Source organism: Flectobacillus roseus (genome assembly GCF_030056595.1).
GTDB classification, from domain to species: Bacteria; Bacteroidota; Bacteroidia; order Cytophagales; family Spirosomataceae; genus Flectobacillus; species Flectobacillus roseus.
The window spans coordinates 1-57,671 of sequence record NZ_JASHIF010000026.1 but is presented as its reverse complement, the minus strand read 5'-3'; the positions used below and the strand labels follow the sequence as shown (position 1 = coordinate 57,671).

Here is a 57,671-nt window from a genome sequence, read left to right as displayed (position 1 = left end):
CAAGCACAATTAACCGCTTTGGCAGCCGAAGTAATGGGCTATTTACAAGAAGAAAAATCGCTCAATGGTTTGCAAAAACAAAAGGTACTTACCTTAAGTATGGCATTGAGCCAGAAGGTATTGAATACAGGTATGGACCAATGGAGTATTTTGTCGGATTTACAAAAACTGGCAAGCGGAAAAGTCTTGGACTCAATACAAGCCAAACGCCTGAACACTCGCATTTTTGCCTTACTCAATACAGATTTACCCAAACCGTCATCAGCAACGCCACAAGGCAACGTATCTGAAAAAAGATTGGAAAAATCCTTTTTTAAAAATTGGGCAATCAATTAGGTAGAGACCTTTCGTGCAAGGTCTTCAAGTAGATAAATCAAAAATCTATAGGAAATAGCACGCAATGTCTCTACAGAAAAATATTGAAAACCAGATGATTATACAGATAAACTTTCAATTCCAACTCAACACGGTATCCAATATAATCTTATTGGTAGCTGTGTTGATTATGGGAATAGTACAAATAGTATCCCTTGGGCGAAATCGCTCAAAAGGAAGATGGCGTGTAAAAGTATTGCTCAATTTTTTACTTTGGATAAGCATATTGGGCTGGATTTTACAACCCACTTTTACACGCTCTTCTGATTCAAATCAGATTTTAATTTATCAACAAAATATACCACATACAAACCTTCAACATTGGCAAGATAGCCTTCATATAGCTGAAAGTTTTACAGAAAAAGAATTATTACAATCCATTAACGAGCATCCAGCATGGATTTCGAAAATAGGTACAGTTTATTTGGCTGGAACACATTTTGAGTCAACTTTGCTCAATCAATTGCTCGATAAAGAATGGAAATGGCTACCAGCTTGGAATAGTAATCAGCTTCAGTCTATCCGTTGGGAAGGGGTTTTGTACAGAGGAGATTTACAACGTGTGAGTGGTAAAATATTGAGTGAGCAAACACAAGTGTTAAGCCTGAAAATTGGAGAACAAGTGTTGGATAGTCTTATGCTCAAAAAAGGCTTGGTTGATTTTAACCTTATCTTTCCAGCTTTTGTTAAGGGAAAAGCCAAATGTGAGCTATGGCTTGGCGAAAAGCTTTTACAGCCTATCCATTTTGCAGTAATGGAAAAGCCCGCTAAAAGCGTTTTGGTATTGCAAAGTAACCCCGATTTTGAAAGTAAAACTTTGGCCGACTGGATGGGCAAACGAGGATATAAGGTAGAAATTTGGACGAAAGTAGCGAAGAATACCCAAAATCAGTTTCAAATCAATACCAAGCAAAGTCTTAAATCCTACGATTTGATTGTGACAGATTCTAACTTAGCCGCCGATGCCAGAGTTAAGAAGGTATTAGGAGAAAATAAAGGCGTTTTGATTATCAATTTAAGCAATCCCGAAACAGAAACACGTATCATAAATCAGGCGTTGGGAACACAATGGCGACTGACAAAAAGCTCAACTCAAGAAGCTATCCAATTATCCAATGATTTGACTGCTTTGCCCTATCAAATTCAACCAAATACTTGGCAGAAAAGCTTGAAGGAATACCCTATTGCCGTACAACGCCAAAAGGGGAGAGTGGGACTTAGTTTGCTAAACGAAACCTATCCTTTGATGCTTAGCGGCGATAGTGTTACCTATAACAAAATTTGGGCATCCACCTTAGAGGCTGTTCTTCCTTTCGAACCAATATCGGTACAAGTGAATGCTCCTGTTTTTGTTAATATTCCCACACAAATCAGGTTGAATACTCTTAAGAAAAATGTAGATTGGCAAGTCGGAGAAGATACGCTGAAACCATCGGTGTCGTCATTGAACTCGCAAAACGAGTACCAAAATTACCGATTTACGAAAACGGGTTGGCAACCACTTTTTGATAGTTTATCAGTATATGTCGAAGACTCAACACAGGATTTAGCGTATTTGCAACGACTAAAAATGTATGTTGGAAATAATTTTTCAGAAAAAAATCAAAAAAATATAGAACTATCAATTGCCCGACAATCTAGCCTTTCTCCTTGGCTTTGGTGGGGGCTTATTCTATTCATTCTTACGGCTTTATGGGTAGAACCAAAATGGTGAAAAAGCCCTTGGAATAGATAAAAATGCTATTTTTTTACCATAAGAAAGAAAATAATTATTGATTTTTCTTGTGGAGAGATTTGGAGGATAAAGAAAAACTCTCTACCTTTGCATCACGAAACGACAGAACAACGATTCGCATTCAAGTTTACTTGAATACCAAATGCCCAGATGGCGGAATTGGTAGACGCGTTGGTCTCAAACACCAATGCCTTCATTGGCATGCCGGTTCGACTCCGGCTCTGGGTACGAAGAGGAACAAAGAAATTTGTTCCTCTTTTTTTTGCTCTTTTTCTACCTGAACTTCTATTGGTGATATCTTCATCTGGTCTGCGTAGTATTGTAATTCAATCGGGTATTATTTCATAGTGTATTATTTCTTCCCTGCAAACCGCCAGTATGCACAGCCACGACTTCGCTCCCTTTCTTAAAATACCCCTTTTCTGCTAAATCGATGATGCCATACAGCATTTTGCCTGTATAGACTTGTTCGAGTTGGACTGCTGGATTATAGCTTTCAAAGTTTTTGATAAAATCTAGTAGTGTTGAATTATATTTGGCGTATCCTCCAAAATGATAGGCGTCGAGGAGAGTGAAGCGTGTAAAATCAATTGCAGGATGTTCTGAAAGTAATTCTTGAATATCTCGAAAGAGTCCCTCTTTTGCTCCTTTTAGTGCTACAATTCCTATGATATGCGTAGGGGCATTGCTCGAAGCAAGTATGCCTGCAATGGTACCGCCCTTACCAACTGCCGAAACGATATAGTCAGGTTGGGTTTGTTGGTAAATCTCTTGACTCAATTCTGCTAAACCTTTTAAAGCTAAATGATTGCTACCACCTTCGGGTAGGTAATAGGCTTTTTCTAAAGCTACATTTTCCTGCTTCAATTGTTCTAAAATCTCCTCTTTATCTCGATAAGCTGTTCGACTGACAAACCTGAACTGCATTCCATTTTCGGCTGCATATTGCAATGTGGGACTCGACTGTGGATTTAGTTCATCGCCACGAATGATTCCTAGTGTATCAAACCCAAAAACTTTCCCTGCGGAGGCAGTGGCATAGATATGATTTGAATAAGCCCCTCCAAAAGTAATGAGCTGCTTGGCGCCTTGCTGTTGGGCTTCTACCAAATTATACTTCATTTTTCGCCATTTGTTTCCTGAAATACTTGGATGAATTAAGTCATCGCGTTTCAAAATCAATTTGACACCTACTTTTTCTAAAACAGGATGAAAAATTGTTTGTACAGGAGAAACAGGAAGCTCAAATGATGGGGAAATTAGCATATTCAAAATCTAAAATGTTGGGTTTGGGAGTGAAATTTCGATAAAAATATCTTGATTTTCATCCTGATGAAAGTCGTTTCCTATAGCTCAATTGCCTTTTTAGAATAACTAAAACAAATGGTATGTTTTTGAAAATCAGGCATTTGGCTTGTTGTTTTTTTGATATAAGATTTGCTTCGCAACTTATTCGGGTTTTCTTTCTTAAAAATTAATAATTTTGTACTTGAAAACACGAAATTATGCAAGAACTGGAAGAAGACGAAGAAGAATTATACGAACATCATCGAATGATAGTAGAAAAAGGTCAAGAACTGGTGCGTCTTGACAAATACTTGATGATGCGCATGCAAAATGCAACTCGAAACAAGATTCAAAATGGAATAGATTTAGGACTTGTTAAAGTCAACGAAAGCGTAACCAAAGCAAGTTATAAAGTAAAACCTTATGATGTTGTCACGGTATCTTTACCACACCCTCCACGTGAAGGTGGTATCGAGCCTGAGAATATTCCTTTGGACATTGTTTATGAAGACGACGATTTGTTGGTAGTCAATAAGCCTGCTGGAATGGTGGTTCACCCTGCTTTTGGACATTGGGAGGGGACACTAGTGAATGCTTTGGTATATCATTTTCAAAATTTGCCCACCCATCGTAATGGAGAGGCACGCCCAGGCTTGGTACACCGTATCGACAAAGAAACTTCTGGCTTGTTGGTAATCGCCAAAAACGATTATGCCATGACACATTTGGCTAAACAGTTTTTTGACCATAGCATCGAGCGTACTTACTATGCGCTGGTTTGGGGCGAACTGAAAAATGAAGAGGGCACTATTACAGGACATATCGGTCGTAGCATAAAAGACCGAAAAATTCGAGCAGTATTTCCTGATGGTTCGGTTGGTAAACATGCAGTGACACACTACAAAGTTTTGAAAAACTTACGTTATGTGTCCTTGGTAAAATGTAATCTTGAAACAGGGCGTACGCACCAAATTCGTGTGCATTTCAAGCATATTGGTCACCCACTTTTCAATGATAGCACTTATGGTGGCGATAGAATTTTGAGAGGAACTTTGTTTTCAAAATATGAGCAATATGTAGGCAACTGTTTTAAGATTTGCCCTCGTCATGCTTTGCATGCAAAATCGCTCGGTTTTATTCATCCCACTTCTGGAAAGTTTATGCAGTTTGATTCAGAATTACCTGAAGATATGCAAAATCTGCTTGAAAAATGGGAGAAATACGTGAACAACGAATAGATTTTTTTTATTATTTTGTAATTCAAAGCTGATACTTTTCATCGTGATAAGTGTTCATTTTTGTTACAAATATGATTTGAGTAACTCATGATTTAAGCAAACATCGTGTTGACATTTATTCATGAATTATCGCTAAAATAGTATTGATTATTTTCTAAAAGATTTCCCATTTTTTAGTTGATGTGTAAATGGATTTTCACATTTGTTTACACGATTTTTTGAGTTCTTAACAATTTGTTCTTGTAAAGCCATGAATACCTTTGTTACCGAAACAGAAGATTTAGTCGATTATTTAGCAGGCATCGAACGAGCTAAAAGACCTAAAAAGGCCAAGTCCTTAAAAAACTACATTTCCACGTTTTTTGTGGGCTCGCATCCTCCTCAAAATCCACATAACCTCTTGCGGGAATTAGAGCAAAAAGGTTGGATTTTTATCGGATTGAATGGAGATATTATTTACAATTTTTAGAAACAAATTAATTTCTCTGAAAATGTAAGCTTAGTCAGTTGTTAGGTGAAAGCCTCGCAACTGACTTTTTTATTATATTTGAAAAATCATCACTGAAATAAATAGACTATCAACAAAGCATATTCAGTCTTTCTTTATTTCCTAAAACCATTTCCCAATGTCTGTTATTATTAGAAAATTTACTCCTGAAGACCTCCCAGTGATGTTTGACTTGATTATGGAGTTGGCAGTATACGAAAAAGCTCCTGAGCAGGTGACTAATACCGTAGAACAAATGTATATCGACGGATTTGGTGAAAACCCTGTTTATGGGGCAATCCTTGCTGAAGTAGATGGCGAAGTGGTAGGTATGTCGCTGTATTACTACCGTTATTCTACTTGGAAAGGCAAACGTTTGTATTTGGAGGACTTGGTAGTTCGTGAAAAAATGCGTGGTAAGGGCGTAGGTGAAAAACTCTTGGAAGGAACTTTTGATATCGCCAAAGAAAATAACTGTACGGGTTTGATGTGGCAAGTGTTAGATTGGAATGAACCTGCGATTAATTTCTACAAGAAATTTGGCGCTCGCTTCGATGCTGGTTGGATTAATGTGCATATTGATTATTAGGGACTAGGGGAGAGGGTTTAGGCAAGAGTTTCATGACAATTTGGGATGTGGGATTTCGGAGTTATTACCAGTCTGTAAAATTCCGAAATCCCACATCTCAAATCCGCAATCCAAAGCAATCTCCACTAGTTCAAGACTTAGTCTTGGACTCATTTTTTCAACAGTTTTCAACTGTTTTTTAAAAAATCCAATGAAAAAGTCTAAATACCAAAAAGTTTTTCCCAGAGCCGATAGCCAAAAGCCGATAGCCAAAGCATAGAACCCGTCCAATCCAAACCCATGACTTTTAGGAATAGACTTCAATATTTTTTAGTAAAACGCTTACAGATTTCCAATAAAAAAGCGCTTGAGCTTATTTCAGTTGGTGCGTGTAGGGTGGCTAGTAAACAGGTATTTGAAAATGTAGAAATACAGCCCTTTGAGGAGATTATTTGCGATGGTGAAATATTACGAGAAGAAAAAAAACTGTATTATATCGCTTTTTATAAACCTGTTGGAATAGAAACAACACTCAATCAAGCTATTCCCGATAATCTACAAGCTATTTTACCTTTCGAAGAAAAACTCTTTCCTGTCGGTCGTCTCGATAAAGCATCAGAAGGACTTTTACTGCTCACCAACGATGGAAGAGTTTTTGATAAAACACTCCGTAAAGAGCATCAAACCGAAAAGGAATATATCGTAAAGGTTGACAAGCCGATTACAGCCTCTTTTATTCAGCAAATGTCTAGCGGCATTACGATTATGGGACAAACAACGCTCCCATGTTTGGTAGAGGCCATTGATGAGTACAAATTCAGAATTATCCTAGTTCAAGGACTCAATAGGCAAATACGTCGAATGTGTTACAAACTAGCATACGAAGTTTTGTCCCTGAAAAGAATCAGAATAGATCAAGTCCATCTCGAAGATTTACAACCGAATGAATACCGAGAAGTTGGAGAGTTGATAGGCGCATGATAGGTGACTTTTTCATCAGACTAATAAATCATCGGATATGAATGAGCTAGACTCCAAATCCGAAATCAAAAATCCCAAATCCCAATCGAAAGATGTCTTTGCATTACAATGTGTCAATAGATACTGGAGGAACATTCACTGATTGCATAGCAACGGATTCCGAAGGAAAAATATACCGAAAAAAGATTTTATCCAATGGTACTTTGCGTGGGCAAGCCGTAGCCTCAGTTTCTGAAAAGTGCCTTAAAATAAAAGAATCATGGTATTTGTCAAAAGATATTTTGGCAGGATATCAATTGTATAGCCTCGACCAATCATTTGAGTCGAAGGTAATATCTTATGATTTTGAGGAAAAGATATTGACCCTTGACTTACCCGTTCCAAGTGATTTGATTGGAAAAAACTTTGCACTCACTGCTTTTGAAGAAGCACCAGTATTGGGCGCAAGGCTCATTACTGAAACTGCTTTACATGAGGCTTTTCCTTCTATCGAATTGCGAGTAGGTTCGACCAAAGGAACTAATGCTTTGTTGGAATTGAAGGGTGCCAAAACTGCTTTTTTAGTCAGTAAAGGATTCAAGGATTTATTGGTAATAGGCAACCAAGCCCGTCCTGATATTTTTGCGATGAAAATCGAGCGTCCTGAACCCTTGTATGCATTAGTCGAGGAGATTTCGGAAGTAATAGACGCCAACGGTGAAGTTTTGCAAGCTATAGATATTACGCAAATAGACGAGCTAATTCAAAAACTTAAGGTTGCTGAAATAGAATCTGTAGCAATTTGTTTGAAAAACTCTTATCGAAATCCTGTTCATGAAATTGCGCTCAAAGAGGCTTTAAGTCCACATTTTGAGTTTATCCATATCTCCACAGAATTAAGCTCACAGATCAAGTTTCAACAACGAGCTGAAACTACGGTGGTCAATGCTTATTTATCACCTGTGATACATCGTTACTTGAGCAATATTGCCTCCAAAGTAGGCGAAGGCAATATGAAGGTAATGACTAGTGCAGGGAGTTTAGTTAGATATGACGCTTTTCATCCGAAAGATAGCCTGTTTTCAGGTCCAGCAGGTGGTGTGGTTGGTGCATCTAAAGTGGCTCAGAAAGCTGGTATCCAACAATTTATCGCCTTTGATATGGGCGGTACAAGTACCGATGTGGCTCGTTATGACCATGAACTAGAATATCAGTTTATCCAAAAAATTGGGAATGCCCAAATTTTTAGCCCAGCCTTGGCCATCGAGACGGTAGCCGCAGGTGGGGGGTCTATCTGTGCTTATGATGGATATAAATTGAGTGTTGGTCCCGAAAGTGCTGGCTCATGGCCAGGTCCCGCTTGTTATGGCGCTGGTGGCCCCTTAGCGATTACAGATGTCAATTTGTTGTTGGGACGTTTGGATAGTACGCAGTTTGGTATACCTGTTTTTGTGGATGGTGCTAAAAAGCGTTTGGAAGAAATTCTATCAAGCATCGAAAATAATACAGGAACTCGTCCCCAAGCAGAAGAAATATTAGAGGGTTTTAGAGCTATTGCCAATGAAAAAATGGCAGAAACTGTTCGTAAGATATCCATAGCCAAAGGATATGCTACTACTGATTATGCGCTTGTGGCTTTTGGTGGGGCAGGAGGCTTGCATGTGTGTGGAATAGCTGAATTATTGGGTATTTCAAAAATATTATTACCGCTAGATGCTGGTTTATTGTCGGCTTACGGCATATCGCAGGCGCAAGTAGAGCGTTTTGCCGAGGCATCAGTGTTGGAGATTTATGATAAAAATCTTGATAAAGAGTTAGAAAGAAATTATCAGGACTTGGCAACAAAAGCCATGCTAGAATTAGAGAAGGATGGCATAGAATTTCATCAAAGTTATATCAAACATCGCTATGTTTATTTACGCCTTAAAGGACAAGATGCAAGCTTAGAAATAGAGTGGGACGGCTTCGAAAAAAGTATTCAAATATTTGAGGAAAAGTATCGTCAAATTTATGGTCACTGGACTGAAAATCGTGCCATTGAGGTAGAGAATATCCGTTTGATTGCAGCTCAAAAGCAAGATACTTTTGAAGAAAAAAGTCAAGTAGTTTTGACGAAAAAGCAAGCTATCCCCTCACATACGATACAAGCTTGGGTGGAGGGACAGTGGCAAGAAGTTCCAGTTTTTCTACGTGAACAATTAAAGGCGGGTTCAGTAATTACAGGTTTTGCTTTACTACTCGACCGATTTAGTACAACCGTTGTTGAGAAAGGTTGGGAGTTACAATTGTCCAATAACGGCTCTGCTATTCTGACTAAGATTGATACTGTTTTACAGGAAAAAGTCATTTCTGCTGAACAAGATATAACCCAATTAGAGCTTTTTACGAATCGCTTTATGTCGATTGCTGACAATATGGGTGTTTTGTTACAAAGAACCTCACTTTCTGTCAACGTAAAAGAGCGTCTTGATTTTTCGTGTGCCTTACTCGACCACCAAGCCGAACTCATCGCCAATGCGCCACATATCCCTGTGCATTTGGGGAGTTTGGGTGTATGTGTAAGAAAACTTTTAGCTCAAGTTACCCTTAAAAAGGGGGATATCGTTATTACAAACCATCCCAAATTCGGAGGCTCTCATTTGCCTGATGTAACGCTGATAGCGCCAGTTTATACCAAACAAGGCGATAAACTTATAGGCTATGTAGTAAACAGATGTCACCATTCAGAAATAGGAGGGATTCGTCCAGCCTCGATGCCACCTGATGCCAAAAATTTAGCAGAAGAAGGCGTTGTGATTTCACCAGTTTTTTTATCAAAAAATGGAAAAATTGATTGGACAGAAATAACAGAATTACTGCAAAATGCGCCGTATCCTTCCAGAGCAGTTGATGAAAATTTAGCAGATTTGAATGCGGCTTTAGCCTCAATCAAAAACGGAGAGCTGACTCTTCAGCAATTAGTGGAGGAACATGGTCTCGAGCGTGTGCATTATTACATGAACTTACTCAAGACTTATTCTGCTGAGAAAATGCTTGAGCGTTTGCGAAAATTCCCTGATGGAGCATATCATGCTGTCGAGCTACTCGATGATGATACCCGACTTGAAGTAAATTTGACCTTGAAAGAGGGGCGTTGTTTGATAGATTTTACGGGCACTTCTGGTGTTCACCAAGGGAACTTGAATGCTAATGAGGCCATTGTCAACTCGGTGGTAATATATGTGCTTAGAGTTTTGTTAGAGAGTAATATTCCTCTCAATGATGGATTGTTGAGAGTTGCCGAATTGGTTATTCCGAATAATACGTTATTGAGTCCTATTTTTTCAGAAAATCCAGAGGAATGCCCTGCGGTAGTTGGAGGTAATGTAGAACTTAGTCAACGTTTAACTGATACCTTGTTCAAAGCCTTTGGGATTATGGCTTGCTCGCAAGGTACGATGAATAATACCCTGTTTGGCAACGACTCGTTTGGATATTACGAAACCATTTGCGGAGGAAGTGGAGCTGGCAATGGCTTTGACGGAACATCTGGTGTCCATACGCACATGACCAATACCCGAATCACTGACCCTGAAATATTAGAAAAGCGCTATCCAGTTCGTCTCGAATCTTTTGGGATTCGCGAAGGCTCAGGTGGAAATGGGCAATATCGAGGCGGAAATGGTATCACTCGTGCCTTTCTCTTTTTAGCACCTGTGAAGCTATCTATTTTGACGCAACATCGAAAATATGCACCTTATGGAATAAATGGTGGAGAGAATGGACAGTGTGGTGAACAGTTTATTTTGAAAGCATCTGGCGAAAAAATACTATTGGCTGGAGTTGATGGTGCCGAATTGGAAATAGGAGATAGGCTGATCATGAAGACGCCAGGGGGAGGAGGCTACGGGAATTCAATAGCTTCATTGACCCACAACTAGTACGAGACTTTGTCTCGAACTAGTTGTGTATTCAGCTTTAAACTGTTCAAAAAAAAGGTCCAAGACAAAGTCTTGAACCAGTAGTATTAGACGGTATTAAAAGATTATTTCTTACCTAGCCATAACAGTGTATTAGTAATTAACTGACGATAGTTTTGATTGGCAAATTGATATGATAATGTAGCATTTGTTCCGCCTTCATAATCCATATCGTTGTGTCCCATATTGATGTATGCCATTTTGTATTTTTTGTTAGTCCACATCACAGGATAATAACCACAATACCAAATTTCATGATTTTTGGGCCCTGTTCCCAATGGGTAACTTTTCTCAGAAATAGCTAATAGAATCTCAATATCAGGATTTTGACGTAAATCATGTTCCCAGCTATACCATTCGTTGGGCGCAGTGGTAAACTCTTTTTCTAATTTCTTCAAACTAGGATGCCCCTTTTTCTCCATTTTCAAAATGGCCGAAGTGGGTCTCCAAGTGTTTCCTTCATATTGTCCTGCTCCCAAAAATTGATTATGATACCAATCCCAGTTTTGAGGATAGGCAGACTTATCCAGAGCAAATGCCGCAAAGTGAAATCCTAACCAAGCACCACCATTTTTCATGTAGTTTTCAAATGCTTCCCTTTGCGCAGGTTGCTCAGGTCGAGTATCCAGAAATAATACAACATCTACTGATTTTAACACTTCAGTATTTAAAGAGTCCCAATTGCTAGTAGCATGGTAACTAAACTTTTTTTCCTTGGCTAGTTGTCCAAACCAAGTGTTGGCCTCTTTCACAAAACTGATATGCGCCAAATCATTCTTTCCTGTGTAAAATGCCAAGACCTTAAACTTTTGAGCAATAGTGATTTGCACACTAAAGAAAGTGAAGAGTAGGGTGATTAAAAATTTCATAGTTTTAGATTAATCAATTGGGTTTGTTGAAATTATACTGATGTATAAAAGTACTTATCCTATATTGGATTAAGTGTTTGATATAGAGTTGTTTGCGTGTAAGTTTATAAAGATTTACGTTTAATAAAACTACATTGATTGATAAATCGACCTTTTTGTTTAGTCAAAATCATTTCGGCAGCACGTTTGCCCATCGCCTGAAAGTCGTTAGAAATAACAGATATACCTTCTGCCAAAATCTCTTTAATAGGTGTATCATCATAAGAAATTAGACCTATGTCTTTGCCTAACTTCCAGCCTTTTTTGTTTGACCAGTTGATAAAACGAACTAAATCATTTTCTCGGAAAACTAAATAGGCATGATCTTTTTGTAAATGTTCCTCTTCTTCTAAATCTGGAATGATTTCAAAAGGTATTTGATTTTCGAGACAATATTTCTTGAACCCATTAATAATCCCAACAGGTGTGTATTGAAAACTTTTGCTGCTCAGGACTAATGAAAGAGTTTGATATTTGGCAATCAAATTCTGAGCCTCTGATAAACCTTGATAAACATTATGCTCAAAATCTTGGTACAGCAAGGCGAAGTCTTCTCCAAAAGAAGGAACATCAATATCCAATAATAACAGCTTTTCTTTGGGAATCTGTTTCAAAATATCAGAAACATCCTGATTGAAGTGTGGCATTACTACATAGAAATTGTAGTGGCCTAAGTTGTTGAGAATCAAGTTTTCAAAAACTTTGATATTATGGTGATGGAAAAAAATGTTGACATTGACATCTTCTCCGAGTCCTTCCACAATCGCATCGTATAAAATTTCTTTGTAGGGAGTAAGAGCATCAAACAACACAAAAATGTTCATCTGACTCCGAGTATCGGTACTATTCACGTAAAAGCCTTTCCCATGATGTGATGTCACCAAGCCTCTCTCGCGCAGTTCGTCGTAAGCCTTAGTTACAGTCATACGAGCCATGCCAAAATTTTGGGCGACTTCATTGATTGAAGGAAGTTGTTGACCTCTGGCGAGTCTTCCGTTCTCAATCGAATCGATGATATATTCTATAAGTTGCTGATATTTAGGTTTACTCGATTGCGAATCGATTAGAGCAAAATCTTTCATTAATGAGAATAGAATCTTTATAGTATTTATTCATCGTAGTTGAAAAATTTCTTAAAATCAACTACAAAACGTTGTCATACAGTTTGACTAATAAATAAGGAAAATGTTTATTAAACTATACGAAATGACCTGAAAGAAGATTGTTGAAAATAGCTAATGATATTTTCTATAGAAAAAAATCATTGTCTCAAAACTTCAATCTTTCTTCACTCAAATTTGCTTCTTCGGTAATATAGTAGTTTAAAATAACTAAAAAATAATGCGAACATCAAAAAAATAGAGGAATTCTAACCAATTTGTACAAATTATTATTGAAATTATTTTGAATAGCAAAAAATGTCTTTATATTTGCCTTGAAATTTTAACATAGCATAGTGTAGCATAGTTTACTCATTTAAAGTATCTTCTTTTAGATAAAGTACAACTAGCTTTCAAAATATACGTTCGATATATCAGATGCTTAAGCAGTCGATATTTTGTTAGTTTTTGTTTATAAAAATGGTTAATGGTGTACAATGTCTGACGGAGTCACACAGCGGTGTCTCCGCAGGCAATTGTCTTAAACATTTCAGAAAAGATTTCTCCTACTTTTAATATATAAACAGAATCCATTTGGTTTACAAATGGATTTTTTTGTTGTTAGATTTTTTAAAATTGTTTTAAATGGATTTTTAATTGCATTATTTAAAGTAAAATACAAGAGGGGCAAAAAAAAATATTAAAATTATTGTCAAATGATTAAACCATTTTTTTAATTTGCCATCAGAAGTCACAAAACAGTTATTCCACAGTATTTCAAAATTGATACATGAGGTTATATCTTAAAATATTCTTAATTTTTGTCCTTGCAAGTTTCAAGGTGGCTATCTCTATGGCCGCTGATTTGGGACAGACAAATGAGAATATTAAAAGATGCGCTGTATCAGCATCGAAAAATACAAATGCTCTTCAGTTTAGTGAAGAAAATCTTTCAGAAAGTGAAGAAAATGAAGAAGACGCTACTCATCCTTTTGCTTCTGCTGCAATATTGTCTTTTTCTCCATTTTACGATTTATTTACCAGTTACCTGATTGCCGAACAAAATCGCAAGATCAATTATACATTCTTCCAAAAATACTCCTCAGATCAACAGCTCTTTATGCTGTTCAAAAACTTTAGAATTTAGGACTTTATGATTGGCAACATTTCTTTTTAAAGAGATGTGATAAACCACTTGGTGTAGGTCAAGATTGATCAGCTCCTGAGGCAGACACATTCTTTTTCAAAGAAATGGATTGCTTAGTTTTTTCATAAATTTCTTATGAGCATTTTGTTTCGCCTACCGAAAAATATACTTTAGTGTAAAGTTGATATAGCCAATAATTATTTAATTTTAAAGCATAGCAAATACTTACTTTTGTAAGTAAACTAGTTACGTATAACCAATAGTTTGAACTAGATATTGGTAACAACATAACTAAATAAAACTACTTGTAGGAGGCAACGTTTTGAGAAAGGGAGTAGTCAAAAATTATACCTGTTAAGGTAAACAAAATGATAAATTGGTGTGTAGAAAGTAACTGAGGTGTTGTTCCATTTACATTTTGGACTCGAAAGGGTCGAACACTTTCACCGAAAGTGTCTGGATTTAGAAAACTGATTATAGCAATAATTTAGTTTGTATGTGGTTTATTATATCTATTGGGTTGACGAGATTCGTCAACCCAATGTTGTTTTTAGACGATTACATTCTTACAAGCCACGAACTAAATGATAGAAAGTCTATGTTTTTTCTGTAGTTTTGAATAAATATTATTAACCTGATTAGAACACTGTCGGGTTGGCGCATACAGAGTTAAAACAGTAACCTTATGAAGTTATTATTGATAGAAGATGAAGCAAAAACTGTTCAGTCCCTTAGCAAAGGATTGAAAGAATCAGGTTTTGAGGTGGATTATTGTTATGATGGTTTGATTGGCAAACACTTAGCTAAAAAAAATACCTATGATGTTATTGTCACCGACATTATTATGCCAGGGCTCAATGGGATCGAATTATGCAAAGAATTGAGAAAAGAAGGTTTAACCACGCCCATTTTGATGCTGACGGCCTTAGGTGATCTTCAAGATAAAGTTGTAGGGTTTGATGCTGGAGCTGATGATTATTTGGTAAAGCCATTTGAATTTGTAGAGCTCTTAGCCCGTATCCGTGCGTTGTCTCGCCGTAGTACAGGTGTGAGTATACACAAAAATACCCTGACATTTATGGATTTAGAAATGAATCTAGATTCGAAAGTGGTATTGCGTTCGGGTGTAAAAATTCCCCTAACAGCCAAAGAATTTGAATTATTAGAAATGTTGCTTCGTAATCAAGGAAAAGTGCTCTCAAAAGTAGAAATTGCCGAAAAGGTTTGGGATGTTAGTTTTGATACTGGAACGAATGTTATTGAGGTGTATATCAATTTGTTACGAAAAAAAGTAGATAAGGATTTTCCTCAAAAGCTTATCCATAATGTGTATGGAATGGGTTATGTGTTGAAATCAGAATAAATGCTCAAACGCTATGCGCATTCGCTTTAAACTTACTTTACAATTTACCCTTTTGGTATCCCTAATTGTGCTTTTGTCATTTTTAGGGATTTATTATTTTACCCATACTTATATTGAGAATAGATTTTATTCTCGTTTGAGGTCGAAAGCTATTACCACTGCAGAACTCCTCGTAAAAGTTGACCAAATTGACTCAAAGCTATTGAAGGTCATCGAAAAAACGAATAAGGACGTTTTGTACAAAGAGAAAATTTCGATTTACAATTATAAAAACGAGGAAATTTATACCAACAACGATACCGTAAAAGTTGTGGTAACACGGAAGTTTCTTAACGACGTGCGCCTCGAAGGAACTGCCACTACGACTTATCAGGACATTCAGATTTTGGGAATTCCGTATTACGATAAATATAACCGTTTGTTGGTATTAGCGGGTGGTGTCGATCAGCAAGGTCTTGAAACCCTGCGAGATTTGCAACGTATCCTGATTTCCTTATATATCATTATCGTTTTTACCTCTGCCATATTTGGTTGGATTTTCGCGGGGAGGGCTTTATTGCCAATTGCCGAGGTAATAAATGAGATGAATGATATCTATCCTAACAACCTCAAAAAGCGCTTGAAAGTCCGAAATGTGAAAGATGAAATAGGGCAGTTGACATTTACCTTTAATAATCTTTTGACTAGGGTAGAGGAGGCTTTTCAACATCAGCAGGTATTCATTTCAAATGTGAGTCATGAGCTTAAAAACCCCTTGACTAAGATTATCTCTCAGCTGACTGTATCGTTGCTCAACCGACGAACGGAGGAGGAATATCAAGAAACGATGGAGTCGGTTTTACAAGATGTAAAAGACTTAAACCTTCTAACAAATACCTTACTCGAACTTACTAAACTAAGCGACGATAGTCTGCCCAATAGATTTACGAGCATCAGGATTGACGATATTATTTGGGAAGCAAGAAGCTCTCTACTGAAAGTGCACAAAAACTACGGCATTTCGATTGAGTTTTCTGAGAATATCGATTCCGATGAGCAATTGAGTATTTTGGGCAATGGTCAGCTATTGAAAGTAGCATTTATGAATCTTATTGAAAATGGCTGTAAATTTTCTAATAACCAGACGATTAATGTGAATATAGGTTTTGATAAAGGACTATTTTTGGAGTTTATCAACAAAGGTGCGGTGATTGACACCAAAGACCAAAAACTAATTTTCCTTCCCTTTTTCCGTTCTAAAAAAACAGCAGATACGCGAGGTTATGGGATTGGATTGCCTCTCGCTGAGAGAATTATCAAACTTCATAAAGGGAATTTATATATTAAAGAGTCTACCTTAGATAGAACTGTCTTTAAAGTACAATTCTTTGAAGAAAAAGTTATAGTTGTTAACTAGATTTTAATTTTATCTTCATTTAATCTTAAAGATTTATTCCTTATTTTATGGTAAGAAAAGGCTAGAGCAGGGTAAAAATGAAATAGTCAAGAAACGCTTTTTCACATAAAGAAGATTTTAGTACTATTAACATAGGTGTTTAAGGTGCTTAGTTTCTGCAGTTGTATGGAGCTGCAGAAACTTTTTTTTGCTATGTTAACACAACAATCCGTCATTACATCATTTGCTTGTTATTAATAAAATTTTTAATTTAAGGTAAGTGAAAACGAATGTTGGTACTAATGCAAAATACGATTTAATTTTAGGGCTTTCGACACTAAGCTATTGGTATTGGGCAAAATATAATCAATTTGAGTGTAAAATTTTGATGTTAAAATTTACATTCTAAATTCAGTACTAATACTTAAGTGATAGTAAGCGACCAGCAAAATGGAAATTATTTTGTGAATCTCACAGTGAAGTAGAATGGCGGAGTAGGAGAAATCGTTTTAGTCAGAGAAATTATGATTGTAATCAACCAAAAAAATACAAACGTGACCACCAAAAATGCGACCTTGTCTAAGCTCTATTGGGTGACTGGTCTCGTTACAATTTGTTTTATGGGGTCAATCGCTGCAAATTGGTACCAATGGCGCGAACGAATTGTTGTCGTTGAAAACCTCAGAGAAGCGCTCATTAAGCAAGACTCAACATTGGCTAGTAAATTAGAGTCAGACAAAGAAATTGAAAGATTAAAGAAAAAGTTAATACGCCGTTCCAAAGCCTCTCGCAGAGTTGTTGCTCCACAAAATGGGAATGTTATCCTCACCCAATCTGACATTAGATAGAGATTAGAATTTCTTTAATTATTGCTACATTTGGTTATTCTTTATGAATTATTTCTATTTTATATTAGAATAGTTATGAAAATGTATTTTCATTTAGCAAAAAAACTCTAATCGTATTCTAATCTGAAATAAAAAATCTATATGTTTGGTGTAGAATTATAGCGAGCCTTTTCTGCTCTGATTCCATAATAAACCAACATCAAACAAAATGCATAATTCAGTTCAATATTATAAAGACGCTTTATTCAAAAGCGACTGGAAATCTGGTTTGTCAGTATTTCTGGTAGCCTTACCTTTATGTTTAGGTATCGCACTCGCCTCTGGCGCTCCTCTCTTTTCAGGTATTTTGGCAGGTATCGTAGCAGGTACTTTTGTCGCTTTACTTTCGGGTTCCGAAATTTCGGTAAGTGGACCCGCAGCTGGTCTAACGGTAATCGTGGCAACAGCCATTCACGACATAGGCTCTTTTCAAGGGTTCTTGGTCGCCGTTGTGCTGGCTGGTGTCATTCAACTGGCACTTGGACTTATCAAAGCAGGTAAGTTTAGCGCTTATTTTCCCGAAAGTGTAATACGAGGTATGTTAGTTGCCATAGGTATTGTGATTATTTTAAAGCAAATCCCGCACGCACTTGGCGACGACCAGGACTATGAAGGCGAGTTTGAATTTGAGCAAGTAGCTGATCACCAAAATACTATCACTGAGTTGATTCGCTCGGTAGTAGATTTTAATTACGGTGCTGTCACGATTGCTATTGTTTGTTTGGCTGTAATATTGCTTTGGGAGCGTGCTGCCAAAAAGTACAAGGGTATTTTTGCCATGATTCCTGCGGCCTTAGTGACTGTATTAGTAGGTACGCTCATGAACGAAGCTTATCGTATATATCAGCCGTTTTATTATTTGGGAAATTCTCCTATTCACATGGTAAATATTCCTAAAATGAACGGAGTTGGAGATTTTGTAGCAGCATTTTCTTTTCCTGATTTTTCTGCACTGATGACTACCAAGGTTTATATTGTTGCATTTACGTTAGCAATTGTAGCAAGCCTTGAAACATTACTTAATTTGGAAGCTTCCGACGCTATAGATCCTCAGAAAAGACAGGCGTCGCCTGATAAAGAATTGGTTGCGCAAGGAATAGGCAATATGATTTCAGGTTTGATTGGTGGATTACCAATTACTTCGGTTGTGGTGAGAACTTCAGCCAATGTATACTCTGGTGCTCGTACTCGTATGTCTTCATTCGTACATGGGATGCTGTTGCTGGGATCGGTACTTTTGATTCCTAATTTACTAAACAAAATCCCCTTATCATCTCTTGCTGCCGTACTTTTGACAGTCGGGTACAAACTTGCACATCCAAAAGTATTTGTAAAGGTATTTAAAGAAGGTTATGACCAGTGGATTCCGTTTGTGATAACGATTTTGGTAATTGTGTTCAAAGATTTGTTATTCGGTATTTTTATAGGAACTGGAGTAGGATTAATATTTGTATTGTTTACAAACTTTCACTCTGCGGTTTCGTTTGTGAGAGAAGGGAAACATGTACTTATTCAATTTAATAAAGATGTATCTTTTTTAAACAAGCCCAAAATCAAACAAATATTGCTTAGCCTAGAAGATGGTGACGCCGTTTATGTTGATGCTACCAAAGCACAGTTTATAGACCATGATATTTATAATCTATTATATGAATTCAAAGCGGCCGCATATCGTCGAAATATAGAGGTAGATTTCAAAAAAGTATCAAGAAAAATACAAGGAGACATAAATCAGTACTTACCAGAGTCGGTTTCCGCGCATTAATTCGTAACTTTGAGCATTCAATAAAATAACTCAAAGTTCATCAGCAATAAAAATGAAATTTTAATGGGTGTTATTCCATTCTTATCATTTCATTTTCTAGTTATAATCAATGTTCGAATATACTCTGACAGTAAACCTATAGCTTTGACAAAGTATCAGAGTATTTACAAGTTACAAACAAGTTTCGATGAAAGATTACAAAAAACTATTGCTCAACAACAAGGCTTGGGCAGCTGACCGCTTGTCGATGGACGAGACCTATTTTGAAAGATTGGCAAAAGACCAAAAGCCTGAATTTCTTTGGATTGGTTGTGCTGATAGCCGTGTACCTGCGGAAGAAATCACCAATACTCAGCCAGGTGATGTGTTTGTTCATAGAAATGTGGCTAACATGGTGGTACATACCGATATGAACCTTCTGTCGGTATTACAATATGGCGTTGAAGTTTTGAAAGTAAAGCATATCATTGTATGTGGTCATTACAACTGTGGTGGTGTAAAAGCTGCAATGGGAAATGATGATTTTGGTTTGATTAACAAGTGGTTACGCAATATCAAGGAAGTGTACGCTAAGCACGAAGTAGAGTTAGGTGGTATTGAAAGCGAAGCTCAAAGATTCAACCGTTTGGTTGAACTTAATGTACATGAGCAAGTTAAAAACTTGGCTAAAACAACCATTATTCAGCATGCTTGGCAAAATGGTGAGTATCCTCACTTGCACGGATGGGTATTTGACTTACATACTGGATTAATCAAAGAAGTATTAAATATTGATTCTCCTGATCAGATTGATCCAATCTTCCGTTATAAAATTTAGTTTTAACTAAGCAAAAAGCCGATAAGAAGTAGTTTATTCTTCGTATCGGCTTTTTTGTTACGTTTTTATCCCTATTTAAACAATTTTCACATTTTCAATTTCTTCTATCATCGAAATCAATTCCACCTTTTCTGTATATACTGCATTAAAGGCAAATGGTTTCTTTTTTAGTACATATTGGTAAATAAAAAAGTCTGTTTCGGGTGTCGGAAATGAGTCTATGTTTGTAAAATCATGCCATTCTAAAATTCCTTCATTACAGATAGGTGGTTCGAAATAGTCTACCTCAGCCTCATAAATAAAGCTCATCCAGTTGTATTTAGAAGGAGATGTTTCGACCAAAGTACCACAAAAACGCATAGAGTCTAATGACAAACCAGCTTCTTCGCTAACCTCTCTTATAGCTGCATCCTTTGGATTTTCGTAAGGGTCAACTTTTCCGCCTACAGGTACATATAGTCCCTTTAGAGGTTCGTTGAATCTTTTTAGTAGTAAAAAGTTGGTCTGGTTTCGGAGAATACAAATCACCGCTACTCTTTTTAGTCCTTCCATTTGTGTAATTTTCCTCCTAATTTTTGATTCTGGTACTCAAGATTGCTCCTAAGCCTCCTAAAATTACTAATGAAGATAGCGCAATTTTCAAAGACGTGAATTCGGCAATATAGCCAATCATGACTGGCCCAATCATAAAACCTGATATACCAACAGTTGAAATCGCCGCTAATGCTACTCCTGCTGACATAGTTTTAGAATGTCCCGCTTCGCTGTAAATAAGTGGTACGACAGTTGATAATCCAAGTCCTGTAATTGAGAAACCGAGAATAACAGTCCAAGATATAGGCAATGCAAGCGCTAAAATCATTCCGACAGTTAGGAGTGAACAATTGAGAATCAGAGTTTTTTTAAGACCTAATTTTGCTACTGTTTTGTCACCGATTATTCTGCCTATGACCATTGTAATAGAGAATGCTGTAAATGCTGCTGTGGCATATTGTGAAGCATTGCCCAATATTTGTTTATAATATAATACACTCCAGTCGGCCATTGCGCCTTCGCAAAGCATTCCACAAAAACAAATAACCCCTAAAAGCATTAGTGCTTTGTCGGGTAAGGCAAATAATGGTTGTGCCTCCGACGATTTGAAGTCTTTTGCTATTAAATATTGGTAAACAAACAAGGCTACAATGATGTCCAAAATACCAACTGTACTCAAATGCCATACCGTAGAAATGCCTTGTGAGGCCAGAATACCACCCAATGCGGCTCCAATCATAAAGCCTATACTGAAAATGGCATGAAACGACGACATGATGGATTTGCTCATGGTTTTTTCAACATTGACCGCCTGCACATTCATCGAAATATTGAGAAGGTCACCTCCGAAGCCAAATATGAAAAGCGCCATGGCTAGTTGCCAACCTTGGTTAGCGATTCCCAAAAAAGGCATGGATAGCAAATAAATAATAGCAGCAATCACCGTAACTTTTCGGCTACCGATGTAGTTGATAATCACACCAGCCAATGGCAAAGCTGATAAGCTCCCAATGGGCATAGCAAACAAAACGGTGCCTAATGCGGCATCGCCTAGGCCTAATTTCTCCTTTACATCTGGTATGCGTGAAGCCCAACTTGAAAAACTGAGTCCAGAAATAAAGAATAGTGCGTTGGTTGCCAAACGAGCGGCTTTAGCATGATTAGACGTTAATGATAGTTCCATAAATTTTAGTATGAGTGGAAAGAATGTACAAATCTACTAAACTTCGGCGGGAAGTAGGAGAGAGCCAATTTCTTTCCAAGAATAAACACGCTGATAACCTTCGATATGGTAATTGTGCGGGGCATCGTACAATAAGCCTGTTCCTTCAAATTTTACTAAGTTTTTTTCATGGTCATCTATCAAATAATCAGCCTTAATCATGTATTTGTGTCCACAAAAAACCGTATGTTTCCAACCAATGTACGGGAAAAACTCCTCAAGCCATTCTAGTTTTTCGCTCAACGAATTGGGAAACTCCGTAGCCGCCGAAACAATGAATATTTCGTAATGGTCTTGCAATTTTTTTACAGTTTCAATCGCATCATCAAAAACTGGAAGATTACGGAAAAATCCTTTTTCATGCAAAAAGTCACGAATAGGGAAATATTGCTCATAAAATTCTTTTGCCTTTTCAGGATTACTAATGTCTTCTCTGGTAAAATTTGTTCCAAGACGGAGGTTGGTTTCGGTGAGAATACCTGATGTCGTGTCAGCCAAAACATCATCCATGTCGATTGCAATACGTTTCATAAAATAAAGGGAGATAAAGTAAACAATTATTATTTATTGGGATTGGTAATTCTGAGTGCTGAATTCTGAGTCATGAATTGTGAATATAAATCTGTCCTTGCTTAAAGCTTATTACCTACAGTATTAAAATTATTCAAAAGTACATTTTAATATTTATTTAAGTCGTTGTGCAAAATAAGATTTGGTCAACTTTGAGTGTAAAGTATTGATATTTAATTATTCACCATTCACAACTCACAATTCATAACTAATGCTTGTATGTTTTTTTGAATCAGGCTACTAGCTCGATTCTATTGTTTTCGGGGTCTAAAACTACACTTTCGTAATAGCCATCTCCTGTATGTCGGGGTTCGCCGATAATCTGAACACCCTCTTTTCGCATCAATTCAGTAAGCTCATCAACTTTCTGTTCACTGCCCAACGTAAACGCAAAATGGGTAATACCCAAGGTTTCGGTTTTTGGATTTTCTCTTTCGGGAATTTGCGGTTTTTGCATTAACTCTATTCTTGCACCCGAATCAAAACTTAAAAAATATGACTGAAATTCCTTTACTGGATTATGGTATTTGGTATTACTTTTTGCCCTAAAATAGCGCATATAAAAGGTTTTTATCTTTTCTAAGTCATTTGTCCAGATTGCAATATGTTCAATAAACATAGTCTTAAGATTTAGTTGATGATGCAATTTTCCGAATAAAAACGTAAATATCAAAATGTTTTTCATTAAATTTGGGAATAAAACCGAAATAAAACGAATTTATGCTAAGAGAAGAACGCCTTCAAATTATCCTCAAAATGTTGGAAACCAATCAAAGGGTTTCGTCGGTAGAGCTATCCGAAATTCTAAATGTTTCGGACGATACCATCCGACGTGATTTGAATGAGCTAGCCGAAAATGGATTACTGAAAAAAGTGCATGGTGGCGCTGTACCTAGGTCGGCACATCCCTATAAATTGAAGGAAAGAATCAAAGTGGCTCATGAAGAGAAGATGGTTTTGGCACAAAAAGCCCAAGCTTATTTTCATGACGGACAAGTAATTTTATTGGATAATGGTTCTACCAATATGGAGGTGGCTCGTATGATGTTGCCCGATTTGAAAGCAACTGTTTTTACGAATAGTCTCCAGATTGCTCAAATTTTGTGTGAGCATCCGTCGATTCAATTGTTCTTTTTAGGAGGAAAAGTTTTCAAAGATGCACAAAATACTTACGGTGCAGAGGTGATTGAAATGCTTCAAAAAATTAGAGCAGATATATGTATTTTGGGCGTTTGCGGAATTCACCACGACATAGGTGTGACGATTCAGGATTGGGGTGAAAATCAAGTAAAACGAAAAATGGTAGATATTTCTCAAAAAGTGGTGGCTCTTGTAACGGCTTCAAAGGTAAATACCGCAGAAAGTTACGTCGTATGTACTTTGGATGAACTAGATGTGATGCTAACGGATGATTGTATAGATGAAGCACTGTTGAAAGACTATCAGAAACATGATATTGTGATTCAATAGTTGGGGAAAGTGTAGAAATTTTTCTACATAAAATTGTGGAATATAATCTACTTAGCTAGCCAAAATACACAGAATGGCAATTGGCATGAATATTTCAATAATAGAATTAAATATAATAGTGGTTAGGTATAGTTCAGAAAGGTGAGAATGATAATTCTCACCTTTTTTCTTTTTCTGCCGATGTCATCAGGCTACTTGTTGAGGAATGGGAAGACTGATAATAAATTGACTACCTTCCCCAAGAGTAGATTCTACCTCGATACTTCCTTTATGTGCTTGAATAATATTAAGCGTTGCAGAAAGACCCAAGCCCAAACCAGTTGATTTGGAGGTAAAATAGGGCTCAAACAAACGATCTATTTGTTCGGAGGACATTCCCATCCCGTTGTCTTTGATACTAATTAGATACGACGAACCCCTTACTGTAGACTTTACCTCTAGAATACCGTTGCCTGTCTCCATAGCCTCAACGGCGTTAATAACGATATTAAGTATAGCTATTTTGATTTGTTCTGCATCAATTTGCAAAAGTGTATCAATGGATAAATCTTTCTTGAGCTGAATGTTTTTGAGGTTTAAACGGTCTATTGCTTGCTGAATACTTTCTTCAATAACCAAAGAGCCAGAATACATATTAAGTGAAACCGCCGCTGGACGATATGAATTAAGTAATTCCGAAATTAGGTCACCGATTCTTTTGCTATTGCGCTGTATAATTTCTAGAAAAAAATGTAGTTCTTCATCCTGTAGTTCTGAAGCCAGTTGGTCTAAGGAGAGATTTATATTGGTCAGAGGATTACGGACTTCATGCGCAAGGGTGCGAATAAGACGCCCTGTGGCAGCTACTTTTTCAGAAATTACATGTTCTTTTTCTGCTTTTCTTACATGCGTAATGTCTCGAACTACTCCTAAAAAATGCTCCAAACCATTGCTGTCGGTTCGTTTGAAGGCATTAATCTGACAAAGTTTTTTTTCGCCTGATTTTGTCGTTAGCCATGTTTCGTAATTATCCAACTGCCCAGATTGAGCCAATTGAGTCGCAAAGTTTTGTCGACTAGCGTTGCTACCAAACATACTAATTGTTGTCATATTTCGAAGCTCCTCTGGACTATATCCTGTAAGTACCGAAACCTCTGGATTGAAATATAAAAAGCTACCATCTACGGGGCTTGTAAGTACAATTGCTTGCTGGATATTGTCAAAAATACTTTTGTACTGAGCCTCGCTCTCTCGAAGGGTTTGTAATGTTTGAGCGCGTTCTAAGGAGTAACGAATACATCTTTCAATTTTTTCGGTATCCAACTCACCTTTGATCAGATAATCCATTGCTCCAAGTTTCATAGCTTCTTCATCAATTTCTTTATGACCTTTACCCGTAAGCATAACCATAGGCGTCGATATACGATGTTCTTTTACGATTCTGAGCAAATCAAGACCTGTTTTTGCTCCTAATCTAAAATCAAAAAAACATATATCGAACTTGATTTGGGTAAGTTTGCTAATGGCCATTGAAAATGATTTGGCCCATGTGACCTCAATGTTTTGACCGGGTATTTGTTTTAAATAATCACAAGTAAGAAAATAGTCGTCTTCATCATCATCTACCAATAGTAGTTTTATATCTGAGCGGGATAACATAATAGTGTTTAAGGTTTAAAAGGTAAATATAGGGTAAATACGGAACCTTGCTGTAGAGTACTTTGGGCGCTTAGGTACCCTCGATGATTTTCAACAATTTTGGCACAAATCGCCAAACCTAAGCCAGTTCCTTCAAATTCGGCATTGCCATGCACACGATGAAACATGGTAAATATTTTTTCTTTATACTCTTCTTCAAAGCCGATACCATTATCGCTTATGGTAATTTTCCAGTATTGAGTGTCTGTGAGTTTTAGTTTAAGAATTTCTTCTAGAGAGGCTTCTTTTACCTTTATGCTTACTATTGGTTGCGTAGATTCGTCTACAAATTTTATGGCGTTTGAAATTAAGTTTAAAAATAACTGGTGCATTTGGGATGGGAAAGCCTGAATAATAGGCAATTCTTCCACTGTAATTTGTGCATTTTTGTTAGCGACTGAAATCTCTAAATCTCCTATGGCATTTTGAACAATTTGGTTCAAATTTACCTCTGCCAATGGGAGAGGAATATTATTACGGGATATTCTTGAATAAGCCAGTAGATTATCAATCAAGCTTTTCATTCTATCACTCGAATACAAAATTCTATCAATAAAGAAACGACCCTCCTCGTTCAGATTATCTGAACTACGTTCAATCAGCTTGTTGGCAAAAGCAGCGATTTTGCGCAAAGGCTCTTGTAAGTCATGCGAGGCAATATAGGCAAATTGCTCCAAATCTTGGTTAGAGCGAAACAGCTCCTCAATCTTTTTCTCAAGGGCTTGTTCATAATTTTTAATCTGGGTAATATCAGCAGACGTACCTAGTACTTTTGTGACATTTCCTTCCGCATCTAAATAGCACTTCCCCTTTACTGCCAAATACTTGAATACCCCTTTGGCATCAATAATCGAGTGTTCAAACTCATAATAGGTCTTTTTATCTTGTACAGACTGCATGGAAATGCTTCTGGTATATTCTAGTTCATGCACTGGAATATGCTTCTGATAGAAACCAAAGGTCATCTCCTTTTCTTCAAAATCTTTGGCATCGTAACCAAAAACTTCATAAAGCCCGTCAGACCAGCTAACAGTGTCAGCGCCAACATACCATTCCCAACTACCGTATTTAAAAATTTTCTCAGCTTCATTGAGTTGATTTCTTTGTTGAAGTATCAGCTCATTATGCTTTTGAAGTTGCGTAATATCTTCTGCAATATGAAGTATTTCAAATTGGGCTTCGGGGCTTTGGCTTCTCAAAACCATACTTCTATGGCGCAAAATAACCTTCGACCCATTTTTATGTTTTAGTTCAATATTGTGTTCAATGCGTTCGCCCGTGTTGATGATTTTATTATATTCTTCGAGCCTGAGTTCCCATTTTTTTAATTCACTTTCACTTAGTGCAAAATCTAATGAAAAGTCATTTTGAATCAAGTCTTCTTTCTGATATCCGAGAATATCTGTAAATTTCCGATTGATGAAAGTGATTCTTTTCGATGGAAATTCCTGTATATAAACCAAGTCTGGAATGAGCTGGATAAACTTCTCTAAAGGTATATTATCTCTTTGATATAAAGGCATTTGTATTCTATGTTAAGTTTTGGAAAGGAGATACTTATCAAACTAAGAACAAACAACATAGTGTATTGTTTGTGATAATGTTTTTTCTGGAAACCTCCCATGGTATTTTTAGAAAAAACTGTTCCTAGTCTTGGTTTGGTAAGTAATGTTGTAAGTTTCTGACTTACGTTTTATTGGAAATATATGTCGTATTGGAAGAGTATAAGTATCAATGTAGAATTGTGAGGCATTGAGCTATTGTCAAATGTCAATAACCGATTGCCTAAAACATAATATTACAAAATGATATTGTGTTAGTTTTTAAATGTAAAGATTTGGTAAATAGTGATTTATGTAAATAAATTGCCATTCGAAATTCATCACTACTATTTACATATTATAGTTGTTCATTTTGTTGTAAAGTGTTTTACGATCTATCCCTAAAAGTTTGGCTGCTTTGCTTTTATTGTAGTTAACTTGTTTCAAAACCTGCAAGATTGTTTCGTACTCAGCATCGGAGGCTACAGACTTAAGATTAAGATGCTGGGCTGGTTCTGGGTAATTGTTTTCTGGAATACGTTGCTCATAGGGGTTTTCAAAAACTAAGAGACGCTCATGATTCATAAGTTCAAAAGGTAGACTTTTAGCTTCTATATAATCCTTTTCTGAAAGTAGCGTAGCCCTTTTAATCACATTACGCATCTCGCGAAGATTGCCAGGCCAACCATATGTTTTGAAGACTTCTTCTACTTCGGGCGCAAAGGTGGTGATATTTTTATCCAGTTCTTCGTTGGTCTGAGCCAAAAAGAAACGAGCAAATTCCATAATATCTGATTTTCTCTGACGAAGCGGAGGGACTTCGATACTAAATTCGTTGAAGCGATGGTACAAATCTTCTCTAAATTTACCTTTTCTGCTAGCCTCTAAAAGCCTTTCGTTGGAGGCAACGATAATTCTTACATCTACCGAAATTTCTTTTGTTCCACCGATTCTTCTCAGGGTTCTTTCCTGCACCACGCGTAAGAGCGATACCTGAACGTCATAAGGCAAATTTGCTACTTCATCAAGAAAAAGCGTACCGCCGTTTGCCATTTCAAAATGCCCAATTTTTTGATTGATAGCACCTGTAAATGAGCCTTTTTCATGACCAAAGAGTTCACTAGCGGCTAATTCTTTGGAAATAGCCCCACAGTCCATTGCTACAAAAGGTCCATTCGCTCTTTTGCTTCTTGCATGAATTTCCTGTGCTATGGATTCTTTACCCGAACCACTTTCGCCATAGATAATCACGCTATAATTGGTAGGAGCGACGAGGTCTAACTGTCTGAACAAGTTTTTTGACTCTTGTCCCGAACCAGCAATATGGTCTTTTTGTATTAAGCCTTTTTTAGGACTAGTAGTCTTTGATTTGCTTGGTAAAGTAATTGATATTTGAGTTGCTTTTTGTAAAGCATTTTGAATAGTGACCAAGATTTCATCAGGAAATAAGGGCTTGGTGATGTAGTCCACAGCACCCATTTTCATGACATTTACCGCCGTTTTTATATCCGAATATCCAGTAATGATTAATACAGGAAGTTGAGGTTTTTTCTCATGAATTTTCTGTAAAATAGTAGCTCCTGTCATATCCCCTAATCGGAAGTCGGTCATGACTAAATCAGGGTGAAACTCATCAAGTAAAACAAGTCCACCGTTACCACTTTTTGAAATTGCTACCTCATAGCCATTTTTTGTAAGAAATCGTCGCAACAGCATACAGATGTCTGTGTCGTCGTCTATTACAAGAATTTTTTGCATTCTTTAGTTTGTTTAAATTATTAGTAAAGGATAATAGTTGGTTGAGTATAGTAATAATAAAAGCCAAATGGATAGGTATTAGCAATTCATAATATTTATGAAGTACTGTAAGTAAAAGTAATTCCCAGTGACGGTAAGGGTAGAATTACTTAGAAATCGAAGTTAGTTGATTTTTGATTTTTTCCCTAAAAGAGGTAACAAAATAAATTCCCAGCAAATGAGAAAATATCACTTACTGGGAATAATTCGTATTCTTACAATGGGATTTCAGAATTTCTTGTGTCATGAAAACAAATTATGAAACCTGAAATTTCCCTGTGAATTGACTATTTGATGTAACGCCAATCTTCGTTTCCTTTCAGTGCCAACAAAGATTCATAAATCAAGCTGATAACAGCCTGAACATCGTCTTTGTGAACCGTTTCAACGGTTGTGTGCATGTATTTTAATGGCAATGAAATCAACGCTGAAGCAACGCCTTCGGTAGCATAAGCAAACGAATCTGTATCTGTACCCGTAGAACGAGACACAGCCTGACGTTGGATAGCTATTTCTTTTTCTGTAGCAACATCAATAATGAAGTCACGAAGGTTGTTTTGTACTGCTGGTCCGTAGCAAATCACAGGGCCTTTACCACATTTCAAGTCACCTTGTTCTTTTTTGTTGTACATAGGTGATTGAGTATCGTGAGTTACGTCAGTTACGATAGCCACGTCTGGTTTCAAACGGCGAACAATCATTTCGGCACCACGAAGACCAATTTCTTCTTGCACAGCATTTACCACATACAAAGTGTATGGTAATTGGATGTTGTTTTCTTTCAAAAGACGAGCCACTTCTGCAATCATAAAACCACCCACACGGTTATCGAGAGCACGACCTACATAAAAACGGTCATTGAGCTCAGTAAGTCCGTCCTCAAAAGTAACTACGGTACCTACGTGAACGCCCATTTCTTCCACTTCTTTTTTGTTTGCTGCACCGAGGTCGATAAAAATGTCGTTAACAGTTGGAGCTTTATCTTTACCTAAGTCACGCACGTGGATGGCAGGATACCCAAATACACCTTTCACAACACCTTTTTTGGTATGTAAGTTACAACGCATTGACGGAGCAATAACAGCGTCGGAACCACCATTGCGACGAACGAAAATGTAGCCATTGTCGTCGATATAGTTTACAAACCAAGAAATCTCATCGGCGTGTGCTTCAATTACCACTTTGTAAGGCTGTCCAGGATTAATCACCCCAACAGCAGTGCCATAGACGTCAATGATGGTTTCGTCGATATAAGGTTTTAGGTAATCCAACCAAATTTGTTGACCTGAAGCTTCAAAGCCAGTAGGCGAAGCGTTATTCAAATATTCGTAGAGGAAGGTTTTTGATTGTTCTGTCATTGTAATAATGTGTTCTATTGTTGTAATAATATCCTTTTAGTAAATAACATCGAGAATAGGATATTAATTTTTGAAATAATAAAAAATCTGCTTTTTACAAAAATACAAAACCCCAAAGGTTTTAAAAGCCCTTGGGGTTCTAAATGTAAAATAATACCATCAATGCTGATTATAATGGAATATTCCCGTGCTTTTTGCGTGGAAGATTCGCTACTTTATTCTCCAACATTTTGAATGAGCGAATCAATTTTTGACGAGTATCTGATGGTAAAATCACTTCGTCGATATAGCCACGGTGCGCAGCACGGTATGGGTTAGCGAATTTCTCAGTGTATTCGTCTACTTTTTCTTGTAGTTTTTCTTCTGGGTTTTCGGCAACTGCAATTTCCTTTTTGAAGATAATTTCGGCAGCACCTTTTGCACCCATTACCGCGATTTCGGCAGTTGGCCATGCAAAATTCATATCTGCACCAATATGTTTCGAGTTCATTACATCATACGCACCACCATAAGCTTTACGGGTAATTACAGTGATACGTGGCACTGTAGCCTCGCAGAAAGCATAAAGTAATTTTGCTCCATGATTAATAATTCCGCCCCACTCCTGATTGGTACCTGGCATAAAGCCTGGGACGTCTTCAAGTACTAGTAATGGAATATTAAAGCAGTCACAGAAACGAACAAAACGAGCTGCTTTCATACTTGCCTGAATATCTAAAACACCTGCCATGACAGCTGGTTGATTGGCAACAATACCGATACTACGACCAGCAATACGAGCAAATCCTACCACGATATTTTCCGCGTAGTTTTTGTGTACCTCAAAGAAAGAGTCGCTATCAACAATATGGTCGATAACTTCCTTCATATCATAAGGTTGATTGGGATTTTCAGGGATAATTTTATCTAATTCTTTTCTGATTTCGCTGGCAGATTCATACGCTAGGGCAGGAGCTGTTTCTTCACAGTTTTGCGGAATATAAGAAAGCAAACGCTTGATGTCATTGATACAGCTTACTTCATTTGAGCATGAAAAGTGTGTGACCCCAGACTTAGTCGAATGCGTTGAAGCGCCTCCAAGTTCTTCAGATGTAACCACCTCATGCGTAACCGTTTTAACAACGTTAGGTCCAGTTACAAACATATATGAGGTGTTTTCGACCATCATAATAAAGTCGGTAATAGCTGGAGAATACACCGCACCTCCTGCACATGGCCCCATGATAGCCGATATTTGTGGAATTACACCAGAAGCAAGGGTATTGCGATAAAAAATATCAGCATATCCTGCTAATGACATTACACCTTCTTGAATACGTGCGCCACCAGAGTCGTTTAAGCCAATAACAGGTGCACCACTTTTCATGGCCAAATCCATGATTTTGCAGATTTTTTCTGCAAAGGTTTCTGACAAAGCACCTCCAAAAACGGTAAAGTCTTGGGCAAAAACATAGACTAAACGACCATTTACGGTGCCATAACCAGTTACAACACCGTCGCCTAGATAATATTCGTTTTCGAGACCAAAGTCTTTACAACGGTGCATGACAAATTTGCCAATTTCCTCAAAAGAACCTTCGTCCATCAACAAAGCGATGCGCTCACGAGCTGTCAGTTTGCCTTTTTTATGTTGAGCTTCAATACGTTTTTCGCCACCTCCTAAAAGAGCTTCGGCGTTTTTACGCTCTAAAATTTCAAATTTCTCTTGGTTTGTCTTTACCTTCATGGTATTCCTATGGTATTTGTTTTGTATTTGTGTCAAATATAAAGGGCAGAAATTAGATAACGTGTAAAATTGATATAGTTTATTTAAAATTGTATATTTTGAAGTTTTAATTTTGAATTATTTTGAGAAAAGCGATGGTAAGTTATTCGTGAATGGTATATACGTTACTTCGAACAGTACTAATAATCAGAAAGATATTCTCAAAGGATGACACATATATATTTTCCTCGAATCTTTTCTGTTACTTAATTATCAAAGTAGAATAAGATTTTAAAAACTCTATAGAAACTGATAAGTCCTTACTCAAAATTCAAACTCGTACTTACTTAATAATGAGAAATCCTATCTTTGTGCTTCGTAAGTATGTGGAGGAGGTTTTTGATGAATGTATTCATCATTTGACATAACAATAAAAATAGCTTTGCCGTGTTAAAAAGGTATATGTTAAGAAGAATTACGGAGATAATCTTGAGCGTACTACTCATTGGAATAGGCATAGATGTTTTTGCCCAAAGTAATGACACGCAAGCCTATAGTTTTTTGAAAATACCAACAGCGCCTTCTGTGGCTGCTTTAGGTGGTATCCAGAATAACCTGAAAGATGTAAATGGTTTTTTCCAAAATCCTGCACTCGTAGATTCTGCTCAAAAAGGTAAGATTTCCCTCAATTTTATGCCTTATTTTCAACAGGCAAAATTACTTTCGGCTACGAGTAATTTTGCTGCTTTGGGACGTAGTTGGGGTGTAGGTGTACAGTATTTGGACTATGGTGATTTTGCCACAACCGACCCACTTGGCAATCAGCAGGGGCAGTTCAAAGCCAATGATTTTGCCCTTAGTTTAGGAACAGCACAGCAACAAGGAAATATCCGTTTTGGGGCAAGTCTCAAACTGGTTGGTTCAACTATCGAACAATATAACTCTACAGCTTTATTGGCAGATTTTGGAGGTATTTTTATACATCCCAATCAAGAACTTTCATATTCCTTGGTTGTCAAAAATTTTGGATTTGTGCTCAAAGATTATTCTCCAACCAGCAATAGTCAAGTGCCTTTGGATGTGCAAATGGGATTACATTTTAAGCCTATTAATATGCCAGCCAAGTTTTCGTTAATGGCGCATCATCTCTATAAATATGACATAGCTTATACCAATCCCAACGTGGTGGTTACTGACCTCAATGGAAATGTCATAAGTCAAAAAGCAGGAGTGGTTGACCAACTGGCACAGCATTTGGTTTTTGGTGTGGAACTATTATTTAGTAAAAATCTCCAAGCGCTGATCGGATATAACCACCTTCGTAATCGAGAATTAAGTCTAACAAAAGGCTCAAACTTTGGTGGCTTTTCGGTTGGTTTGCGTTTCAAGACAAAATATCTTGAACTGTCCTATAGCTATTCTGGTTATCATGCTAGCGCCTCAGCGAATAGTTTTGGGTTGATTTTGGACCTGAAAAAAATAGTAAAATGATATTTCTCTTTGAAAAATCTTATGATTGCGCACTAAGAATTCAATAAATTTACCGAAAAAATACGTTAACTAATTTCCCTAACGAAAACCTTAGAATTACTTGAGTTTGGCTTATACTTACTGATGTAATTCTCACGCTTGAAAAATATGAAGATGACAAACTTAGATGTATTAACTCCAAAACAGATTGTAGAAGAGCTCGACAAACATATTATAGGTCAGCATGATGCAAAGAAAAACGTTGCGATTGCCTTGCGTAACCGTTGGAGAAGAATGAATACCCCTGCTGATATTCAAAAAGAAATTACACCTAATAATATTTTAATGATTGGTTCGACGGGTGTTGGTAAAACAGAAATTGCTCGTCGTTTGGCTAAATTAGCAGATGCCCCATTTACGAAGGTGGAGGCCTCTAAATTTACGGAAGTTGGTTATGTGGGTCGTGATGTCGAATCTATGGTCAGAGACTTGGTGGAATCTTCGGTACATTTGGTACAACTTTCCAAAAAAGAAGCCGTGAAAGATAAGGCTACCGAAGCTGTTGAGGAAATTATTTTGGAAGCGCTCGTGCCAGCGATGCCAAAGGTTTCGAAAAAAGCGAAGGCTGAGGCAGCCGCCAATCCTGATGCTATGCCTGTTTCGGACGAGGAGTTGAATCATAAAACGAGAGAGTTGTTTCGTGAAAAGTTACGTCGAGGCGAATTGGAGCATCGTAAAATAGAAATTGATGTGAAAGCCTCAAATTCTCCCAATATCGGTGTAATGGGCGGCCCAATCGACGAGATGTCAATGATGAACATTCAGGAAATGATTGGGGGAATGATTCCTAAAAAGCAAAAGAAAAGAAAACTTACGATAGCTGAAGCTCGCAAAATTTTGATGGAAGAAGAATCTTCAAAATTGATTGATATGGACGAGGTAAAAGAGGAGGCGATTCGTAAAGCTGAAAATTTAGGAATTATTTTTATTGATGAAATAGATAAAATTGCTTCTAATCGTAGTGGCGGTGGTGGTCCAGATGTGAGCCGTGAAGGGGTACAACGTGACCTTTTGCCAATCGTGGAGGGGTCAACGGTAAATACCAAATATGGTGTTATCAATACCGACCATGTGTTGTTTATTGCGGCAGGTGCTTTCCATGTATCGAAGCCAAGTGACTTGATTCCTGAATTACAAGGTCGTTTTCCTATTCGTGTCGAACTACAAAGTTTGAAAGAAGAAGATTTCTACAGAATCTTGAAAGAACCGAAGGGTGCATTGACAAAACAGTATGAGGCATTATTAGCTTCTGAAAATGTTGAATTGTCATTCAATGACGATGCCCTTCAGGAAATAGCCAGTATTGCTTACAACGTCAATACAGAAGTTGAAAATATCGGTGCTCGTCGATTGCAAACCGTTATGTCTCATTTATTAAATGATTTGATGTTTGACATTCCTGATGTAATTACGCCAAATGCCAAGGTGGTTGTTACAAAAGAATTGGTAAAAGAACGTTTAGGAGGATTGGTAAAAAATCGTGATTTAAGCCAGTTTATTTTATAAATTGTATTAGAATAATGAAAAAGCTCTCTAGTAATGGAGGGCTTTTTTTATGTAAATTGATAAATTTGTTAAAAGCTACAGGCTTTTTTATTATCCAAACAAATACTAATTATAAATATTATGTTTAACTATTTATTAACCAGAGGCTTAAGGGTTTTAACTTTAAGTCTTTTGAGCATTAATTTACTTTTTGCTCAGACCAATCGCTCGTTACCTCGGAGCACTCCCGAAGCCGAAGGCGTTTCTTCCGAAGCCATCAATCAATTTATCGAAGCAGCTAGCAAAAGCAAACATGAATTTCATAGCTTCATGTTGTTGCGCCACGGCAAAGTGATTTCATAGGCTTGGTGGGCTCCATATCGTTCAGATTTGAAACATACCATGTATTCGGTTAGTAAAAGTTTTACAGCGACAGCTGTGGGGTTTGCGGTAAGTGAAAAAAAACTTTCTGTAAATGACCTTGTAATTTCATTTTTCCCAGAAGAAACACCTGCTCAACCTTCCGAGTTTTTAAAACAATTGAAGGTTAAAGATTTGCTTTCGATGAGTGTAGGACACAAAACTGACCCGACTTTTGAAATTGCGAGCAAGAATGAAAATTGGATAAAAGCTTTTTTGAATACACAAATTGTCAACGAGCCAGGTACTAAGTTTTTATATAACTCGGCAGCAACTTATATGCTTTCGGCGATTGTTCAAAAAGTTACGGGTCAAAAGATTTTAGACTATTTAAAGCCACGTCTATTTGAACCGCTAGGCGTAGAAGGTATCGATTGGGAAGTGGATCCACAAGGTATTAATGTTGGTGGTTGGGGTTTACGTCTCAAAACGGAGGATATGGCTAAATTTGGGCAACTATTCCTCCAAAAAGGTGTTTGGAATGGCAAACAAATTTTGCCAAAAGCATGGGTTGAGGAGGCTTCTACCATGAAAATTATGCAAGACCCATCAGCTCCGCAGGATAAAAAAGATGCAAGCGATTGGTTACAGGGCTATTGCTACCAAATGTGGCGTTGCCGAAACAATGCCTTTAGAGGTGATGGTGCTAATGGACAATTTATCATTGTTATGCCAGAACAAGATGCCGTTGTAATTATCACAGCGGAAGCGCCAGATATGCAATCTGAAATTAATTTGGTTTGGGAATATCTTTTACCAGCACTCAAAACGCAAAAAGTACCTACCAATAAAGCAGCTTATGCAAAGTTGAAAAATACGATTCAAAGTCTCAGTTTGCTAATTCCACAGCAACAAACCAACTCCACGATGCAGGCAAGTATTCAGGGAAAAACCTTTGCTATTACTGCTGGTGATGTAAGTTTTAAGAATATCAAATTTGATTTTCAAGATGGCGTATGTGCCATAAAATTAGGAACAGACACGATAACGCACGATTTAAAGTTTGGTTTAGGCAAATGGATTTTTGACCAAACTACCAAACGTGGTCCTTATCTGGTGGCAGGTGCAAAAGCTAATCGCACGGGTTTGCCAGCTTTTAAGATTGCAGGAAGCTATACTTGGCAGGATAATAATACCTTGATGTTTACTTTGCGCTATATCGAAAGTCCACATACCGAAACCATTGTTTGTAAATTTGATGGAGATAAGGTATCAATTGATTTCCAGAATATTTTTAATCAGAATACCAAACGAACACTTTTCAAGGGGATTCAAACAGTTTCTCGCCCAAATGCCCCCAAATTAATTATTCGTGGCGACGATATGGGGTATTCACATTCAGGAAATGATGCTTTGATTCAATCATATCGTAACGGAATCGAAACCTCGATTGAGGTCATTGTGCCATCACCATGGTTTCCTGAAGCTGTGAAGCTGTTGAAAGAGAATCCTAATATTGATGTTGGTTTGCACTTTGCTATTACTAGCGAGTGGGATAATGTAAAATGGCGTCCGCTCACAGATTGTCCTAGTCTTAAAAATGCCGATGGCTATTTTTTTCCAATGCTATTTCATAACAAAAATTATCTTAAACAAGCAGTAATGGATCAAGACTGGAAAGTGGAGGATATCGAAAAAGAGCTTCATGCTCAAATCAAAATGGCCTTGAAGTATATCCCAAGATTGAGTCATGTTTCGGGTCATATGTTTAGTTTGGGCTTTGCTCCAGAGGTAAAAGAAATGGCTAAAAGAGTTGCCAAACAGTATAATTTACCCATGGTAGACACAGACGGTACACAGGATTATAAGATAAACTACACGGGTTTTGATGCTAGAGGCTTGAACACGCAACAAAAAATACAGGCATTTATCGAAATGTTTGACAAACTCGAAGATGGCAAAACCTATGTATTTGTAGAGCATCCGGGCTTAGACAATCATGAATTACGGGCTATTTCGCATATTGGTTACGAAGATGTTGCCGAAGGTCGTCAGGATGTCACAACTATTTTTACAAGTGAGGAAGTAAGAGTAGCTGTGGTAAAAAAAGGGATCGAGCTAGTGAGTTACAAAGATGTATTACAAAAGTTGAAATAACATTTATCAACTAAAAAGAAGGCAATAAGCTAGAAGAATGGTGCATTCTTCTAGCTTATTGCCTTCTTTTTAGATTGACTTAAAATTAACTATGAGTGCTGAGTTTTGAGTGTAAAGTATTGATATTAAAAAATTCACAATTCACAACTCATCATTCAGCATTAATTCTCATAACACTTTCCGTAACTGAGCGGGTAATATGCCTAATTGTTCGCGGTATTTGGCGACTGTTCTGCGAGCGGTTGGAAATCCTTTTTCTTTCAAAATATCCGTTATTTGTGAATCGCTTAGAGGAATTTTAGGGTTTTCGCTCGTGATAATTTCTCTAATTACCTGCTGAATGGATTTGTTTGAAACCCAATTACCATCTTCTTTCTGTGTAGCTTCTGAAAACAAATCTTTTAAATGTATTAATCCAAAAGGTGTTTGCGCATATTTACCACTTGTAACCCTCGAAACTGTTGCAATATCCATATCAATAATGTGAGCAACATCTTTCAAAATCATGGGTTTGAGTAACTGAACATCTCCCGATTGAAAATATTCTTTTTGTAACCTAAGAATAGTTTTAATGACTTTCTGCATCGTTTTTTCTCGTTGCTCAATCGCCTGAATAAGCCACTCAGCTTGGGTAACTTTTTGCTGAATAAAGGAGGAAGCGTTTTGAGAAAATTGCTGTTTTAGATTCTTCGCAACAGGCTCGTTGATTTTGATTTTTGGAAGCGAACTTGAATTTAAACTTGCTTCTAACTGATTCATTCCCTGAATAATAATATAGTCAGGAACGACGTACTCTTGTGAAGAAGTGGTTAGAAGTTTGGCATGAAGTGGGTGAACATTGAGTGATAAAATGAGTTTCTGTATTTCTTGTAACTCATCCTCGCTCAGTGCCAGCTCTCGCATGATTTTGTCAAACTGCTTATTAGCAAATTCTTGAAAATATTGAGCAATGATAACTTTTGACTTTTCGGCAAGCGAAGAAAAATTGCTTTTAAGCTGGAAAAATAAATATGAGGCAGGGTTTTTGCTTGCTAATCCTTGTGGCTCTAACTGCTGAATAAGCAATATGGCCTCTTTTACCTCAGATTCTTCTACGAAGGTATTGTGTGCAAAAGAGATGTCATCAGCTAAATCGTCCGATTCGTAAGGTAAAAAGCCATGTTCGTCTAATGAATGTATGATATATCGACAAATTTCTGCTTGTTTGTGAGAAATATTCAAATGGTGAATTTGCTCTAATACATCATCAAGTAAAGAGGTATCTTGTCGAAGTTGAAGAGTTTCGATCGAACTGCCTGAATTTATTTCTGTAAAGTTATAATTCGAACTACCTTCTTCATCTATTTCGTCCCAATCTTTGAAATTGGACTTTTCTGACAAAGACGAAGCATTCAAAACATCATCATCAAATTCGTTGTTGGGACTTTCTTCTAATTCTAATAGGGGGTTTTCGGTAAGTGCTTCTTCTATTTTTGTATGAAGTTCGAGGGTAGAATGTTGAAGGAAATTAAGCCATTGGATTTGTTTAGACGATATTTTAAGTTGTTGTTTGGTATTTTGTGTTAGGTTCAGCATATTTTCAAGTATAATGTATCAGTGTATATATGTTATGTCAAAGAAAGCACCGAATTTTAAAAAATTATAAAAAAAAAGTGAAATTCCGACGAATATCGGACATATAGGAATAAACCGTAAAAAAAGGCCAAGATATTGTTGAAAAATCTCTGAAAGCCTGTAAGTTTGTACCACAGCTAATTTGTTATTATAGAGAAATCTCTACATTCTGTAGAAAACTTACCACATTACTTTTATTCATGTATAACTCTCTCCGAAACGTAGTCATATTATTTGCGGGAAGTATTGTGCTACTAGGTATGCTTTCGTTTTCGGCCTACCAAGAAGTACGTGAATCTCTCGAATACGCTAGGTCGGTAGAGTATATGCACATAATCCAGCATGAAGCAGAACGATTAGGTGCGACAGTCAAGGAGTTAGAAAATTGTCATAAAGGGTATGTTTATAAGCAAGAGGCTGAATACTTAAACTTGATTTTTGCGAGTAAGGAGCAAATCATTCGATTGCTTACCACATTGCAACAAAGGGTAAAAGATAATGATAGCCAATTGGCTCGTTTGGAAGCATTCAAAAGGGGTTTTCGAAGACATATTGCCATATTGAATAGCAGTATTCGCTATACACGAGCCGAAAATAAAGTTGATGAGTTGGCCGTTTCGAAAAGCCAAATTCAAGCAAACCAAATGCTACGCGATTTGAGTAGCTTTCAAAATTATCAGAAGCAATTGTTGTCGGTTCGAGGTATGCAAAAAGACCAGACTGACAATCAGATGAGCCGTAAAATGTTCTTGTTTGCTTTGTTTACGGTACTTTTGCTATTGGTAAGTTTTGGGTTAATCTTTTCAGAACTACGCAAACGTATTACTTTTCAGGATGAATTAGAACGTAAAATTGAAGAACTCAAACGTTCCAATTCAGAACTTGAACAGTTTGCTTATGTAGCATCGCATGATATGCAAGAGCCTTTAAGGAAAATTAGGGCTTTTAGCGATATGTTACTAATCAGACAAAGGGCTGTTTTGAATGAAGATGGTAAATCTACGCTTCAAAAAATTGCTAAAAGCTCTGAGCGACTACAAAATCTTATAAATGATTTGTTAGCATTTTCGAGATTGGTCAACAAAAATGCACAAAATGTAGAAACCGTGTCCTTAGATACGTTGCTTTCTGAAGTGCTCAAAGATCTCTCAATGTTGACAATTGAGAAAAATGCAATTATTGAATACGATCACTTGCCAACTATCTCAGGAGTAAGTTTTCAGTTACATCAGCTTTTTTTAAATCTGATTAGCAATGCTTTAAAGTTTAGTAAAAATGGAATTGCGCCTCACATTACTATTCGTTATAGACTATTGCTAGGAAGTAAAATATTTAATATTCAAGAAGTTAAACCATTTTTAACCTATCATGAAATAACCATCTCAGATAATGGGATTGGTTTTGAACAGGAGTACGCCGATAAAATCTTTATGATTTTTCAACGTTTACATGCTAAAAGTCAGTTTGAAGGTACTGGAATTGGCTTAGCGGTTTGTAAGCGAGTTGTGACTAATCATAATGGTTATATCAAAGCAGAGTCTGTTCCCAATCATGGTGCAACATTTACTATTTATTTGCCAAATAACCGCAACGAAGAATGAAACACTTACCAATCTTAATTGCCGATGATGACGAAGATGATAGATTTTTAATTAAGGCAGCATTTGAAGAATGCGGCTCTGATATTCCATTATTTTTTGTTCAAGATGGACTAGAACTAATGCAGTATTTGAATAACGAAAATGCTTATACAGACGCTAGTGTGTACAAGCAACCTTCGTTGATTCTGTTGGATTTGAATATGCCAAAGAAGGATGGAAGGGAAATTATTCAGGAAATGCGTGCTAATAGCAATTTTAAAGCAATTCCGATTGTAGTCTTGAGTACTTCAAATGCTCCTAGCGATATAAAAACTTGCTACGAATTAGGTGCCAATAGTTTTATTACAAAGCCATCTTCTTTTGAGGGGCTGCTCGAAATCATTAAAAATCTTCAACAATTTTGGTTTGTTACTGCTTCGTTGCCGCAATAAAAAACAAAGGTCCTCAATACAATTGAGGGCCTTTGTTTTTGAAGGCTTTTGAGTAAGGATAAGACAATTTATCACTCTATAAAGTTATGCTTTGTTTGTTACCTCTTGCAATTTGGCTTTACCAGTCTTTAATGTAGAAAGCAAATCGTCTGTCAGATTGCCAGTGCCATCCTTAATTTTCTTACGTAAGTCTTTTCCTTTTTCAGGTGCTAAGAGCATACCAACCACTGCTCCAGCTGCTGCAGCTGCGAACAAGCTCAATGCGATTTTTGTGTTTTTTGTCATGGTACAAAGGATTTATAAGTTGGAGACGTTTTTGTTTTATATACTTTAAACGCACACAATATCTTAAATGTTACCGAATAGAGCTTAAAATTGACTTAAAATTTGAGTAAGCGGTTAGATAAAGTGCTTGGCATGATTTTTTTGTATTACCTATATGCATACTCAAGCACTTTAGATTTCAGAAACAACTCTAGATTTCTTGATATGTCAAGTTAAAACCTTTTTTATCCCTAATAATTATTGCTTTTGCATGTTGACAACAACTGATGTTTTACAGTCAGAAAACTCAGGTAATTTAAAGCCCTATGCCCTGATTGTGGATGATGAGGTAGATACTTGTTTGCTCATCAAACTTTTTTTACATAAAAAAGGAATAGAGGCCTTTCAGGCACATTCCTTAAGTGAAGGTATTTCTAAAATTATAGACCTTTCACCTAAATGGTTGTTTCTAGATAACAATTTACCTGATGGACACGGAATTGATAAAATACATGACATAAAAAAGATTTCTCCTGAAACCCAGATTGTGATGATTACAGCTTTGGGGAAAATTAAGGATATGGCGTTTAGCTTGGGTGTAGACAAGTTTATTGAAAAACCATTATCATTTGCTTCAATTGAGTTTGCGATCAACTAGATGATACATCAAAAAAGGAGAGTCTAATTATTAGACTCTCCTTTTTTGATTAAAGTAAGGATTATAATTCAGTTATTTATTCGACAAAATGATGCCAAATTGCTGTAATTGATTTAAGTACTTGAATGTTAGCGTTTTAAATTTTAGTGAAAAGTGTATTACACACTTCATGTGAGAAAAATTCTACAAAATAGGGGAGAGAATTCTACACTTAAAATCTTAACAAAAGTCAATATCTGTTTATGCTAAAACTAAATCCTTTTGACATAAAAGGTTAGTTGTTGAGCTAAAAATATCAACACTCAGGCAGTGATAGCGGTTTTAGGGCTATCTTTGCATCATTGTTTCAAGAATCTTACTTTGCTCCGCCCTTCTGAAGTAAGAGTATATATCCAATCTTTTTCCCTAGCATACTTGATAACGAAATTTTACTAGCACAGAAATACGTTTTTCAAAATATTCATTTTCAATGTTGTTTCGCATGTATTTTCCGTGCGTATATAGATAACAATGCCTAGGCATTGATGCCCTTCTACTTGTGTCACACATTGTAATCTGAATGGACGGCTTCGCGATTGTGAAGCCGTTTCCACTAAAAAGCCCTTGAACGTAATGCTCAAGGGCTTTCTAGTATACAACGATTCAAAAAATCGATCGCTTATTTATTATCTATTTTTAAAATGTTCACGCTTTCCTCCACGGTCGCCTTGCTCACGGGGATCACCTTCTCCACCTCTTAATCTCTTCATTAACATTTGATTGAAAAGTTGTTCTGTTTTGTATAACTCAGATACTTGACGAACATTTAACACCTTTAAAAATTTGCTTTGATATTCTTTTTCTAAGTCAACTTCTTTTTGTCTCAGATTAAGAATTTCTTTCAAGTTTGCAGCAATCTTATCATCGCTAGTAGTCAAACTACGTGACTCCGCGGTAATTTGGCGAACATTTTTACGAATTTCGCCTCTCTTGGTATCATAATCATTAAAAATTGGCCAGAAAGCTTTTGCTTGCTCTTCTGTCAAATTTAATCGGTTGGTAATAAGTCCAAGGCGAGCGGCTTTTATCTTTTCTTTACCACCGCGTTGTTGTGGATCGTCCTGTGCAGTTGCAGCAAAATTCACAGCAAAACCTAATAGTGTGATTAAAACAAATAACTTTTTCATGTTTTTGGTAAGTTTTAAATAATCTATTTGTTGTTTAGATACAGAAAAACCAAAGACTTAGATATCCTCGACAACATCTCGCGTGTCGATGCTTTGAATAATGTCTTGAGATGATAATTTTAATTCATCTAACACTTCAGAATCTTCGATGTTGTTAGAAGCACTAACTTCTGTTTCGTCGATATGCTCGATGTAATCGGCCTGATGAATATTTTGATGAACTAAATAGCCTTCGATGTCCTCTGTTTTTACACCAGAAAGAGATTCTTCACCTATTGAGTCTTGACGAGGCATTAAAGTAAAATAACCCAATACCGCTACGAGTGTACAAGCAGCTAGGCTTGCCCAAGTGCGTCTTGCCGACCATGTTACCAAAGGAACCGTTTGGTTTTTGGCGGAAGTTCGGGCTTGAATTCGCATAGGCAAATCCTCAAAGTACCCATCAGGAACTTGAAATATCGTTTCCTTTGGGAGTTTATCAAGATCAAATTTATCGGATGAATATTCCATGGTATAAAATTTAGTAAAGGATAAATATCGAGGCCTCAATATTGTTCTTACTATTTTGGTTCTTTGACAGGCCAAATTTTGTAAGGTTTAATACAGGACAAAAAATGTTTGAAAATTAGTTAAAGAAAATATGGGATGGTTTACAACTTCCAAAGAACTGTAAATATTTCAAAGAATACTAGGCTCTAGTTATCATGTTCCTCAAAATACAGTTCAATCTTCTTCACGGCCAAATGATATGAAGCTTTGAGTGCACCCACAGAAGTACCTGTAACCTCAGCAATGTCTTCATATTTCATATCGTCGAAATATTTCATATTGAAAACCAAGCGTTGTTTGTCTGGAAGGGTGAGGAGGGCTTTCTGTAATTTAAGTTGAATTTGCTCTCCCGATATCAAATCGGCAGATTCAATCTTGTTAGAGAGTTCTTCGGTAATATCATTGATAGGAAGAAAAAAGCGGCGTTTTTTCTTAGCGAGAAAATTCAGGCATTCATTGGTGGCAATACGATATAGCCAAGTGTAGAGTTGTGATTCGCCTTTGAAATTTTCAAGACCACGCCAAGCCTTAATGAAGGTTTCTTGGGTAAGGTCATCGGCATCGTCATGGTCAATAACCATTTTTCGGATATGCCAATATACCTTTTGTTGGTATTTACGTACCAACAAATTGAAAGCATAATTTCGAGAATCTGGGTGGTTAAATTTTTCGATTAACTCGTGATCGTTCATATAATTCTCTCATTGTTTAGAAAGTCGATAAGAAGAAGTCTATCAACTAACGAAAACGTAGGCAATTTCTTTCAAAAAGAAACTATCTTCATTGGGCTAACAACTAAGATAGTCTCTTTATGAAAGATAAAAAAGAGAATTATCTCAGAATATTAAGCATTTTTGCGTTCGATAGCTTTAAGTGCTTTTTCGACGATGCTAGCAGCATTTAAGCCGTATTTTTCCATCAATTGTGCAGGAGTTCCAGACTCACCAAATGAATCGTTTACACCTACGTACTCAAGAGGTACATAGTGATGTTGTACTAATACTTGCGCAATTGAATCGCCCAAACCACCATTTACTTGGTGTTCTTCAGCCGATACAGCACAGCCCGTCTTTTTAACAGAGGCTAAGACAGCTTCAACATCCAAAGGTTTAATTGTGTGAATATTGATGATTTCAGCATTGATACCTTTTTCAGCTAAGATTTCACCCGCTTGGATAGCTTCCCAAACCAAGTGTCCTGTAGCAAAGATACTCACATCAGTACCTTCATTTACCATCCATGCCTTACCAATTTCGAATTTTTGGTCAGCAGGAGTAAATACTGGAACTACTGGACGACCAAAACGCAAGTAAACAGGACCTTCGTATTCAGCAACAGCGATAGTCGCAGCTTTTGTTTGGTTAAAGTCGCATGGGTTGATTACAGTCATACCTGGAAGCATTTTCATCAAACCGATATCTTCCAAGATTTGGTGAGTAGCACCATCTTCACCCAACGTCAAACCTGCGTGCGAACAAGCGATTTTAACGTTTTTGTTTGAATAGGCTACCGACTGGCGAATTTGGTCATATACACGACCAGTACCAAAGTTAGCAAAAGTTGTAGCGAAAGGGATTTTGCCACCGATTGTCAAACCAGCTGCAATACCCACCATGTTTGCCTCAGCGATACCTGTTTGGAAGAAGCGCTCAGGGTTTTCTTTAATAAAAGCGTCTAGTTTAAGAGAGCCAATTAAGTCAGCACAAAGTGCCACTACATTTGGGTTGGTTTGTCCCAACACCTGCATACCAGCTCCGAAACCTGAGCGAGTATCTTTTTTCTCTGTGAATGTGTATTTTTTCATTGATATATGCCTACTTGATGACGAGCATCAAGAAAAGTTCATGGTTGATTTTTGAAAAATTGTGAATGTATTGAGCTGCTAAAATTGGAATACAAACCCAATATTTTACAATTAATAGTCGCCTAAAGTTTCAGGCAATTGTGCCAATGCTGCTGCCAATTGTTCATCGTTTGGAGCAACACCGTGCCACTTGTGCGAGCCCATCATGAAGTCAACACCTGCACCCATTTCTGTGTACATCAATACCATGATTGGTTGACCATTTCCTGAAAGCTCACGAGCTTGATTCAATACGCTAACTACATCAGCCATATCATTACCTTTCATGGTAATAACTTTCCAGCCAAATGCTTCGTACTTAGCACCCAAATCACGGTTGTTCATAACCTTTTCAGTTGGACCGTCGATTTGCTGACCGTTCAAGTCAATAAATGCTACTAGGTTGTCAACTTTGTGGTGTGGAGCATACATGGCTGCTTCCCAAACTTGACCTTCATTTTGCTCACCATCACCCATCAAGCAGAAAACCAAAGAATTGTCGTTATTCAATTTCTTTGCTTGTGCTGCACCAATAGATACTGATAAACCTTGACCCAATGAACCTGAAGCAATACGAATACCTTCAAGATGTTCGTGCGTTGTTGGGTGACCTTGTAAACGAGAATTTAATTTACGGAATGTTGCGAGTTCTGCTACTGGAAAATACCCTGCACGCGCCAACACTGAATAAAATACTGGAGAGATGTGACCGTTTGACAAGAAGAACAAGTCTTCGCCAGTGCCGTTCATATCAAATACTCTTTTACCAGATTCGTCAGATTTTAGCGTCATTTGGTCAAAATAAAGCCCTACAAGCAAATCTGTACAGCCTAATGAACCACCTGGGTGACCAGATTGGCATGCATGAACTTGTCTCACAATGTCACGTCTTACTTGTGAAGCAACTTTCTGTAATTCTGAAATTTCCATTATTGATTAGTTATAAGTTATAATGCTTTTTGAGACATACGATTACTCAGTTATTACCTGACTCGTATGGTTTTTGGTATCGACTTTGCTAATGATGTCCTGAATCACGCCATTTTCATCAATAATAAAAGTAGTACGTGCAGTACCCATGTAGCTTCTTCCATACATAGACTTTTCGACCCATACGCCATAGGCCTCCACAACACTGTGATCTTCATCAGAGATAAGTGTGAAACCTAAACCGTATTTTTCAATAAACTTCTTATGAGATTTTGGACTGTCTACGCTTACCCCTAATACAACGTACCCTTTTGCTTTCAGCGCATCCAAATTGTCATTGAGGTTACAAGCCTGTGCAGTACATCCAGGAGTACTATCCTTAGGATAAAAATATAGGACTACTTTTTGTCCTCTAAAATCCGAAAGCTTTACTAATTCTCCATCTTGATTCTTTTGTTCAAAATCTGGAGCTACTGAGCCTACTGTTAGTGACATATCTTCATGGTTTTATTCTACTACAAATATCGGGAAATATTGGGACATAATCCGAGAAAAAAATCCCCCTACTAGTAGGTTTTTGATTTCTAGAGGCTTAAATATATGGTGTCAAAAAGACACGATTTGAATATTCCACAAATATATGAGAAAAATTTTATTTAGAACAGTATAGAACACTTATTTTTTTCTATTTTTTTTCGTGGCTTTTATCGAGGCTTTTTTAATAGCTTGTGAGGCTTTTAAGCTGTCGATAACTGCTGTATATGTTTTACTATTCCCTTGATTATCTACTAACTCCAAGGCCAGGTCTCCGATAAAATTCTGAGTAGAATCACTTTTTACGGACCATATTAACGACTTCTTATATTCGTAATCACACAAAACAAACTTCCCATTAATGGTGGCTTTGAAAGACTTAATTCCAGATAGATTATCAGAAACATGAAATGAAAAACCGTCTTGGGTTTTATTGACTAAGGTTGCTTTTGGTGGGATGGTGTCTGACAATACCTGAAAATCGCCAAGAATATCGGTTTTGAAAGTTACCTCACCATTTCTCCAAGTTCCCCCAAGGAATTTACGATCATGATTGTAAACCGCTGTTTTATCAGGAGAAATAATAGATATTAAAGGCTTGAATGTGACCGTTATTGGCTTCTTCAGTGGTGTGAGCGCATCTGCAATTTGAATTTTATTTTTCTCGATTTTAGTGTTTAGATACAAGGTATCATATAGCGATTCGGCTGGGAAAAATATACTTGTCCCAAGAGTCTTAAATGTTTGGTCGGCACCTGAATAAATCGCTTTTTGAATGCCAAGAGGAAACTCTGTGGAGTCGATACGTATGCTCGAAGGGATACCTTTTCTCAAATCCCAGAGATAAATAGCCGTATTATTTTTAACAAACTTGATAGGTAGACGCTCCACAGTACTCTGTGTTACTACTTCACAAACTTGGTTTGAGTTTTTAAGATTTTTGGCGCTGATAATCAATGTGTTGTCTTTTGTTGAAGTCGCTACCTGAGTTGGGGCATTATTTGGAGTTATGGTTGGAGTATTAGTACTGATGGCTTGACCTTTTACCGTAAAATGCATTACACTCATATTTTCATTAGTGTCCCATATTTTTATGGTTACTTGGCGTGTTTCACCTTCCTTTACAAATATTTTACCTTTATTGACTAAAGGTTTATAAACAGGCAGATTGATATTCCCATCATCAATAAAAAGCTTTTGCATTTTCTTACCCGAACTTTTATAGGTAGGGTAATCAAGATGTATGTTTATATCGTTTGAATATGCATCAGGGAATTTCTCCAAATGAAAAAAGTAGGCTTCTTGATTGTCTACAAGCATTTCTACACAATTCAAACCGTTTGTGTGATGTGTATAATTCATGCGATCAACAGCCATTAATTCAATTCCTACCCAGCCGTTAGCCAGAATTTCACCTCCAGCAATGGAATAAGACCCGTCATGGGACTTAGTAGGAGAATATCTGTGAGTTTCAAAGTCACCCATCACTCGACTATCAATTTCCAAGGGTTTTATGGCAATCTCCTGAAAAACTGGGGGAGTATTATCCACAATTTCAGTAAAGCCAAAAAGTAAAGGATTCAGAAGGTTATTACGCCCATCGCGAATCTCGAAATGTAAATGTGGTCCGGCCGAACCTCCTGTATTTCCTGAATAGGCAATAAGTTGTCCTTTTTGTACAGGGAATTCGTTTGGCGCTGGTTTTACAGAAATTTCAAAGGTTTGTTTTTTCAAACGTTCTTGTTTAACGTAAGAAGCCATTGGCTCAGCGAACGCCTTTAAATGACCATATACTGTGACTAAGCCAGTTTTGGGATGGGTTACGTACATTACATGTCCATACCCACGTGTTTGGATACGCATTTCTGAAATATACCCCTCATCGGAGGCATACACAGGCAAGCCCTCTCGTCCTTGAGTTTTTATATCTAAACCAGCATGAAAATGATTATGCCTTAAATCGCCCATTCCACCAGCCAAATGGTTTAATTTATTGGGGTTGATAGGAAAAAGCATGCTGCCTTTTGGATAAGGCAAAGTAAGTTTTTGAGAAAAAACTATGTGAGATAAACTACAGAATAAAAGGAATAAGACTTTCTTCAAAACACTCTATTATTAAAAGGTGAATCTACAATTAATTCTATAATAGGGTAGGGGATATTATTTTTGAAGCGTTGATGAAATGAGGAAGTCAGCAGGAAAGAACCTGCTGACGAGTATATAATCTAAATTACTTGATTTCGAAATCAAGCATTTTTCTATCTTCAATATAAGCAGTAAGTCGGTCACCGATTTTTACGGCGCCAACACCAGCAGGTGTTCCTGTAAAAATAAGATCTCCTGTTTTGAGGGTAAAATATTTAGAAATTTCGGCGATGATTTCGTCAAAATTCCAAAGCATCATCGACGTATTTCCATTTTGACGAATTTCATTATTTATCTCCAGACGAAAATTTAGGTTGTTCATATCTGCTATTTCTGATTTTGGAAAGAATCCAGAAATAGGAGCGGAGTCATTGAAACCTTTTGCTTTTTCCCAAGGAAGACCTTTTTCTTTCAATTTGGCTTGTACATCGCGAGCTGTAAAATCGATTCCAATACCGATTTCTTCATAGTATTTATTGGCAAATTTTGCTTCTATGTTTTTACCCATTTTATTGATTTTCAACACGATTTCTACCTCGTAATGTAAATCATTCGAAAATTCAGGAATATAAAAAGGCTCATTGTCACGAAGGAGCGCGGTATCTGGTTTGATAAAAATAACTGGCTCTGAGGGACGTTCGTTTTGAAGTTCAGCGATATGTTCGGCGTAATTACGACCTATACACAAAATTTTCATAAAAAATCGTTAATAGTGAAATTGAAGGAGTTCTCTAAGTAATTTTCATCGAGTATGCCCAAAAACGATGATTTTCAGCGTCATAGCATTGAGCTAATGCTATGATATCATCAAACAATGTATTCTTATCTGATTAGCAAGGTTGACGAATGTTATACTTTATTACAAAACTACGTCGAAATACTAGAAAATTTAGTACCTTTTTACAACTTTTGCGTCTGAATACAAAATATGTATAGTCATAAAGGCATTTTCAATTATTTAAGCCTCGAAATGCCAACCGTCATTTTTTTATTTATCAATTTATATATCATTATGAAACGTATCTTATTATACATTCCGCTTGTAGTAGCAGGATTAGTTTGGGCTTGTAGTAGTGTACCTATTACTGGACGTAAGCAATTTTTGTTGGTATCAGACGACGAAATGAACTCTATGGCCTTGACGAGTTACAAACAATTTTTGGATACTAATAAAGTAATATCTCCAACTACCCAACAAGCTGCAATGGTAAAAAAGGTAGGAGATAAAATTGCCAAGGCTGCCCAACAATACTTTGAGCAAACTGGTAATCCTAATTATTTGCAAGGATATCAATGGCAAACAGAGCTAGTACAAAGTAGCGAAGTAAATGCTTGGTGTATGCCAGGAGGTAAGATGGTTGTTTATACAGGTATTTTGCCTGTAACACAAAATGAAGCAGGTCTTGCTGTAGTAATGGGTCATGAAGTATCGCATGCCATTGCCAAGCATGGTGCTGAACGCATGAGTCAAGGTATGATTGCACAAGGTCTTTTAGCAGTTGGTCAAGCTGGGCTTAGTGTTGCAATGAAAGATAAGCCTCAAGCAACTCAGAGTTTGTGGAACACAGTTTTTGGGGTAGCTGCACCAGCAGGCGCACAATTGACCTTATTAGCAAATGGTCGTGGACAAGAGTCCGAAGCAGATCATTTAGGATTGATTTTTATGTCAATGGCAGGATACGATCCTAACGAGGCCGTCAGTTTTTGGGGAAGAATGGCAAAATTGGGTTCAGGGTCAAAACCTCCTAAAATTTTGTCGACGCACCCAACTGATGAACAACGTATTGCGGATATTAAAAGTATCTTACCTGAAGCCATGAAATATTATAAACCAGCAGGTTCGGGAGGAGTACAAAGAAACTAGGAGGAGTGGTGAGTTTTGAATTGTGAATGATGAATTACAAAATAATACATTGTTCACGTAGGAGTGTACAAAGGAATTCTAACTATTGCGGATTTTGGATTTCTGATTTCGGAAATAAAGTAAAATACCTTTATTTATTACAAAATACAGAAGCTTATACTTCCGAAATCTAACATCCCAAATCAGCAATATCTGGAATTGCGTTAAACAAAAAAAGCTATCCCGAAGGATAGCTTTTTTTGTTTTGGGTATATCTCAGATTAGATAGTTCCAGCTAAAACTTTCTCTACTTTCTCAGCAGCTTCTTTCAAAACTACAGCAGAGTAAACTTTAAGACCTGATTCATCGATGATTTTAGCACCTTCAGCAGCGTTTGTTCCTTGCAAACGAACGATGATAGGTACAGGAATATCACCAATAGCTTTGTAAGCTTCAACAACACCAGTAGCAACACGGTCACAACGAACGATACCACCGAAGATGTTGATAAGAATAGCCTTAACGTTTGGATCTTTCAAGATAATACGGAAACCAGCTTCTACTGTTTTAGCGTTTGCACCACCCCCAACGTCAAGGAAGTTAGCAGGCTCGCCACCAGAAAGTTTGATGATGTCCATTGTAGCCATTGCCAAACCAGCACCATTTACCATACAACCAACGTTACCGTCAAGTTTTACATAGTTAAGGTCGTTTGCAGAAGCTTCAACTTCTAAAGGATCCTCTTCGCTAGTGTCACGCAAAGCGATGAAATCTGGGTGACGGAACAATGCGTTGTCATCAAGATTCACTTTAGCATCAACAGCTAAGATTTTATTATCTGAAGTCTTCAATACAGGGTTGATTTCGAACATTGAAGAGTCAGTATTCAAATATGCTTTGTAAAGGGCATTGATGAATTTCACCATTTCTTTGAAAGCTTCACCAGACAAACCAAGAGCGAAAGCAACTTTACGAGCTTGGAATTGTTGAAGACCAACACGAGGATCAATCCATTCTTTGATGATTTTCTCTGGAGAATGTTCAGCCACCTCTTCGATGTCCATACCACCTTCTGTAGAAGCCATAATAACGTTACAGCCTTTAGCACGATCTAATAAAATAGAAAGATAGTACTCTTTAATTTCAGAAGGACCTGGATAGTAAACATCTTCCGAGATCAAAACTTTGTGAACTTTTTTACCTTCTGGACCAGTTTGGTGAGTAATCAACTGCATTCCTAAGATTTGTTCTGCTTTTTCACGAACTTCTTCTAGGTTTTTAGCAAGTTTAACACCACCTCCTTTACCGCGTCCACCTGCGTGGATTTGAGCCTTCACTACGTGCCATCCGGTACCAGTTTTGGCCGTTAATTCACGGGCAGCTTCTACTGCCAGTGCTGGTGTATCAACAACGATGCCTTCTTGGATGCGAACACCGTAGCTTTTCAAAATGTCTTTAGCTTGATACTCGTGAATGTTCATTTGATATACAATTGTTTATGAAACTTTAATGTACAATGCAGGAAAAAGCTTCCTTTTGGGACAATGACCCAATAATGCTGGTGAATTTGCGACAAACAATAGTACGCATTTCACTGTTATTGGAGAAATCGCTCGCTAAATTACTGACAAAGTTCTAAACATAGTGTTTTTCTTTGCTAAATATTTATAGTCTGCAGATTATTTATGCTTAAATCAATCTGTATCAGTGCTTGTGGGAAGAGGCTATCATGAAATTAATTTTGTAACAGTGAATGAAAAAATTGACTTCTTAATGATTTTTTTACAACTTGGTCATAAGAACATATTTTCGCCAATAATTATAGCATTTCTCTTCTCCAAATTATAACTAATTCAAGTTGTGTATTTTGCTCTTTAGTAATAAATACTCAATTTGGGTTATGTTAATTGTATATCTGTTTTCTTTTTTGCCCTTACAGGTGTAAACTTGTAGGATGTATTGAGTTCAGTACGTCCTGAATTTCTATTTTTTTTCATTTTTTAACTAAACGCATACACTTCATGAAGAAGCTTTTACTAATGAGTTTCCTGCTTGTGATTGGTATTTTGTTTCAATCAAATGCCCAAGAACGCAAGGTTACAGGAAAAATTACGTCTGCTGCTGATGGTTCAGGTCTTCCAAGCGTGACCGTGCAAGTAGTAGGAACTACAAAAGGTACTCAATCGGATGCATCTGGTAATTTTACCATTACAGTTCCAAGTTCAAAATCTGTATTATCGTTTCGTTTTGTTGGTTTTTTGTCACAAGAAATTACTGTGGGTGGACAATCTACCATCAATGTTGTTTTGAAAGAAGATTCCAAGGCGCTTGAAGAGGTTTTGGTAGTTGGTTATGGTACGCAAGCCAAAAGAGATTTGACTGGTAACGTTGCCCAAATCAGCTCTAAAGCTATTGAAGGTTTGCCAGTAGTTTCAACTGAGCAGGCTATTCAAGGTCGTGCGGCTGGTGTATTTATCGAGTCTGGTAATGGTAAAGTAGGACAAGGTGTAAAGATTCGTATTCGTGGATCTTCTTCGGTTTCTGCTGGAAACAACCCTCTATATGTGGTTGATGGTATTCCTATTACATCAACAGACCAATCATCAACGGGTGGTCCAACTAACCCAATTGCCGATATCAATTTTAACGATATTGAGTCTATTGATGTATTGAAAGATGCTGCTGCGTCAGCTATTTATGGTTCACGTGCTTCAAATGGTGTAGTTTTAATTACTACCAAGAGAGGTAAAGCTGGAAAAACGAATGTTAATATCAATTATTTCTCAGGGTCAAGTGAAGCAACTGGACATAGAGAATTTTTGAACACAGCACAATATGTAGAGTTATTTACTGAAGCTCGTGTAAACAATGGATACTCTGCTTCAGGTGGATATACTAGATTTGATAGATATGCTTTGGGAGAAAGAGCTCGTTGGCAAGATCCAAATTCGGCTAATTATACAAGTACCAACTGGGAGAAGCAAGTATTGAGAACTGGTAAAATCAATCAGTTTGATTTAAGTATCACAGGCGGTAACGATAAAACTAAATTCTATGCTTCAGGTTCTTACAGCAAGCAAGATGGTATTATCGTTAAAAACAGTTTCGAGCGTATTTCAAGCCGTTTGAACGTAGACCACAAAGCTTCTGACAAGGTATCATTGGGTATCAACTTTAGTATGGCAAGAACGTACAATACTCGTTTGTCGAACGATAACGCGTTCTCAACGCCAATGCAAATTATCGCTTTGGCACCACTTTCTCCTGTGATTGATCCACGTACTGGCGAATACACAGACAGTTACAATGGCGCTGTAGTTACTCAATATTATAACCCATTGTTGTCGATTAAATATACTGACAACAATACAGAAGTATATCGTAGTATTGGAAATGTGTATGGTCAATGGAATATTCTTCCATCCCTTTCATTCCGCTCGGAGTATGGTTATGACATGTTATTCCAAAATGAAGAACAGTATTACGGTAAAGAAACTGCAAGAAATAATACAACCGCTGTAAACGGAGAGGCGTATAAAACGAATACGTTGATGTTCAACTACTCGACTAACAACTTCTTCACTTTCAACAAGAATATCAATGACTTACATGATATTCAAGCAGTAGGTGGTATGTCTTACCAACAATCAAAAAGAAATTACATGGATGCAACAGCTAGAAGCTTCCCAAGTAACTCTTATAAAATGTTGATTTCAGGTGCTACAAAAGCGGATGCAAACTCTACTGAAACATTCTATTCTTTCTTGTCATATTTTGGTCGTTTGAACTACAAATTTAGCAATAAGTATTTGTTTGGATTTACAGGTCGTGTAGATGCTTCTTCACGTTTTGGTACAAACAACAGATATGGTTTCTTCCCTTCTGCTTCATTGGGATGGCTTGTGTCTGAGGAAGAATTTATTAAAGATATTCCTCAAATCAGCTATTTGAAATTGCGTGCAAGTTATGGTTTGACTGGTAATGCCGAAATCAGTAATAATGCTGCCAATGGTTTGTACTCAGCTGCTTTTGGTTATGTAGGAACACCAGGACAAAGACCTGTTCAATTGGCTAACCCTGATTTGAAATGGGAAAAAACTGCACAAACTGATGTTGGTGTAGAATTTGGTTTCTTCAACAACCGTATTTCTGCTGAAGTAGACTATTACTTCAAGAAAACAACTGATTTATTATTAAATGTAAACGTTCCAGGTACTAGTGGATATTCTTCATTGTTGAAAAACGTTGGTGAATTAGAAAACAAAGGTTGGGAGTTTGTATTAAGAACTGATAACTCTTTTGGTGATTTGAAATGGAAAGCTTCGATTAATGCTGCAACAAATGCTAATAAAATCTTGAATTTGCAAGGTCAAGTAATTACAGGTGGTTTCTTAAACAGAGCAGTAGAAGGACAACCATTAGGTGTTTTTGTTGGACCAGAATATGCAGGAGTTGACCCAGCAAATGGTGATGCACTTTATTACAAGAACACAAAAAATGCAGATGGTTCGGTAGATAGAGCTACGACTAACGACGTAAACCAAGCTGAATATGTAGTAATTGGTAACCCTAACCCTAAGTGGATTGGTGGTTTCACAAACGAATTCTCATATAAAGGAGTTGATTTCTCATTTACCTTCCAAGGGGTTTATGGTAATTCAGTTTACAACGGCGCTGGTAAGTTTATGTCTGCAAATGGTGATTTTTATGATAACCAAACGATAGATCAATTGAATCGTTGGAAAAAACCAGGTGATATTACAAACGTTCCTCAAGCCAGATATTTGGGAGGTAATGGTACATCAGAGTCTTCACGTTATTTACAAGACGCTAGCTACACTCGTTTGAAAACAATCACTTTGGGTTATACTTTCCCTAGCTCTGTAGTAAATAAGTTGAAGTTGAGCAAATTGAGAGTTTATGCTACAGCTAACAACTTATTGACATTTACTAAATATACAGGATGGGATCCTGAAGTTAACACAGACTATTTGGGTGGTGTAGCTGCTGGAAACGACTTCTATTCGGCACCTCAACCTAAGACTATCACAGTAGGTTTGAATTTAGGTTTTTAATTAGAAAGAAGTTGAAAGGTTAACTTAAAATCGTAAAACAATGAAATTGAGACATAAATTAATATATACTATCGCTCTTGGCTTATTCTTGTCAAGTTGCGACAACAAACTAGACGTTAAGCCAGTAACTAATATTGATGCTTCGACTGCTGTACAAACTTCAGCAGACGTAGAAGCAATCTTAATTGGCGCATACGATTCAATGGGTGATGCAGATGTTTTGGGTGGTAATCCACAGCGTGATGCTGAGCTAATTGGAGACAATGGCGATATCGAATGGCAAGGAACATTTGTGCCTCCTGCTCAAATATTTAACAAAAATATGTTGAGAGATAACGGTCAGGCTGCTACTACTTGGTTAGATACATACCGTACCATTAACGTTGCCAATACTGTGTTAGCCAACCTTGGCGTAGTAACAACTGCCAAGAAAAATAGAGTTGAAGGTGAGGCAAAGGCTATCCGTGCTTGGATGTTATTCAATTTGGTAAGAGTATATGCCAAAGCTTATGTGGATGGTGATCCAAAAACAAACTTAGGTGTACCAATTGTTACAACGCCAACAGCAGCAATTACTGAAGCTAATTTCGTTTCAAGAAATACTGTAGACCAAGTATATCAACAAGTAATTACTGATCTTACGAGCGCAGAGTCTTTGTTACCGGCAACTAATGGGTTTTTCATTAGCAAATATACAGCTGCTGCACTTTTGGCACGTGTATATTTATCTCAAGGCAACTACGAATTGGCTCGTCAAGCTGCTAACCGTGTAATCACTTCAGGTGCGTATTCGCTTGTTGCTTCTTTTGATTTGGCATTCAACAACCGTTCAAATTCATCAGAAGATATTTTTGCTGTACAACAAACAGAGCAAGACAACGATAATGGTTATAATACCTTCTTTGCTTCGCCAGATTATGGTGGTAGAGGAGATATCAAAATCAATGATAAACACTTAGCTTCTTACGAGTCTGGTGATGAACGCGGGTTGTTCTTCTATGAGTCTGGAGATATTTTTACAGCGAAATGGGCAGACCAGTTTGCCAACATTCCACAGATTCGTTTGTCTGAAATGTATTTGATTCGTGCTGAAGCTAATTTCCGTTTGGGTGGTGCTCCAGTGGGTGCTACAGCTTTGTCTGATATCAACCGTGTAAGAGCTCGCGCTAATGCATCGTTATATACTTCATTGACTTTAGATGCTATTTTGAAAGAACGTCGTTTTGAATTAGCTTTTGAAGGACATTTGATTCATGACATCAAACGTAACAAGCAGACAATTACGAAGAATTTTGGAACAGAAGTGAGAGTTTATACATTTAATTCTCCAAAATTGGTATTCCCAATTCCAATGAGAGAGACTGATGCAAACTCTAAATTAATCCAAAACGAAGGATATAATTAATAATCAGTTTTGATAGGCATAAACATGAGTCATCCCGAATTTTTCGTGAAGACTTTTAAAAAAGAAACCTCCTTGTTTACTTTGTGAATCACGACAAACACAAACAAACAGGAGGTCTCTATGCATAAAGCATTTCTACAAAATAATGACATAAAATCGAGTAAGTCAAGACTCTCTCATTTACTTCTTCATAAACTTGATCTTTATCTTTCAGAGGTTCAATTATCCTTAGATTC

48 protein-coding genes, 1 tRNA gene and 1 pseudogene (1 of these 50 running past the window's edge) are annotated in these 57,671 nt (G+C 37.1%); 26 read left to right on the top strand and 24 right to left on the bottom strand.

Annotated features, from left to right (window positions below; translation table 11 throughout):
• The 3 genes from QM524_RS23300 to QM524_RS23290 form a co-directional block, all read left to right on the top strand.
• Positions 1-336: the end of a hypothetical protein gene (locus QM524_RS23300; RefSeq protein ID WP_283346449.1), read on the top strand. Its footprint begins 1,869 nt before the window's first position; 336 of the gene's 2,205 nt are visible here — the last part of the coding sequence; its start codon lies off the left edge, out of view; the stop codon is at positions 334-336.
• Between the two features lie 94 nt (positions 337-430).
• Complete coding sequence (locus tag QM524_RS23295; protein ID WP_283346448.1) at positions 431-2,089, top strand: hypothetical protein; 1,659 nt, start codon at positions 431-433, stop codon at positions 2,087-2,089.
• 165 nt (positions 2,090-2,254) lie between these two features.
• A tRNA-Leu gene (locus QM524_RS23290) sits at positions 2,255-2,338 on the top strand.
• Between the two features lie 114 nt (positions 2,339-2,452).
• Here QM524_RS23290 and QM524_RS23285 read toward each other — a convergent pair.
• A complete protein-coding gene (locus QM524_RS23285) occupies positions 2,453-3,376 on the bottom strand; it encodes a 1-aminocyclopropane-1-carboxylate deaminase/D-cysteine desulfhydrase (RefSeq protein WP_283346447.1) in 924 nt (307 codons plus the stop codon).
• Between the two features lie 239 nt (positions 3,377-3,615).
• Here QM524_RS23285 and QM524_RS23280 point away from each other — a divergent pair, with 239 nt between their 5' ends.
• From QM524_RS23280 to QM524_RS23270, 3 genes are all read left to right on the top strand, one after another.
• Complete coding sequence (locus tag QM524_RS23280; protein ID WP_283346446.1) at positions 3,616-4,635, top strand: RluA family pseudouridine synthase; 1,020 nt, start codon at positions 3,616-3,618, stop codon at positions 4,633-4,635.
• Between the two features lie 250 nt (positions 4,636-4,885).
• Positions 4,886-5,104 carry a hypothetical protein gene (locus QM524_RS23275; protein ID WP_283346445.1) on the top strand — a complete coding sequence of 73 codons (219 nt, stop codon included), beginning with the start codon at positions 4,886-4,888 and terminating at the stop codon, positions 5,102-5,104.
• 157 nt (positions 5,105-5,261) lie between these two features.
• Entirely contained in the window at positions 5,262-5,711 is a 450-nt protein-coding gene (locus QM524_RS23270; RefSeq protein WP_283346444.1) for a GNAT family N-acetyltransferase, read from the top strand.
• Between the two features lie 30 nt (positions 5,712-5,741).
• Here QM524_RS23270 and QM524_RS23265 read toward each other — a convergent pair whose 3' ends face one another.
• Positions 5,742-5,864 (bottom strand): hypothetical protein, encoded by a 123-nt coding sequence (locus QM524_RS23265; RefSeq protein ID WP_283346443.1) that lies wholly within the window; start codon positions 5,862-5,864, stop codon positions 5,742-5,744.
• 126 nt (positions 5,865-5,990) lie between these two features.
• Between QM524_RS23265 and QM524_RS23260 the strand changes: the two genes are divergently transcribed.
• Both QM524_RS23260 and QM524_RS23255 read left to right on the top strand, forming a co-directional pair.
• On the top strand, positions 5,991-6,671 hold the full coding sequence (locus QM524_RS23260) for a pseudouridine synthase (RefSeq protein WP_283346442.1): 681 nt from the start codon (positions 5,991-5,993) through the stop codon (positions 6,669-6,671).
• A 92-nt stretch (positions 6,672-6,763) separates the two neighbouring features.
• Positions 6,764-10,570 (top strand): hydantoinase B/oxoprolinase family protein, encoded by a 3,807-nt coding sequence (locus tag QM524_RS23255; RefSeq protein ID WP_283346441.1) that lies wholly within the window; start codon positions 6,764-6,766, stop codon positions 10,568-10,570.
• A 104-nt stretch (positions 10,571-10,674) separates the two neighbouring features.
• On the opposite strand, the gene QM524_RS23250 is transcribed toward QM524_RS23255, so the two are convergent.
• Entirely contained in the window at positions 10,675-11,478 is an 804-nt protein-coding gene (locus tag QM524_RS23250; protein ID WP_283346440.1) for a ThuA domain-containing protein, read from the bottom strand.
• Between the two features lie 104 nt (positions 11,479-11,582).
• Positions 11,583-12,599 (bottom strand): GntR family transcriptional regulator, encoded by a 1,017-nt coding sequence (locus QM524_RS23245; RefSeq protein ID WP_283346439.1) that lies wholly within the window; start codon positions 12,597-12,599, stop codon positions 11,583-11,585.
• An 871-nt stretch (positions 12,600-13,470) separates the two neighbouring features.
• Here QM524_RS23245 and QM524_RS23240 point away from each other — a divergent pair.
• The 6 genes from QM524_RS23240 to can all read left to right on the top strand — a co-directional run bounded on the left by QM524_RS23240 (position 13,471) and on the right by can (position 19,971).
• Positions 13,471-13,764: a hypothetical protein gene (locus QM524_RS23240; protein ID WP_283346438.1), complete on the top strand. Its 294-nt coding sequence runs from the start codon at positions 13,471-13,473 to the stop codon at positions 13,762-13,764.
• A 685-nt stretch (positions 13,765-14,449) separates the two neighbouring features.
• Positions 14,450-15,127, top strand: coding sequence for a response regulator (locus QM524_RS23235; protein ID WP_283346437.1), 678 nt, complete (start codon positions 14,450-14,452; stop codon positions 15,125-15,127).
• A 13-nt stretch (positions 15,128-15,140) separates the two neighbouring features.
• On the top strand, positions 15,141-16,523 hold the full coding sequence (locus QM524_RS23230; protein ID WP_283346436.1) for a sensor histidine kinase: 1,383 nt from the start codon (positions 15,141-15,143) through the stop codon (positions 16,521-16,523).
• A gap of 599 nt (positions 16,524-17,122) precedes the next feature.
• Positions 17,123-17,350: a hypothetical protein gene (locus QM524_RS23225; protein WP_166576861.1), complete on the top strand. Its 228-nt coding sequence runs from the start codon at positions 17,123-17,125 to the stop codon at positions 17,348-17,350.
• A gap of 208 nt (positions 17,351-17,558) precedes the next feature.
• Positions 17,559-19,154, top strand: coding sequence for a SulP family inorganic anion transporter (locus QM524_RS23220; RefSeq protein WP_283346435.1), 1,596 nt, complete (start codon positions 17,559-17,561; stop codon positions 19,152-19,154).
• 187 nt (positions 19,155-19,341) lie between these two features.
• Complete coding sequence (gene can / locus QM524_RS23215; RefSeq protein ID WP_283346434.1) at positions 19,342-19,971, top strand: carbonate dehydratase; 630 nt, start codon at positions 19,342-19,344, stop codon at positions 19,969-19,971.
• 75 nt (positions 19,972-20,046) lie between these two features.
• Here can and QM524_RS23210 read toward each other — a convergent pair whose 3' ends face one another.
• The 4 genes from QM524_RS23210 to QM524_RS23195 all read right to left on the bottom strand — a co-directional run bounded on the left by QM524_RS23210 (position 20,047) and on the right by QM524_RS23195 (position 22,916).
• Positions 20,047-20,523 carry an NUDIX hydrolase gene (locus QM524_RS23210; RefSeq protein WP_166576858.1) on the bottom strand — a complete coding sequence of 159 codons (477 nt, stop codon included), beginning with the start codon at positions 20,521-20,523 and terminating at the stop codon, positions 20,047-20,049.
• A 16-nt stretch (positions 20,524-20,539) separates the two neighbouring features.
• Positions 20,540-21,688 (bottom strand): MFS transporter, encoded by a 1,149-nt coding sequence (locus QM524_RS23205; RefSeq protein ID WP_283346433.1) that lies wholly within the window; start codon positions 21,686-21,688, stop codon positions 20,540-20,542.
• 36 nt (positions 21,689-21,724) lie between these two features.
• Positions 21,725-22,258, bottom strand: coding sequence for a 5' nucleotidase, NT5C type (locus tag QM524_RS23200; protein ID WP_095163435.1), 534 nt, complete (start codon positions 22,256-22,258; stop codon positions 21,725-21,727).
• Positions 22,259-22,529: 271 nt separating this feature from the next.
• A complete protein-coding gene (locus tag QM524_RS23195; protein ID WP_283346432.1) occupies positions 22,530-22,916 on the bottom strand; it encodes a VOC family protein in 387 nt (128 codons plus the stop codon).
• Positions 22,917-23,017: 101 nt separating this feature from the next.
• On the opposite strand from QM524_RS23195, the gene QM524_RS23190 reads away from it, so the two are divergent.
• The gene (locus tag QM524_RS23190; protein WP_283346431.1) at positions 23,018-23,767 is read left to right on the top strand and encodes a DeoR/GlpR family DNA-binding transcription regulator; all 750 of its coding nucleotides are present in this window, start codon (positions 23,018-23,020) and stop codon (positions 23,765-23,767) included.
• Positions 23,768-23,953: 186 nt separating this feature from the next.
• Here QM524_RS23190 and QM524_RS23185 read toward each other — a convergent pair whose 3' ends face one another.
• The 5 genes from QM524_RS23185 to QM524_RS23165 all read right to left on the bottom strand — a co-directional run bounded on the left by QM524_RS23185 (position 23,954) and on the right by QM524_RS23165 (position 31,866).
• Positions 23,954-25,405: a hybrid sensor histidine kinase/response regulator gene (locus QM524_RS23185; RefSeq protein ID WP_283346430.1), complete on the bottom strand. Its 1,452-nt coding sequence runs from the start codon at positions 25,403-25,405 to the stop codon at positions 23,954-23,956.
• A gap of 8 nt (positions 25,406-25,413) precedes the next feature.
• A complete protein-coding gene (locus QM524_RS23180; RefSeq protein WP_283346429.1) occupies positions 25,414-26,967 on the bottom strand; it encodes a sensor histidine kinase in 1,554 nt (517 codons plus the stop codon).
• Between the two features lie 369 nt (positions 26,968-27,336).
• Positions 27,337-28,743, bottom strand: coding sequence for a sigma-54-dependent transcriptional regulator (locus QM524_RS23175; RefSeq protein WP_283346428.1), 1,407 nt, complete (start codon positions 28,741-28,743; stop codon positions 27,337-27,339).
• Positions 28,744-29,069: 326 nt separating this feature from the next.
• Positions 29,070-30,140, bottom strand: coding sequence for a M42 family metallopeptidase (locus QM524_RS23170; protein ID WP_283346427.1), 1,071 nt, complete (start codon positions 30,138-30,140; stop codon positions 29,070-29,072).
• A 169-nt stretch (positions 30,141-30,309) separates the two neighbouring features.
• Positions 30,310-31,866 (bottom strand): acyl-CoA carboxylase subunit beta, encoded by a 1,557-nt coding sequence (locus QM524_RS23165; RefSeq protein ID WP_283346426.1) that lies wholly within the window; start codon positions 31,864-31,866, stop codon positions 30,310-30,312.
• Between the two features lie 441 nt (positions 31,867-32,307).
• On the opposite strand from QM524_RS23165, the gene porQ reads away from it, so the two are divergent.
• From porQ to QM524_RS23140, 5 genes and pseudogenes are all read left to right on the top strand, one after another.
• Positions 32,308-33,336: a type IX secretion system protein PorQ gene (gene porQ, locus QM524_RS23160; protein WP_283346425.1), complete on the top strand. Its 1,029-nt coding sequence runs from the start codon at positions 32,308-32,310 to the stop codon at positions 33,334-33,336.
• 153 nt (positions 33,337-33,489) lie between these two features.
• Positions 33,490-34,881 (top strand): ATP-dependent protease ATPase subunit HslU, encoded by a 1,392-nt coding sequence (gene hslU / locus QM524_RS23155; protein WP_095163529.1) that lies wholly within the window; start codon positions 33,490-33,492, stop codon positions 34,879-34,881.
• A 120-nt stretch (positions 34,882-35,001) separates the two neighbouring features.
• On the top strand, positions 35,002-35,223 hold the full coding sequence (locus QM524_RS23150) for a hypothetical protein (RefSeq protein ID WP_283346424.1): 222 nt from the start codon (positions 35,002-35,004) through the stop codon (positions 35,221-35,223).
• Between the two features lie 21 nt (positions 35,224-35,244).
• Positions 35,245-35,976 (top strand): annotated as a pseudogene (locus QM524_RS23145) (serine hydrolase domain-containing protein); the annotation flags it as partial.
• Entirely contained in the window at positions 35,950-37,377 is a 1,428-nt protein-coding gene (locus QM524_RS23140; RefSeq protein ID WP_310586464.1) for a polysaccharide deacetylase family protein, read from the top strand. The pseudogene QM524_RS23145 and the gene QM524_RS23140, both read left to right, overlap by 27 nt.
• Positions 37,378-37,545: 168 nt before the next feature.
• On the opposite strand, the gene rpoN is transcribed toward QM524_RS23140, so the two are convergent.
• A complete protein-coding gene (rpoN, locus tag QM524_RS23135) occupies positions 37,546-38,952 on the bottom strand; it encodes an RNA polymerase factor sigma-54 (RefSeq protein WP_283346423.1) in 1,407 nt (468 codons plus the stop codon).
• Positions 38,953-39,191: 239 nt separating this feature from the next.
• Between rpoN and QM524_RS23130 the strand changes: the two genes are divergently transcribed.
• On the top strand, positions 39,192-40,592 hold the full coding sequence (locus QM524_RS23130; protein WP_095163447.1) for a sensor histidine kinase: 1,401 nt from the start codon (positions 39,192-39,194) through the stop codon (positions 40,590-40,592).
• Positions 40,589-41,023 (top strand): response regulator, encoded by a 435-nt coding sequence (locus QM524_RS23125; protein ID WP_095163448.1) that lies wholly within the window; start codon positions 40,589-40,591, stop codon positions 41,021-41,023. Before QM524_RS23130 ends, QM524_RS23125 begins: the two co-directional genes overlap by 4 nt.
• An 84-nt stretch (positions 41,024-41,107) precedes the next feature.
• Here the strand turns inward: QM524_RS23125 and QM524_RS23120 are convergent, their stop codons facing one another.
• Positions 41,108-41,308 carry a YtxH domain-containing protein gene (locus QM524_RS23120; RefSeq protein ID WP_095163449.1) on the bottom strand — a complete coding sequence of 67 codons (201 nt, stop codon included), beginning with the start codon at positions 41,306-41,308 and terminating at the stop codon, positions 41,108-41,110.
• Between the two features lie 250 nt (positions 41,309-41,558).
• Between QM524_RS23120 and QM524_RS23115 the strand changes: the two genes are divergently transcribed.
• The gene (locus tag QM524_RS23115; RefSeq protein ID WP_095163450.1) at positions 41,559-41,945 is read left to right on the top strand and encodes a response regulator; all 387 of its coding nucleotides are present in this window, start codon (positions 41,559-41,561) and stop codon (positions 41,943-41,945) included.
• Positions 41,946-42,610: 665 nt separating this feature from the next.
• Here the strand turns inward: QM524_RS23115 and QM524_RS23110 are convergent.
• The 8 genes from QM524_RS23110 to QM524_RS23075 all read right to left on the bottom strand — a co-directional run bounded on the left by QM524_RS23110 (position 42,611) and on the right by QM524_RS23075 (position 49,809).
• Positions 42,611-43,111 (bottom strand): Spy/CpxP family protein refolding chaperone, encoded by a 501-nt coding sequence (locus QM524_RS23110; protein WP_176464403.1) that lies wholly within the window; start codon positions 43,109-43,111, stop codon positions 42,611-42,613.
• 57 nt (positions 43,112-43,168) lie between these two features.
• Positions 43,169-43,621, bottom strand: coding sequence for a hypothetical protein (locus QM524_RS23105; protein ID WP_283346422.1), 453 nt, complete (start codon positions 43,619-43,621; stop codon positions 43,169-43,171).
• Between the two features lie 185 nt (positions 43,622-43,806).
• The gene (locus QM524_RS23100) at positions 43,807-44,352 is read right to left on the bottom strand and encodes an RNA polymerase sigma factor (RefSeq protein WP_095163452.1); all 546 of its coding nucleotides are present in this window, start codon (positions 44,350-44,352) and stop codon (positions 43,807-43,809) included.
• A gap of 152 nt (positions 44,353-44,504) precedes the next feature.
• Complete coding sequence (locus QM524_RS23095) at positions 44,505-45,464, bottom strand: transketolase family protein (RefSeq protein WP_095163453.1); 960 nt, start codon at positions 45,462-45,464, stop codon at positions 44,505-44,507.
• A 111-nt stretch (positions 45,465-45,575) separates the two neighbouring features.
• Positions 45,576-46,433 carry a transketolase gene (locus QM524_RS23090; protein ID WP_095163456.1) on the bottom strand — a complete coding sequence of 286 codons (858 nt, stop codon included), beginning with the start codon at positions 46,431-46,433 and terminating at the stop codon, positions 45,576-45,578.
• Between the two features lie 42 nt (positions 46,434-46,475).
• Complete coding sequence (bcp, locus tag QM524_RS23085) at positions 46,476-46,928, bottom strand: thioredoxin-dependent thiol peroxidase (RefSeq protein WP_283346421.1); 453 nt, start codon at positions 46,926-46,928, stop codon at positions 46,476-46,478.
• A 180-nt stretch (positions 46,929-47,108) separates the two neighbouring features.
• The gene (locus QM524_RS23080) at positions 47,109-48,983 is read right to left on the bottom strand and encodes a M23 family metallopeptidase (RefSeq protein WP_283346420.1); all 1,875 of its coding nucleotides are present in this window, start codon (positions 48,981-48,983) and stop codon (positions 47,109-47,111) included.
• Positions 48,984-49,197: 214 nt separating this feature from the next.
• Positions 49,198-49,809: a fumarylacetoacetate hydrolase family protein gene (locus QM524_RS23075; RefSeq protein ID WP_283346419.1), complete on the bottom strand. Its 612-nt coding sequence runs from the start codon at positions 49,807-49,809 to the stop codon at positions 49,198-49,200.
• A gap of 315 nt (positions 49,810-50,124) precedes the next feature.
• Here QM524_RS23075 and QM524_RS23070 point away from each other — a divergent pair, with 315 nt between their 5' ends.
• On the top strand, positions 50,125-50,976 hold the full coding sequence (locus QM524_RS23070; protein ID WP_283346418.1) for a M48 family metallopeptidase: 852 nt from the start codon (positions 50,125-50,127) through the stop codon (positions 50,974-50,976).
• A gap of 260 nt (positions 50,977-51,236) precedes the next feature.
• On the opposite strand, the gene sucC is transcribed toward QM524_RS23070, so the two are convergent.
• A complete protein-coding gene (gene sucC / locus QM524_RS23065) occupies positions 51,237-52,436 on the bottom strand; it encodes an ADP-forming succinate--CoA ligase subunit beta (protein WP_166553446.1) in 1,200 nt (399 codons plus the stop codon).
• Positions 52,437-52,976: 540 nt separating this feature from the next.
• Between sucC and QM524_RS23060 the strand changes: the two genes are divergently transcribed.
• Together QM524_RS23060 and QM524_RS23055 are read left to right on the top strand one after the other, a co-directional pair.
• Complete coding sequence (locus tag QM524_RS23060) at positions 52,977-56,030, top strand: SusC/RagA family TonB-linked outer membrane protein (protein WP_283346417.1); 3,054 nt, start codon at positions 52,977-52,979, stop codon at positions 56,028-56,030.
• A 40-nt stretch (positions 56,031-56,070) separates the two neighbouring features.
• Positions 56,071-57,435 (top strand): RagB/SusD family nutrient uptake outer membrane protein, encoded by a 1,365-nt coding sequence (locus QM524_RS23055; RefSeq protein WP_283346416.1) that lies wholly within the window; start codon positions 56,071-56,073, stop codon positions 57,433-57,435.
• Positions 57,436-57,671 lie beyond the last annotated feature (236 nt).

Bases quoted from the DNA above. Each gene is read 5' to 3' on its own strand.
- QM524_RS23295 (WP_283346448.1), top strand. From the start codon at position 431: ATGATTATACAGATAAACTTTCAATTCCAACTCAACACGGTATCCAAT.
- QM524_RS23285 (WP_283346447.1), bottom strand. From the start codon at position 3,376: ATGCTAATTTCCCCATCATTTGAGCTTCCTGTTTCTCCTGTACAAACA.
- QM524_RS23280 (WP_283346446.1), top strand. From the start codon at position 3,616: ATGCAAGAACTGGAAGAAGACGAAGAAGAATTATACGAACATCATCGA.
- QM524_RS23275 (WP_283346445.1), top strand. From the start codon at position 4,886: ATGAATACCTTTGTTACCGAAACAGAAGATTTAGTCGATTATTTAGCA.
- QM524_RS23270 (WP_283346444.1), top strand. From the start codon at position 5,262: ATGTCTGTTATTATTAGAAAATTTACTCCTGAAGACCTCCCAGTGATG.
- QM524_RS23265 (WP_283346443.1), bottom strand. From the start codon at position 5,864: ATGAGTCCAAGACTAAGTCTTGAACTAGTGGAGATTGCTTTGGATTGC.
- QM524_RS23260 (WP_283346442.1), top strand. From the start codon at position 5,991: ATGACTTTTAGGAATAGACTTCAATATTTTTTAGTAAAACGCTTACAG.
- QM524_RS23255 (WP_283346441.1), top strand. From the start codon at position 6,764: ATGTCTTTGCATTACAATGTGTCAATAGATACTGGAGGAACATTCACT.
- QM524_RS23250 (WP_283346440.1), bottom strand. From the start codon at position 11,478: ATGAAATTTTTAATCACCCTACTCTTCACTTTCTTTAGTGTGCAAATC.
- QM524_RS23245 (WP_283346439.1), bottom strand. From the start codon at position 12,599: ATGAAAGATTTTGCTCTAATCGATTCGCAATCGAGTAAACCTAAATAT.
- QM524_RS23240 (WP_283346438.1), top strand. From the start codon at position 13,471: ATGGCCGCTGATTTGGGACAGACAAATGAGAATATTAAAAGATGCGCT.
- QM524_RS23235 (WP_283346437.1), top strand. From the start codon at position 14,450: ATGAAGTTATTATTGATAGAAGATGAAGCAAAAACTGTTCAGTCCCTT.
- QM524_RS23230 (WP_283346436.1), top strand. From the start codon at position 15,141: ATGCGCATTCGCTTTAAACTTACTTTACAATTTACCCTTTTGGTATCC.
- QM524_RS23225 (WP_166576861.1), top strand. From the start codon at position 17,123: ATGGGGTCAATCGCTGCAAATTGGTACCAATGGCGCGAACGAATTGTT.
- QM524_RS23220 (WP_283346435.1), top strand. From the start codon at position 17,559: ATGCATAATTCAGTTCAATATTATAAAGACGCTTTATTCAAAAGCGAC.
- can (WP_283346434.1), top strand. From the start codon at position 19,342: ATGAAAGATTACAAAAAACTATTGCTCAACAACAAGGCTTGGGCAGCT.
- QM524_RS23210 (WP_166576858.1), bottom strand. From the start codon at position 20,523: ATGGAAGGACTAAAAAGAGTAGCGGTGATTTGTATTCTCCGAAACCAG.
- QM524_RS23205 (WP_283346433.1), bottom strand. From the start codon at position 21,688: ATGGAACTATCATTAACGTCTAATCATGCTAAAGCCGCTCGTTTGGCA.
- QM524_RS23200 (WP_095163435.1), bottom strand. From the start codon at position 22,258: ATGAAACGTATTGCAATCGACATGGATGATGTTTTGGCTGACACGACA.
- QM524_RS23195 (WP_283346432.1), bottom strand. From the start codon at position 22,916: ATGTTTATTGAACATATTGCAATCTGGACAAATGACTTAGAAAAGATA.
- QM524_RS23190 (WP_283346431.1), top strand. From the start codon at position 23,018: ATGCTAAGAGAAGAACGCCTTCAAATTATCCTCAAAATGTTGGAAACC.
- QM524_RS23185 (WP_283346430.1), bottom strand. From the start codon at position 25,405: ATGTTATCCCGCTCAGATATAAAACTACTATTGGTAGATGATGATGAA.
- QM524_RS23180 (WP_283346429.1), bottom strand. From the start codon at position 26,967: ATGCCTTTATATCAAAGAGATAATATACCTTTAGAGAAGTTTATCCAG.
- QM524_RS23175 (WP_283346428.1), bottom strand. From the start codon at position 28,743: ATGCAAAAAATTCTTGTAATAGACGACGACACAGACATCTGTATGCTG.
- QM524_RS23170 (WP_283346427.1), bottom strand. From the start codon at position 30,140: ATGACAGAACAATCAAAAACCTTCCTCTACGAATATTTGAATAACGCT.
- QM524_RS23165 (WP_283346426.1), bottom strand. From the start codon at position 31,866: ATGAAGGTAAAGACAAACCAAGAGAAATTTGAAATTTTAGAGCGTAAA.
- porQ (WP_283346425.1), top strand. From the start codon at position 32,308: ATGTTAAGAAGAATTACGGAGATAATCTTGAGCGTACTACTCATTGGA.
- hslU (WP_095163529.1), top strand. From the start codon at position 33,490: ATGACAAACTTAGATGTATTAACTCCAAAACAGATTGTAGAAGAGCTC.
- QM524_RS23150 (WP_283346424.1), top strand. From the start codon at position 35,002: ATGTTTAACTATTTATTAACCAGAGGCTTAAGGGTTTTAACTTTAAGT.
- QM524_RS23140 (WP_310586464.1), top strand. From the start codon at position 35,950: ATGCCAGAACAAGATGCCGTTGTAATTATCACAGCGGAAGCGCCAGAT.
- rpoN (WP_283346423.1), bottom strand. From the start codon at position 38,952: ATGCTGAACCTAACACAAAATACCAAACAACAACTTAAAATATCGTCT.
- QM524_RS23130 (WP_095163447.1), top strand. From the start codon at position 39,192: ATGTATAACTCTCTCCGAAACGTAGTCATATTATTTGCGGGAAGTATT.
- QM524_RS23125 (WP_095163448.1), top strand. From the start codon at position 40,589: ATGAAACACTTACCAATCTTAATTGCCGATGATGACGAAGATGATAGA.
- QM524_RS23120 (WP_095163449.1), bottom strand. From the start codon at position 41,308: ATGACAAAAAACACAAAAATCGCATTGAGCTTGTTCGCAGCTGCAGCA.
- QM524_RS23115 (WP_095163450.1), top strand. From the start codon at position 41,559: ATGTTGACAACAACTGATGTTTTACAGTCAGAAAACTCAGGTAATTTA.
- QM524_RS23110 (WP_176464403.1), bottom strand. From the start codon at position 43,111: ATGAAAAAGTTATTTGTTTTAATCACACTATTAGGTTTTGCTGTGAAT.
- QM524_RS23105 (WP_283346422.1), bottom strand. From the start codon at position 43,621: ATGGAATATTCATCCGATAAATTTGATCTTGATAAACTCCCAAAGGAA.
- QM524_RS23100 (WP_095163452.1), bottom strand. From the start codon at position 44,352: ATGAACGATCACGAGTTAATCGAAAAATTTAACCACCCAGATTCTCGA.
- QM524_RS23095 (WP_095163453.1), bottom strand. From the start codon at position 45,464: ATGAAAAAATACACATTCACAGAGAAAAAAGATACTCGCTCAGGTTTC.
- QM524_RS23090 (WP_095163456.1), bottom strand. From the start codon at position 46,433: ATGGAAATTTCAGAATTACAGAAAGTTGCTTCACAAGTAAGACGTGAC.
- bcp (WP_283346421.1), bottom strand. From the start codon at position 46,928: ATGTCACTAACAGTAGGCTCAGTAGCTCCAGATTTTGAACAAAAGAAT.
- QM524_RS23080 (WP_283346420.1), bottom strand. From the start codon at position 48,983: ATGCTTTTTCCTATCAACCCCAATAAATTAAACCATTTGGCTGGTGGA.
- QM524_RS23075 (WP_283346419.1), bottom strand. From the start codon at position 49,809: ATGAAAATTTTGTGTATAGGTCGTAATTACGCCGAACATATCGCTGAA.
- QM524_RS23070 (WP_283346418.1), top strand. From the start codon at position 50,125: ATGAAACGTATCTTATTATACATTCCGCTTGTAGTAGCAGGATTAGTT.
- sucC (WP_166553446.1), bottom strand. From the start codon at position 52,436: ATGAACATTCACGAGTATCAAGCTAAAGACATTTTGAAAAGCTACGGT.
- QM524_RS23060 (WP_283346417.1), top strand. From the start codon at position 52,977: ATGAAGAAGCTTTTACTAATGAGTTTCCTGCTTGTGATTGGTATTTTG.
- QM524_RS23055 (WP_283346416.1), top strand. From the start codon at position 56,071: ATGAAATTGAGACATAAATTAATATATACTATCGCTCTTGGCTTATTC.